This is a genomic window from Actinoallomurus sp. NPDC052274, from assembly GCF_040679475.1.
Taxonomy (GTDB): domain Bacteria; phylum Actinomycetota; class Actinomycetes; order Streptosporangiales; family Streptosporangiaceae; genus Actinoallomurus; species Actinoallomurus liliacearum.
The window spans coordinates 1-56,498 of the sequence record NZ_JBFAUT010000054.1; the positions used below are offsets into that span (position 1 = coordinate 1).

Sequence of the window (56,498 nt, forward strand, 5' to 3'; positions counted from 1 at the left end):
CGGCCGGGTTGCGGGGCCGGCGCCCGTCGTGCTATCGGGTGTTTCCCCCCGCGGCCCGTGCGGCCGCCGCCCCCCCCCCGCCCCCCCCCCCGCCGCCGCCCCCCCCCCCCCCGCGGCCCCCCCCCCCCCCCCCCCCCGCGGGGGGCCCCCGGCCGCCGGGAGGGCGGAAACCGGCAGGGCGGCCGCCGCGACGGCGGCGACCGCACGGGCGGTCGGCAGCGCCGCGACCGCGGCGGCTCCGGCGGCGGTGGAGGCGGTGGAGGCGGTGGAGGCGGTGGAGGCGGCGCGATGGCCGACGCGTTGCGCCGCGCCGGCCTCGACAAGGGCCTGAACGGCCGCTGAGCCGACCACCAACGAGATCCCTGGCGGTCACTGCGCTCTTGACGCAGTGACCGCCAGGGATCACCGCGGGGCCCAGACCTCGGCACGCCGGTGAGCCCCATCACCCGCCATCCGCTTCACGCGAGCCTTCCCCCAGGCGTTCCCAGAGGCTTGTCAGGTGGGCGTCCAGGACGTCGGCGGCGTTCTCGGCGGTAAGGTGACCGATCAGCACGTGGGTGGTGAGGCCGTCCGCGAGGGCGAGCAGGGCGCGGGCCTCGCGGTGCGGGTCGACCGGCGCACTGCCGCCGTCGCCGGGCGGGTCGCTCTCGGCGGCCTCCGCGATGAGGCGGGCGAACAGATCCTGAAGGGCCGCGTAACCGGTCCGCAGAGTGGTCGCGAGCGGTGCGCTCACGGCGGCCTGGGCGACGAACGCCAGCCACACCCGCGCCTCGGCGCGGTGGTCCCGGTGCAGTAGTGCGATCTCGGTCGCCGCGTACCCGAGAGCGGTCGCGGCCGACTGCGCCGGACTGGCGTTCAGCCGTGTCCGCACGCGTTCGGTGATCCGCTCGCCGATGTGGCCGACCGCGAACCGGAGCATCTCCTCCTTGCTGCGGAAGCAGCGCTGAACGGCGCCCATGGAGACCTGCGCCCGGTCGGCGACGTCGCGCAGGGTCACACCCTCCAGTCCGCGTTCGTCCGCGAGGCCGCAGACGGCCTCGGCGATGCGACGTCGCCGGCTCTCGTGATCCACCTGCCTGGGCATCCCGGCCTTCCCTTTCCGATGCGACCGTATCGGTTCCAGGCTACAGTTCCGATGCGAGCGCATCGGAACGTGGAGAGGAACGGAAGAGCCGTGCAGGACGCCGTATGGAAGATGACAGCCGCCGAACAGGCGGCGGCGGTTCGCGACGGGGACGTGTCGGCGGTCGAACTGATCGACGGTCACCTGGCGCGCATCGCCGAGATCAACCCGCGCGTCAACGCGGTGACGCAGCTTCTGGCCGAGCGTGCCCGGGAGGCCGCGGCGAGGATCGACCGGCGGCGCGCCGCGGGCGAAGAGCCGGGCCCCCTGGCGGGCGTGCCGTTCACGGTGAAGGAGACCACCGCCATCGAGGGCGTGCCGACCACGTTCGGCACGCCGCGTTTCCGGGATCTGATCGCACCCGCCGACGCGCCTCCCGTGGCGCGGCTGCGCGCGGCCGGAGCCATCCCGATCGGGCACAGCAACGTACCCACCATGATCCTCGCGGGGATGCACACCCGCAGCGAGCTGTTCGGCGACACCGTCAACCCGTGGGACCCGAGCCGCACCCCGGGAGGCTCGAGCGGTGGCGACGGGGTGGCCGTCGCCACCGGGATGGCCGCCCTCGGCCTCGGCAACGACTCCGGTGGATCGGTGCGGATTCCGGCCTCCTTCTGCGGCGTGGCGGCGCTGAAGCCGACCACCGGGCGGTTCCCGGCCGACCATCGCGTCATCGGCCCGGACGACCCCGGACCGGCCTCCCAGATGCTGGTCACCGACGGGCCCCTCGCCCGCAGGATCACCGACCTGCGGCTGGCGTACGAGGTCCTGGCCGGGACCGATCCGCGGGACCCCCGAGCCGTGCCCGCCCCTCTCCGCGGTGAGCCCCTTCAGGCGCCGATCAAGGTCGCGGTCGTCGCCGATCCCGGCGGGCACGGCGCGCACCCCACGGTCCGCGGGGCCATCGCAGCCGCCGCCGACGCGCTGCGGGACGCCGGATACGACGTGCGGGAGGTGGCGGATGTACCGCGACTGGACGAGGCGCTCGAGGCGTACGGCCGGATCACCGTGACCGAGTTCGCCCCCACCTGGCCGGTGGTGCGGACCCTGCTCGGCGAAGGAGGAGACCGCTACATCGAGATGGCGATGGAGCGGACTCCGCCCGCGAGTGCCGCGGAGTTGGTGAAGCTGATGGGTTCATGGCTGAACATCCGCCGGTCCTGGTTCGAGTTCCTCCAGGAGTACCCGCTGCTGGTCGGGCCGGTGTTCACCGAGCCGCCCGTCGAGCCGGGGCTGGAGTCACGCGACCGGGCGGGACGCGATCGGGTCGGGGCGGGCATGCGTCTGTGCACGGTGACCAGTTTCGTGGGCGTACCCGGGGTGGCCGTACCGACCGGAGTGGCCGACGGGCTCCCGGCGGGCGTGCAGATCGTCGGCCGGGCGTTCCGCGAGGACCTGTGCCTGGCCGCCGCCCAGCAGATCGAGGACCGCCTCGGAGGGCTCACGCCGATCGACCCGCGGCCATGAGCCCCGGCCGGCGCGCGCCGCTTCGCGCCGCGCGGGTCCCGGGAGCCGCCGAGGCGAATGCCGACGATCGATCACCCGCGAGCCCCCGTGGCCGCTGTGGGTCAGCGGTCGGTGAAGTCCTGGGGGACCATGACGCGGAGGGCGTTGGGGCGGACGTGGATGCGGACCGGGGTACGGCCGCGGATCTCGCCGTCCACGTCGAGCGGCAGGGCGGGGTCGGTCTCCAGATGCAGGTCGCCGGTGGTGAGAAACGGCTCGTCGTCCACGCTGAGGTACGACCCGGCGAGGGCGTGCCGGACCGCGGAGCCGACCAGGTGCAGGCGGCTGCCCGCGCCGAAGCGATAGGCCAGCAGCAGCCGGTCGTCGATGTCGGCGTCACGGGCGATGCGGCGACCGCCGTGGAACGCGCCGTTCGCGATGTTGAGCTGATGCGTCTCGAACTCCAGCTTCGTGTCGCCGGTGGTGATGCGGGCCTGGAAGGGCCGGTGGCCGCGGAGTGCGGCCAGCGCGGTCAGCGGGTACGCGCTGCGGCCGAGGTGCCGCTTGAGGCGGTGCGGCACCCGGCCCGCGACCTGCACGGACACGCCCAGGCTGACCATGTTCGTGAAGGCGTCCGGGCCGGCCTGGCCGAGGTCGACGTCGGCGACCTTGCCGGATCCGAGCGTCGCGAGCGCGCCGTCGAGGTCACCGGACCAGCCGATGCTGCGGGCGAAGTTGTTGGTGGTGCCGACGGGCAACACGCCGAGCGCCAGGTCGAGACCTGCGACGCGCTTGCCCGCGGTGCTCAGCGTGCCGTCGCCGCCGGCGGCGATGAGCAGATCCGGCCCTTCGGCGATCGCCTCGTCCAGGGCCCGCGCCAGGCGCTCTGGCCGCCGTACGTTGATCACCCGCGCGACGGCGATGCCCTGCTCGGCCAGCCGCCGGGGGGCGTGCTCGAACAGCGCCGCCCCGGTGCGGGCCCGGGCGTTGATGACGAGGACGGCCGGGCCGCCGCCCCTGATGGCGGCGGTCAGGTCGGCTTTGCTGCGCATGCTCGTCGTGATACCAATCCCTGGCCGTTTTTAACGATTCTTTACGATGATCAGTCCTCGGCGGCCCGCAGCCGGGCCGGGGCGCGCCGCCGGGCGTACAGGCTCGTCGCGGTCACCGTCAGCAGCGTTCCGACGATGACGGCGAGGGACAGCGGCGTGGGGACCTCCGGGACCCGCGGCCACGGGCCGTGCGCCCAGTGCAGCACGAGCTTGACGCCGATGAACGCCAGGATGACGGCGAGCCCGTAGCCCAGGTGGACGAGCTTGCTCAGCGTGCTCTGCAGGACGAAGTACAGCGCCCGCAGCCCGAACAGGGAGAAGGCGTTCGCCGTGAAGACGAGGTACGGGTCCTGCGTGATGCCGTAGACGGCGGGGATGGAGTCGACGGCGAACACCACGTCGGCGGCGAACACCGCCACCACCACGAGCGCGAACGGGGTCAGCGCCCGCCGGCCGCCCTGCCGCGCGAACATCCGGGGCCCCTGATAGTCGTCGGTCACCGGCATCAGGCGGCGCAGGAGGCGAACCGAGCGCAGCGAGGACACCTCGACGCCGTGGTCCGTGCCCTTGACCGCGTCCTTGAGGATCTTCCCGGCGGTGACCAGCAGCACCGCGCCGAACAGCAGGAACGCCCAGTCGACCGCCTGCAGCGCCGCCGCCCCGATCGCGATGAAGATCGCACGCAGCACGAGGGCGCCCGCGATGCCGTAGAGCAGGACGCGCTGGGTCAGCACCGTCGGCACCGCGAAGGCGGCGAGGAGCAGCATGAACACGAACAGGTTGTCCACGGACAGCGACTTCTCGACCAGGTAGCCGGTGAAGTACTCCGTCCCGGTCGGCGCCCCGAACCACTTCCAGGCGAAGACGCCGAACAGGAAGGGCAGCGCGATGTAGAAGCACGACCACGCCAGCGACTCACGGAGTGAAGGAGTATGCGGGCGGCGGGTCATGATCAGGTCGACCGCGAACAACGCGATGACCCCGGCGATGGTGATCGCCCACAACAGCGGCGATGCGACGGACTGCGACATGGGGAACTCCCGGCACGTCGATACGGCCGAGGTCTCCTTCACCCGCCGTCGCGCGGCGGACCGCCGCCCGGGGACCTCATGGGAGGTCCGTCCTGACCGGGTGGGCGCTGGGAAGTACTCCCCTCAACCCCCACCATAACCAGTCAGACCATCTCAGGGGCAACTTTCCGGAACGCTCGGCGAACATCGAATCGGGCCCCGATCAACCGGCGGGCTTGGTCCCGAACGCTTCCCGGGCCGGTCGGGGCAGTGACCGTGAGCGGCCTGTCAGGGACGAACGGAGTTGGGAGGCGGCGGCAGCAGATCGGTGTGCCAGACGGTGAAGCCACCTCGGGTGACGACTGGCTCACATGTCATCTACCGGTGGGCCTCGCCATAGCGTCGCCGCGCCCGGTGACGTTGGACGTTGACCGCGTTCGCGCATCGCACACTGCAGAACGTGCGCCGGCCGTTGCGCGAGGTGTCCACGAAGACGACGGCGCATCCCTCGCGCCTGCAGCTGCCGAGCCGTCCAGCGGCGCCGTCGGCGATCAGCTGAGCCAGTCCGGCCGTCGTGAGGGCCTTGACCCGAGTGGTCACGTTCGCGTCGAGGGGCGCGTAGTGCAGGTGATAGGGCAGCCCGTCGTGGGTGACCAGCCGAGGGCGGCAGTCGGCGGCGACGAAGAGCGCGTCGACCGCGGCGGCCTGCTCGGTCCCAGTCGTCTCGAAGGCCAGCCGCAGTCCGTCCGCCCAGCGGTGTAGTTCGGCCGCCGCGGCCTGATCCATGCTCGGCCGGTGGACCTTATAGCGCTCCAGCAGGATGGACAGCCACGCCGCCGAAGCCGACGGTTCGTTGACGAGTTCCGCCGCGACGAGAGCCCCCGCCGCGGTGTAAGTGTTGAACTGCACAAGGCCATTACAGCACCGTGGATGCATGAATCTGTCCCCGACCACGGACGCGGTGAACACCGCCGAGGCTGTGCCTGCCGCCGGTGCCGCACGACCGGTCATCATCGCGACGCTCAGCGGCATGGCCGCGGTATTCATGTGGGGGCTCGCTCCCGTGGCAACCCGAGCGGCGGTCGCCCAGTTGGCGCCGCTACCCCTGACGGTCCTGCGCGCGATGATGGCCGGGCTTGCGTGCCTACCCTGGTGCGTGAGCGGGCTGCGGCGCCTGGACCGGGCCGGCGCTCTCCGCGCGATCGCGGCCGGCCTGCTCGGAATGGTCGGATACAACCTGCCCGTGGCCCTCGGTGTCCAGTGGCTTCCCGCCTCGACGGCAGCCCTGGTCTTGGCCACTGAACCGATATGGATCCTTGCCCTGGCACGCGTGTTCCTCGGTCGGCGCACTTCCCGCCGGGCCTGGATCGGATCCGCTGTCGCCCTGGGCGGAGTCGCCGTCATCGCCGGCCCGGAGGCCGTACTCAGCGGCTCCGGCGCCCGGCCCCTCGAAGGACTCGGACTCGTCCTACTCGGGACGCTGCTGTTCGGCGCCTGCACAATCGTCCTGCGTCCGCTGAGCACCCTTCACGGCCCCCGCACCGCCACCGCCATCTCCACGACGATCGGCGCCGTCCCGTACCTGACGCTCGCCGGCACCGTCACCCCGCGCTCCCTGGCCGCTCTTCCCTCCGATGCCTGGATCGAGCTGATCTTCCTGGCCCTCGGCACCAGCGTGGCGGGCATGCTCATGTGGAACCTGTCCGTCGCCCGCATCGGCAGCACCCAAGCGGGACTCCTGCTCTTCCTGGAGCCCCTGGTCGGTGTCACGGGGAGCCTGGCACTTCTCGGCGAACACCTGACATCCGGGAGCCTCATCGGTGGCGCTCTGGTCATGGCAGGGGTCGTCACAGCGTGGACGGCACAGCGCCACACCGGCCAAGCCTGACACGTCGCCCGGGTGCCTGCCCGGACGGCGCGGGCTGCGCGGGCGTCAGCGCCGAGGATCGTCGTCGCTGACGCCACCACGATCCTCGGCACTGCTTGTCAATTGGAGCTCAGCACCCAGCCCGCCGGCTGGAAGCGGGCGGCGTCGGCGGGGCGCTCGCCGTTGAACACGACGTGGCCGTCGGCGTCCCAGGCCCGTACGCCGTCGACGTAGACGCCGCGGCCCTGGTACGCCGGGTCGGAGGTGTAGCGCCAGCGGACCGAGGTGGTACCGGCCGGGAGCGTCGCGGTGGCCTTGGCCCAGCGTCGCCCGGCGAAGCCGGAGAACGCCCCGTTCACCGTCCACGCGTTGCGCCCGGACCGCAGGGACAGCGGGGCTGGCGTCCAGGTCTTACCGTCCGAGGAGGTCTCCAGCACGCCGAGGTCGGTCTCCTCGGTGTCGTACCAGAGGTCGAAGGAGAGCTTGGCAGCCCCCGCGATCGGCGCGGTCAGCGTCGCGGTCTTGCCGTCCGCCATCTGGGAGAACCACGCGTCCCGTCCCTCGGCCGGTCGTACGGGGACGGCGCGGCCCAGGTCGCGCGCCACGGCGCGGCGCGCCGGGTTGATGCTGGGCCCGTTGCGGGTCGGGTGGACCCGGTTGGTCAGCAGGATCACGAACGACCGGGAGATCGGGTCGATCACGATGCTGGTGCCGGTGTAGCCGGTGTGCCCGATCGTGACCGGCGAGGTCATCGCGTCCTCGTACCAGCGCAGCCCGATCTCGAAGCCGAGCCCGTGCGCGTTGCCGGGGAACGCCGTGTTGAAGTCGGTGAACAGCAGCCGGACAGAGTCCTCGTCCAGGACCCGCGCGTGACCGTACCGCCCGCCGTCCAGGATCATCTGGGCGAAGATCCCAATGTCGTGGGCGGTGGAGAACACCCCGGCGTGGCCGGCGACGCCGCCGAGGGCGTAGGAGTTCTCGTCGTGGACCTGGCCCCAGACGAGTCCGCGGTCCAGGGCGGCGTACGGCTTGTGCTCGTACTCCGTCGCGGCGATCCGCGGCTTCTCCGACGCCGGCGGGTTGTAGCCGGTGTCGCGCATGCCGAGCGGCCGGGTGATGCCGTCCCGTACGAGCACGTCGAGGGTCTTGCCGGTCACCTTCTCCAGCACGAACTGCATCGTGATCATGTTGAGGTCGGAGTAGATGTACGCGGTGCCGGGCGTGGCCTGCGGGGTGTCCGCGAACAGCGCCGCCTCCTGCGCGGCACGGCCGGAATAGTTGTAGAAGGGCAGGTCCGGCCGCAGGCCGCTCGTGTGGGTGAGCAGCTCCCGGATGGTGATCGTGTCCTTGCCGTTCTGCCCGAAGCCGGGCAGGTACGACGCGACGGTGGCGTTCAGGTCGATGCGGCCCCGCTCGATCTGCTGGATCGCCGCGACGGTCGTGAACAGCTTCGACATGGACGCCAGGTCGAAGATCGTGTCCTTGCGCATCGGGATCCACTGGTCCCGCGGCAGCTCGGTGGGCTTGTCGTCGGCGTACCGCAGCGCGTAGCCCATCGCGTCCTGCGCCGCGACCACGCCGTTCCGGGCGGCGAGCACGACGGCGCCCGGGTAGTACGGCGTCGGCGCGGAGTTCATGTAGCTCGCGGCGTCCTTGCCGATCGCCGCGACCGCGTCGGGCGACAGCCCCGCCTGCTGCGGGGTGCCGTCCCGGAGCACGCGGCCGGGGGTGAACCGCAGGTCGGCGGCGGTGACGGTCGGCGGACCGGCGGTGGTCGTACGCGCGGGGGCCGACAGTCCCTTCACCGGCGGGGCCGGTGGCGGGGCGGCCTGGGCGACCGCGGCCGGCGCGCACAGGCCCGCGACGGCGAGGAGGATCGGCAGGGCACGGCGCATCGTCTCTCCTGGGGGTGCGGAGGGTGGGGAGGATCCAGCGGTGAAGCGGAGGGTGGGGAGGACTCAGCGGTACAGCAGGTAGCGCTTGCGCTGCGCGCGGAAGCGCGCCAGGTCGGCCTGCCAGCCCGCGACGACCTGGTCGACGTTCGCGCCGCCGTCGATCGCGGTGCGGACCTGGTCGGATCCGGTGAGGAGGTCGATCCAGTACGGCGACTTGCTCTCCCGCCAGGCGAAGTCCTTCGGGTAGAGCCGGCGGGCGCTGATGATCATGGCGAGCGCGGTGCGGATCGGGTCGAAGCGCCGGCGGTCGGTGACGAACAGCTGCACGCCCCCGCAGTTCTGGTTCACCCACTTGTTGAACGTGGGCGCGAAGTACGCCTCGCGGAACCGCACTCCGGGCAGGCCCAGGCCGTTCAGGTCGTCGGCCCAGTGCCAGTCGACGTACGGCGCGCCGACCATCTCGAACGGCACGGTCGTGCCACGCCCCTCCGAGAGGTTCACCGCCTCGAACAGACCCATGCCCGGATAGGCCACCGCCGTATTGATCGTCGGCATGTTCGGCGAGGGCAGCACCCAGGGCAGGCCCGTCTCCTCCCAGGTCATGCCGCGCCGCCAGCCGCGCATCTGGATGACCTGCGGCTTCGCCTTGCCCTCCAGGAACTCCCCGTCGAACAGGCGGGCGAGCTCGCCGACGGTCATGGCGTGCTGCTGGGCGATCGGCTCACGGCCCACGCCCGAGGCGTACTCCGGGTGGAGCACGGGCCCGGTCGCCTCCACGCCGCCGAGCGGGTTCGGCCGGTCGAGGACGACGAAGCGCTTGCCCGCCTGGATCGCCGCCCGCATGCAGTCGAACATCGTCCAGACGTAGGTGTAGAAGCGCGCGCCGACGTCCTGGATGTCGAAGACCACGGTGTCGATGCCGGACTTGGTGAAGTAGTCGGCGATCTGCTGCGGGGTCTTGGCGTAGGCGTCGTAGACGGCGATCCCGGTGCGCGGGTCCTTGTAGGACCCCTCCGAGCCGCCGGCCTGCGCCGAGCCCCGGAACCCGTGCTCCGGGCCGAACACCGCGGCCAGGTCCACACCGGAGGACGCGTGCATGACGTCCACCTCGTGGCTCAGGTCACGGATCACCGCCGTCGGGTTGGCCACCATCCCGACCTTCTGGCCGCGCAGTTCCCGGTAGCCCCCGGCGCGCAGCACCTCGAAGCCCGTACGGACCCCGCCGTTCCCGGACGCGGCCTGGTCGGCCTGAGCGGCCTGGGCGGCCTGGTCGGCCTGGGCGGCCGGTGCGCCGAGCGCGGCGAACGGGACGGCCGCGCCGCCGGCGGCGATGCCACGGAGCACTCCACGTCGTGTCGTCATCAGCGGATCCCCTTCAGGTCGGCCACGACGGGCCGGTGGTCGGAGGCGAGCGTGTCCGGCACGAACGCGCGGGTGACGCGCGGGCCGGGAGTGAAGGTGATGTAGTCGATGCGCGTCACCGGCACGTCGGCCGGGAACGTGGGCGTCGTACGCTGCCCGGCGACCGTCAGCGCGTCGCTCAGCCGCGTCCAGAGCGGCGCGAGCTCGGGCGCGTCCGGCTCGGCGTTGAAGTCCCCAAGCAGCAGCTTAGGACCGTGTCGTCGGTCCATGATGGCCGCCATGTCGGCGACCTGCGCCCGGCGTACGGAGGGATCGGAGCGGTAGTCGAGGTGGGTGTCGTACACCCAGATCCGCGTGCCGCGCGCCTTGATCAGCACCTCGGGGAAGCCGGGGGCCGGGGCGGGCACGGGGTTCGGCACCTGCGTGGACAGCCGCGTGATCTCATGGTTCTCCGCCTGGATGATCGGGAACCGGGACAGCACCGCGACACCGAACTCCCGGTCGGGCGCGCCGGCCCGGTCCGGCGGAAGCGTGTAGATCGGGGCGAAGAACACCCGCATGTGCAGCCGCCGCGCCAGCCACGACGCCTCGTCGACGTAGTCGCTGCGCGTGCCCCAGTTGACGTCGACCTCCTCCAGCCCGACGACGTCGGGATGCTGGGCCTCGATCGCGCGGGCCTGGCGCTCGAGGTCGAACACGTGGTCGACGCCCGCGCCGGCCTGCAGGTTGTAGGTCATCACGCGAAGCGACGCGCCTTTGACGCCGGCCGCGTGCGCCGGCGGGCCGACGACCAGCGCGGCGAGGAAGAGGGCGAGCCCGGTGACGGCCCGGGGACGCGTACGGACGGACCGGCGGACGAGCGAGGACATGGACTCTCCTGCCGCGTTTCGGAGGTTTGTAAAGAATCAACGGGCGGATTCGGACGTATGAAAATTAGATACGGATGATCCCCAACGTCAATAGCCTCGCCGAAGCGGCTCCCGGAGCACGGCGATGCGAGGATGGAGGGGTCATGCCCAGCGATCCGGTGTTCCGCCTGCCCCGCGCGCTGATCTTCGCGGCCGTGTGCACGGCTCTTGCCGTGGCCGGACATTCCGTGAGCTCACACGAGCCCGTTCCGCCCGCCGCGGTCGGCGCGGGGCTCGTCGGGCTGGCCGTCGTCGGCGTCGCCCTCGCGGGCGTCGAGCGGTCCCTGGGCACGATCCTGGCCGGGCTGCTCGGCGGGCAGTTCATGCTGCACGTGCTGTTCGCCGCGGCGCAGCACGGCCAGCACCTGGCCCACCACCCCACGGCCGTGGGCTCTCACGGCCATGGTGCGATGACGCTCGCGCACGTGACCGCGGCCGTCGTCTCGGCCTGGTGGCTCCGGCGCGGCGAACGCGCCGTCTGGCGGCTCGCCGGGAGGGCCGCGGCCGCCGCCGTCCGGCCGCTGCGAGCGCTCCTTTCGACGTCCGCTCCCCCGCCGGCGCCGTACCGGCGGCACGTGTTCGCCGGCCCGCCCGGCCGCCCGCCGGAACGTACCCTGCGGCACGTCCTCACCCGGCGCGGGCCGCCCGCTCCGTTCCCGGCGTTTCACTGAACGCCTCGTCCGTACGCCTTGCCCCACCGGGTCCGGCCGATCCGGTCATCCGCACGCACAGCGAGCTTCACGAACGGAGAAATCCCATGTACCCCCCGCGACTCCCCCGACCGGCCCGGGCCGGGCGGAGGACCGTCACGCGACTCGCGGCGGCGATGGCCGCCATCACCGTCGGTTGCCTCCTCACAGCGCCCCCCGCGTCCGCCCACACCACGCTCGTCGCCGCCCAGCCCGCCAAGGGCGCCAAGGTGTCGTCGCCCGCCCAGATCAAGCTGACCTACGCCGAGCCGGTGCGGTTCCCCGGCGTCGTCGTGCTCGACGCCAAGGGCGGCCACCACGAGTCCGGCAAGGCGCACGCGGCGGGCGCCACGGTGACCGAGCAGGTCGCCGGCGTCCTGCCCCCCGGCGTCTACACGGTCGGCTGGCGGGTGGTCTCCGAGGACGGACACCCGGTGACGGGCGACTACAAGTTCACGGTCGTGGGCGGGGCGTCGTCGGCGCCCGCTTCGGCCGGGCCGACGCCCGCGCCGTCCGGGTCGACGGACGACGGCGCGGCCCCGGCGGCGGTCACGGCGTCGAGCACCCCGGCCGCGCGGAAGTCCGCGAGCACCTCCGGCGCGAGCTGGTTGTGGGTCGGCCTGGGCGCCGTCCTCGTCGTCGCGGCGGTCGGCGGCGCCGAACTCACCCGCAGGCGCCGCTCGTCGCGGACCTGACCGCCCGCGCCCGTCGCGAAGGCCGCGGCCCGGGGCGTGTGCGACGAATCGCGTTCGGAGAGCGACGCGCGGCCGGACGGCGGAATTCGTCGGACACGCCCCGGGCGGGGCGCGGCCGTCAGCGGCGGACGGCGGTGAACGCGGCGCGCCGGCCCGGTTCGCCCGCCGGACGCCGGACGCCGTTCACGGACACCTGGACCGCCCCGGCGTCGCTCAGCACGACGTTGAGACGGGCGTCGCCGAACCGGAGGGTCTGCCCGCGCACGAGGGTGCGGTCGACCAGGATGTCGCCGCCGGGGACGCCGACGAAGACCTGGCACTGCGGGCCGGTGACGGTGAGCGTCAGGGTCGCGGTGGGGGCGGCCGCGGCCGGCCGCCGCGTCGGCGCCGGCTCACGGACCCGCGCCCAGATGGAGTAGCCGGCGAAGGCCAGCACGCCGGCCAGCACGACGATCCCGATGAGGGCGACGATCGTCACCCCGCGGAGCGACCGCCTGCGCTGCGGCGAGACATGACGTCCCACGGCGAAGAGTCTAGTCAGCCGTTAAAACGCGCGACAGTCACCCTATTTGTTTATGTCCGGAAACGGTCGCAGCCGCGGGTTTGGCGCGTCATCGTGCGACGTCCGGGACGCCGGTGGCGCAAGGGATGCGACCCGTCGACCGCCCCCAGGCGGAATGCCCGGAAGTAGGCGTTATTCGCCGGTGCTAACTGGATAATTTTCCCGACGGGTGACGGGAAGCCGTCAAATGAGCGGACGGACACCGCCGATGCCTTATTCTCGCCGCGCCACCGGGACGAAGGCACTGGGACACGCCCTGGGCACGCTGCTGGTCCTGCTGCCGGCCCTCGCCGCGTGCGCGCTCGGCTCCGGTCCGAGCCGATGCGCCGGCCGGGCGATCACCGTCGCGGTCGCGCCGTCGATCGCCCCGGCGATCGAGCAGGCCGCGCGCCGGTACGAGTCCGCGGGCGGGTGCCGCGTCACCGTGAGCCGCCAGCGGCCCTCCGACGTCGCGGCCGCCCTGTCCGGGCAGGGTTCCGACCCGGGCGTGGCCCGCCCCGACGCGTGGGTCCCCGACTCGTCCCTCTGGCTGCCGATCGCCCGCCGCACCGGCGCGGGCGCCGCCGCCGTACGGGCGTCCGGCGCGTCGGTCGCGATGTCACCCCTGGTCCTCGCGGTCCCGCGCGGGCACGCGCCGAGCACCGCGTCCTGGCGGCTCCTGCTGTCCACCCGGCTGCCCGGCACCGGCGGCCCGCCGCCCGCCCTCCGGATCCGGTTCCTCGACCCCGCCGGGGACGCCGCCGGCCTGGGCGCGCTGCTGCTCGCCCAGCACGCCGCCGGCCCCGGCCGGAGCGGGCTGTCCTCCTTCGCCGTCACGCTCTACTCCGACCTCGGCGGCGCGCTCACCGACGAGCGGGCCGCGTACGCCCAGATCGCCAAGGATCAGGCCGCCCGGCCGCCGACCGCGGTGGTCCTGTCCGAACAGTCGGTCTGGCGGCACGCGCACGCCGGCGACGCCCCGCCCGTCACCGCCCTGTACCCGAACGGCCCCACCCTCGCGCTCGACTTCCCGTACGTGTCCACCACGACCGACCGCGGGCGCTCCGGGACGGTGGAGGACTTCCAGGCCACGCTCGCCCAGTCCCAGACCCGCGTCGCGCTGCAGGGGCTCGGGCTGCGCACTCCCGACGGCGTGGCCGGGACGGACTTCGACGAGCGGTACGGCGTCATGGCCCGCGTCCCGGACCGGCTCCCGGCCCCCGACCCCGTGAACGCCGGCCGGGTCCTGCAGATGTGGCAGCGTACGGTGCTCGGCGCGCGCATGCTGATCCTCCTCGACGTCTCACCGTCCATGAGCGACCCGGTCCCCCGGACGCGGGACACGCGCATGCAGGCCACCGCGAAGGTCGCCGTCGGCGGAATGAAGATCCTCAGCGACAACTCGCAGGTGGCGCTCTGGGAGTTCTCTACCGCGCTGGACGGCGTCCGCGACTACCGCCAGATCGTGCCGTTCCGTACGCTCAGCGACAAGATCGGCGCGGGTACGCAGCGCGACCTGGTCGAACGGTCCTTCGCCGCGGCGGCGCCGGTGCCGGGCAGCCGCACCGGCCTGTACGACTCGGTGCTCGCCGCCTACCAGGAGGCGGTCCGGACCTACCAGCCCGACCACAACAACGTCGTGGTCGTGCTGACCGACGGGATGAACTACGACCCGGGCCGCACGATCTCGCTGCAGACCCTCCTGAAGGAGCTCGCCCGGGCCGGTGATCCGATGCGCCCCGTCGCGATCGTGCCCATCGCGTTCGGGCCCGACATCGATCCGGGGCCGCTGCAGCGGATCGCCGCGGCGACCGGCGGACAGGCCTTCGTGACCCTCGACCCGCGGCAGGTGCAGCAGGTGTTCCTGCAGATGTTGATCCGCCTCACATGCGGGGATGCCTGCCCCACGTCGTGAGTTGTCCGGGTAAGGTCACGGTGCTGTGAGGTCACTCGAGTGGCTGGGCATGGCCAGGCATGGCGAGAGCACGGGGAACGTCGCCGCGCACGACGCGGCGGCCCGCGGGCTGGACGCGGTCGACATGACCCTGCGCGACGCCGACGTCCCCCTGTCGCAGCTCGGGCGGGAGCAGGCGGCCGCGCTCGGTCGCCGGCTGGCCGAGCTCCCCCCGGACGAGCGTCCGGCGGCGGTGGTGTGCTCGCCGTACCTGCGGGCGAGGGACACCGCGCGCCTCGCCCTGGAGCAGTTGGCCGATCCGCCGCCGATCGTCCTCGACGAGCGGTTCCGTGACCGCGAGCTCGGCGAGTTCTACCTGCTCACGCAGCGCGGCGTCCAGGCGCGCCACCCGGAGGAGGCCGAGCGCAAGCGCAGGCTCGGGAAGTTCTACTACCGGCCGCCCGCCGGCGAGTCCTGGGCCGACGTGGCGCTACGGCTGCGGAGCGTCCTCGGCGACCTGGACCGGGAGCATCCCGGCGGCCGGGTCCTGGTCGTCGCGCACGACGCGATCGTCGTCCTGACGCGGTACATCGTCGAGCGCCTCTCCGAGGAGGAGCTGCTCGACGTCGAGCGCACGGTCGTCGCGAACGCCTCGCTCACCGTCTGGGCCCGGGAGGACGACGAACTGCGGCTCGTCACGTTCAACGACACGAGCCACCTCAAGGACGCCGGCCTCCTCTGAGGGCTCAGTCCTCCTTGTCGTCGTGCACGAAGAGGTTGAGCAGCCAGCTCACCAGGCCGACGACGATCGCGCCCCAGAACGCCGCCCAGAACCCCGACACGTGGAACGGCAGATTCAGCCTGCCCGCCGCCCAGCTCGCCAGCCACAGCAGCAGCCCGTTGACGACGAGCGCGAACAGCCCCAGCGTCAGGACGTAGAACAGGCAGCCCAGGGTCTTGACGATCGGCTTGATGAACTGGTTGATGAGGCCGAAGACCACCGCGACGGCGACGAGCGTGCCGATCTTGCGCGGTGTGGTCGCGGCCGTGAGGTCGATGCCGTGGACCACCAGAGTCGCCGCCCAAAGGGCGACGGCGGTGATGACCACTCGAATCAGGATCTTCACGACACGATGGTCGCACGCTGCGGGCCTCGGTTCGACGGTCAGGACGCCTTCTCGAGGGCCGCGGTCCCGGGCGCGGGGGCGCGACGCGCGGTGAGGGCCGTGATGGCCGGCGGGCCCGCGACCGCGACGAAGACGGCGAGGACCCCCGGGAGGACCAGCGCCGTCCGCAGCGAGGTCGCCTCGGCGAGGTGGCCGATGACGGCCGGGCCGGCCAGCAGCCCGCCGTAGCCGAAGCTGGTCAGCAGGGCGATCGTCCGCCCGGCCGAGGCCGAGTCCGCCCCGGCGGAGCTGAACCCCACCGGCACGACCGTCGCCAGGCCGATCCCGACGAGGACCCATCCCACCCAGGCGCACCCCAGGGCGGCGCCGCCGGCGGAGGGGGCGATCAGCACGAGCGCGTAGCCGGTGGCGGCCACGGTGCCCGCCAGGCGCAGGGTGCGGCCGCCGCCGAGGCGGCCGCGCAGCCGGTCGCCGAGGAACCGCATGGTGGTCATCGCCACCGAGTAGACCGTGTAGGACAGCGGCGCCAGGTCGGCCGAGACGTGCAGCACGCGGCGGGCGTGCATCGCCGCCCAGTCCATCGCGCCGCCCTCGCAGATCGCGCCGGCGAGCATCACCACGCCGAGCAGCACGATCACCTTCGGGATCCGGCCGCGCCCCGTACCCGCCGCCTCCGGCGACGCCTCCGCCGTCTCCCGCGCCGCGGGGCCCGGGAGGAGGAGACGAGCCGGGAGGAGGAAGAGCACCGCCATGGTGAACGCCGTGCCGACGAGGAGGGCCTGGACGCCGAGGCCGCCGCGCATCGCGGCGGCCGTGACGAGGCCGGCGACCGCGCCGCCGAGACTCCACAGGCCGTGGAACGCCGACATGATCGGCCGGTCGTAGCGGACCTCGACCTCGACGGCGTGGGCGTTCATGCCGACCTCGAGCAGCCCGAAGCCGAGGCCGAAGACGACCGCGCCGACGAGGAGCGCGGAGTAGGAGCCCGCGAGCGCCGGTGCGAGCAGGAGCAGGGCGTGCAGGGGCCCGGCGACCCAGGTGAGCCGGCGGCTCGACCAGCGGTCCGCCATTCGTCCCGCGGCCTGCATCGAGACGAGCGCGGAGAGGGAGATCAGGAGCAGCGCGGTGCCGGTCCGCCCGGCGGTCAGGTCGAGCCGGTCGGCGAGGGCGGGCAGGCTCGCGGCCCAGATGCCGATGGTCATGCCGCACAGCCCGAAGTAGCCGAAGACGCCGACGCGCGCGCGCCTGGCCACGGAATCGAACACAGCCCCTCCTAATTTGCTCTTGCCGAGAACATAATCGAAGAGGGAGGGCTGACACAATCGACGGGTGCGTACGGTGACCGGAGCGACGACCAGCGGCGAGCTTCGCCCGCACAACCTCGTCCGCCTGCTACGGGCCGCGCACGACGGCGCGGGCCGGGCCACCCGCTCGGAGCTCACCCGCGATCTCGGCCTGGCTCGCGGAACGGCCGCCGTCCTGGTCGCCGACCTGACCGAGGCCCGGCTGGCCGAGGAGCGGCCCGCGCCGCAGCGGGCGCGCGGCCGCCCCACCGCGATCCTCGGTCCGCACCCCGAAGGCCCCCTTGCCCTGGCCGTCGACCTGCGCGAGGACGCCTGGACGACCGCCACCGCCGAGATCGGCGGCGGCCTGACGGTGCGCGAGGAGCGGCCGCACCACGGGAACCCGCCGGAGGCCGTCCTGGGCGACCTGGCCACGGCGATCGACCGGTGGCTCACCGAGCTCGGCCCCCGGGTCGTCAGCGTCGGTGTCGCGCTGCCCGGCCCCATCCGCGACGGCCGCGTCGTGGACATCCCGCACCTGTCCTGGCACGACGTCCCGGCGGCGGAGATCCTGCGCGCCGGCGCGACGCCGGTCGCGCTGGGCAACGACGCGGCGCTCGCCGGCCTGGCGGAGGCTCGGCGCGGCGCGCTCCGCGGCGTCGGCGTCGGCCTGCACTTCCACGTCGACTTCGACCTGGGCGGCACGCTGCTCGTCGACGGCAGTCCGCTGCACGGCGCACGCGGGACGACCGGGGAGTTCGGGCACATGCCGCTGGGCGGCTCGGACCTGCCGTGCGACTGCGGCGCCGTCGGCTGCTGGTCGCTCCAGGTCGGCGCGAACGCGCTGCTGCGCGCGACGGGGGCCTCGGTCGAGCCGGCGCGCGGGCGGGCGGACGCCCTGCGGATCCTCGCCGGCGCCGCCGAGGGCGATCCCCGCTGCGCCGCCGCGCTCCAGGAGGTCGCCCGCGCGTTCGGGGCCGGCGCCGCGGCCCTCGTCAACGCGCTCGACCCGCAGCGGGTCACGCTGTCCGGCCTGGGCGTCCAGCTCCACGAGCAGGCGACGGACGCGTTCACGGCCGCCTACGAGAACGGTCTCATGGCCTTCCGCCGCGAGGAGCCGCCCCAGGTCGTCCCGGCCGCGCTGGGCGGGGACGCGACCCTCGTGGGAGCCTCGGAGCTGGCCTTCGACGCCTTCCTCACGCCGGAGGGCCTGACGGCCTGGCAGGCCGCCCGCTGAGCCCCGGCCCCGGCGGCTGCCCCGGCGGCGACGGCGGCAGCGGCGGCAGCGGCGCGGCGTGAAGTCTCGGAGAAGACCCTCCGCGTGGGCCGCGCATCACCACGAACCGAGCGTCGGCCGGGACCTTCACCGAGACCTCCGTACGCGGAACGTCAGGGGGCGGTGTTCATCGCGTCGGCGACGCGGTCCGGGGTGAGTTCTGCGAGGTCCTCGGCGACGTACGCGGCCAGGGCGAGGGCGTCCGGGGCCGGCGGGTACCGCGGGTGCGGCACGGCGATCACGCGCATCCCGGCGGCGTGCGCGGACCGCAGGCCGTTGCTGGAGTCCTCCACGGCGGCGCAGCCGACCGGGTCGACGCCGAGCCTGCTGGCGGCGAGGAGGTACCCGTCGGGGGCGGGCTTGCCCCGGGCGACCTCCTCGGTCGAGACGGTCGCCCGGAACGACGCCGCGAGCCCCGTACGGTCGAGGACGACGTCGATGAGCACGCGCGGCGAGGAACTGGCCAGTCCGAGGGGCCAGCGGGACGCCAGCCGCCGTACGGCGTCGACCGCGCCGGGCATCAGCGGGACGCCGTCCTCGTAGCGGCGGGCCATCTGCTCGACGACGCCGCGGGCGACCTCGTCGGCCGGCATCCGGACGCCGAGCTCGCCGCTCAGGTAGGCGGCCCACTCGGAGGTGCTCATGCCCATCAGGCGCTGCTGGGTGTCGGGCTGCCACCGCCCGCCGTGGTCGGCGACGAACGCGCGCCGCACTTCCTCCCAGACCGGTTCGGAGTCGACGAGCACGCCATCGAGGTCGAAGACCACAGCATTCACGCGGATAACTCTGCCAGCAGGGGAAGAGTGAGCACGAAGCAGGCACCCTTGTCGCTGTCGGTCAGCGTGAGCGTGCCGCCGTGCGCGTGGGCGATCTCACGGGAGATCGCCAGGCCGAGGCCGCTGCCGCCCGGGTCGCGCTGCCGCGCGTCCGGCAGCCGGATGAACCGTTCGAAGATCCGTTCCCGGTCGGCCGGAGGTATCTGCTTGCCGTCGTTGAACACCTCGACCACCGCCTCGCCCTCCTGGCGCCGTACGGTCACGGTGACCTCGGAGTCGGCGTGCCGCGCGGCGTTGTCGAGGAGGTTGGTGAGCACCCGGCTGATGTCCAGCCGGTTCGCCCGGACCACCGCCCCCGGCTCGGCGATCACCTTCGCGGTGATCCGCCGGGGCACGCGGCGCACCTCGCGCTCGGCCAGGTCACCGACGTCGACGGGGCCGTTGCGGCTGGGCAGGCCCGCGTCGCGGCGCGCGAGCGCGAGCAGTTCGGTGACGATGTTCTGCAGCCGGTCGATGTTGGTCAGGGTCCGGCCCAGCGCCTCGCGCAGGTCGGTGCCCTCCGGGTCGATCAGCGCGATCTCCAGTTCGGCGCGCAGCCCGGCGATCGGGCTGCGCAGGTCGTGGGAGACGTCGGAGACGAGGCGGCGCTGCTGCTCCACGGCCGCCTCCAGCCGGTCGAGGGTCGCGTTCACCGCCATCGCCAGCCAGTAGAACTCGTCGCGCCGCTGCGGCATCGAGACCCTCCGGCGCAGATCCGCCGCGTTGATCGCGTCGAGCTCGTCGCGCAGCGCCTCGATCGGCCGCAGCCGCCGCCCGGCGGCCCACCATCGCCAGACCCCGGCCGCGCCGATGCTGACGGGGATGCCCAGCGCCAGCAGGACGGCCAGGCCCGGACGCGGGAACAGCCCCGGCTCCGGTGCGATCGAGTGGATCGTGAGCGCCTGTCCCGGGCCGGTGACCCGCTGGGAGACCAGCGTGAGGCAGTGGCGCGGGTCGACGCACACCCGCTGCTCGATGCGCTGCCCGTCGGCGGGCCGCCGGGCGCGCAGGGCGGGCAGCCCGGACACGCTCCGGGTGGCCGCCACGACCTGCCCTCGGTCGTTCTGCACCTGGACGAGTTGATGACCGCCGGTGATCACGGGATTGGTCAGCCGCCCGGCGCGGGCCAGCGCGGCCATCTGCCGGGTGGTGTATGTCAGATCCGTCGAGAGCCGGTTCGCCACCTGGTACTGGATCAGGGCGAGCACCCCGATGTACAGCAACACGGCGACGACCCCCGTCACCGTCATCGCGACGACGGTGGCGCGCTGTCGGATCGTTTGGTCCCTGTGTCGCACTGGCTGTCCCCCGCGGCCACGGCGCCCCCTGAGCCATGCCACAGCACCGGACAACTACCCAGCGGGGGACTCCCTATGCATTCCGTCACTCCGCGGTGTACACCGCGGCGGGGCGATCGGCCGCTGTCGGCCACCGCGTGCCCCCTGCCGGTGGGCGTGATCGAGGATCGGTGCGGGCCCCCGTGCGGCGAGAGAATCGTCTGTCGCCGCCGGTAGATCCGGACGGGTTCCTTTTCGGACGCGTGCGGTGACGACGCGGCCGCATACGGACATGACCGATGGCATGCCCGGTACGTCCGATTCCTTCAATGGAACGTGGCAAAGGTCGCCGACCTGAGGTCGTCCTGACACACGCACTTGTGTCAGAGTTGACACGCGACAGAACACAGGGAAGCGGTGATACTCAACTGGAGGAGACGTACGGTCGCGAGGGCGGTCGCCTGCGGAGGCGGCCCGGCCGTGAAACATCGGGACAACGAATGACTGCCGTCCGCGCCACAGATGGGCGACAATAGCGGCGTTCGATGGGAGGCGGGAGCGCCAATGAAGAAGTACCTGACCTGGGCACTTATAGCCTTTGTCATCTTCTACCTGCTGACATCCCCCAGTGGCGCGGCCCACATCGTGCACAACGCACTCGGTGGGCTGACGTCGGCGGGCAACTCTTTGAAGGCTTTCGTCAACGCACTGTGACCCCCTGTCGGCGCGACGCCGTCTCGCGCCAAGACCCACGTCCCCGTTGGTCCCGACGTCGCGACCCGGGCGTCTTAACCTGCCCGGACCCCGCAGGTCGCCGCGCGGCACTCTAGAACGTAGTTCTAGAGTGTGCCGCAAGGCCGACCTGAGGGGTGTTCATGGGACCACTGCACGGTGTTCGCGTCATCGAGATCGCGAGCCTCGCACCTGCGCCGTTCGGCTGCATGGTGCTCTCCGATCTGGGTGCCGACGTACTCCGCGTCGACCGCCCGTCCACGGTGGCGGGCGCGGCGACTCTCGTCGGCGGCGCGGCGACCGCGGATCCGTTGAGCCGCGGTCGCCGGTCCATCGGGCTGAACCTGAAGGACCCGGCCGGCGTCGATGTGCTCCTGCGGCTCATCGAGTCGGCCGACGTGCTCGTCGAGGGCTTCCGCCCGGGCGTCACCGAACGCCTCGGCTTCGGCCCCGACGTCTGCCTCGAACGCAACCCGCGCCTGGTGTACGGCCGGATGACGGGGTGGGGCCAGGAGGGCCCCATGGCGACCATGGCCGGCCATGACATCAACTACATCGCGATCGCGGGCGCGCTCGACCCGATCGGCCACGCCGGCGAGCGGCCCGTCCCGCCGCTCAACCTCGTCGGCGACTTCGGCGGCGGCGGCATGCTCCTCGCGCTCGGCATCCTCGCCGCGCTGTACGAGCGTTCGCGGTCCGGCCGGGGCCAGGTCGTCGACGCGGCCATGGTCGACGGCGCCGCCCTGCTGACCTCGTTCATCCACGGCATGCGCGGCCAGGGGCTCTGGCGCGACGAGCGCGGCACCAACCTCCTCGACGGTGGCGCGCCGTTCTATGACACCTACGAGACCGCCGACGGCCGGTACGTCAGCGTCGGCGCCCTCGAGCCACAGTTCTACGCCGCCCTGCTGCGCGGCCTCGGCCTGGCGGACGAGGACCTGCCCGCCCAACTCGACCAGGAGCGCTGGCCCGAGCTGCGGGCGCGCTTCACCGAGGTCTTCAAGCAGCGCACCCGCGACGAGTGGACCGCGGTCTTCGACGGCACCGACGCGTGCGTGGCGCCGGTGCTCGGCCTCGGCGAGGCCCCCGCCCACCCGCACAACCGGGCGCGCGACGGCTTCGTGGAGATCGGCGGAACGGCCCAGCCCGCCCCCGCGCCGCGCTTCGGCCGTACCGGCGCCGAGACGCCTCGCCCGCCGGCTCGGCCGGGCGAGCACACGGACGCCGCCCTCGCCGAGATCGGCCTCACCGAGGACGAGATCGCCGCCCTCCGCGCGAGCGGCGCCATCGCCTGATCCCACGCCGGGACGGTCGGCGGACGCCCGGCGGAGGCGTCCGCACCGCGCCGCGCCGGAGTACCCGGTCACCCCGATCCCCGGCGGAGGCGTCCGCGCCACGCCGGGCCGGAGTACCCGGTCACCCCGATCCCCGGCGGAGGCGTCCGCGCCACGCCGGGCCGGAGTACCCGGCCACCCCGATCCCCGGCCGACGCGGTGGGGCGGTCTCCGGTGAAATGGGCAGATTACACCGGGCCGTCTCCGTCAAATGCAGGATCTGCGCGGGCGTCGCGTCCGTCATGCTCGGTCCATGAGGTCCATCCGCGTCCTCATCGTCGATGATCACGCGCTCTTCGCCGAGGCACTCGCGGCCCGGCTGGCCGCGGAACCCGACCTTGAGGTGCTTCCCGTCGCGGGCGACGTCCGCCGCGCCGCGGCGCTCGTGGCCACCGAGTCGCCCGACGTCGTGGTGCTCGACTTCGTCCTCGGCGAGGAGAGTGGGCTCGAGGCGCTCGATCTCCTGCGGCGCCGGCGCCCGGAGGCGCGCGTCGTGGTCCTCAGCGCGATCATCGACGTCGCCCCGATGGTGACCGCCCTGCGGCACGGCGCGGTCGCCTGGGTGCCCAAGACGGAGAGCGCCGACCTGGTCGCGCGGGTGATCCGCGGCGCGGCGGGCCGGGGCGGGTGGGTGCCGCCCGACGTCCTCGGCGACGTGCTGCGCCGCCTGGTGGCCTCCGGAGAGCAGGGCGGAGGTGCGCTGGCCGAGCTCACCCCTCGCGAACGGGAGGTACTGCAGGGCATGGTGGACGGGCTGAGCCGTACGAGGATCGCCGAGCGCCTCGGCCTGTCCGCGAACACGGTCCGCACTCACACCCAGAACCTCCTGGCGAAGCTCGGCGCGCATTCGGCGGTGGAGGCCATCACCATCGCCATGCGCGCCGGGGTGGCGCCGACCGATCCGGGCGAGGACCCCCCACTCTGACACGCGTTTCCATTAAGACGCCCGGATTTCAAGCACGGTTCACTCACAGTGACGGAGTGACCACCTGTGGCCAGGTCCGGTCTGGTTGCGGCCACTCGCCTGGACACCCGCGTCGTACAGGGTGACGGTCGATACGGTCAGTCACTTCAAAGACGGGGGTCTTCGATGATCAGTGCAACGGCACGGTCCTCGCCACCACAGGCGTCCGCACGCGCAGGCCGCGTCGCGGGTCCCACCGGCACGCCGCAGGCGTCGCTGCTCGACACCGACGACGCCCGGTTGTGGCGCCGACGGGTCCGGCACGACATCCGCCACGAACTCGGCACGATCATCATGCTCGCGTCCGCCGTCGCGGTCTCCGACGACATCGGCCCGGTCAGCCGGGAGCGCGTCGAGGCGCTGATCGGCGAGACGCGCTGGCTCGACCACCTGCTCCGGCAGCTCGAGGCGGAGGAGGATGGTCCCGTGCCGGCCGGCCCGGAGCGGGTGCCCGTGGACCGGCTCGTCGGCGAGATCGTGGCCGGGCTGCGGCTGTCCTCGCCCCGCCACATCTCCTACGCGGCAGACCCGGCCTGGGCGCACATCGATCCGCTCGCGCTCTGGCGCGCGGTTCGCAACGTCCTGGACAACGCCCACCGCATCGCCCGCGACCACGTCGAGGTGCGCGTCGGCGTGGAGGCCGACTGGACGGTCGTCCAGATCGACGACGACGGCCCCGGTTTCGGCGCCGGGTCGAGCGGCCTGGCCTCCCTGGGCCTGGGGATCGTCAGCGACCTGGTCACCGAGTACGACGGTCTGATCGAGATACGGGGGTGCGAGCTCGGCGGCGCGCGGGTGCGGATCCTGCTGCCCTCCTCGGAGGGCCCATGAGGGTCCTCATCTGCGACGACCACGCCGTGTTCGCCGACTCGCTCGCCGTCGTGCTGCGCGAGAAGGGACACGACGTGGTCGGCGTCGTCTACTCCCCCGAGGCCGCGCTGCGGCTGCTGCCGGGCGTACGCGCCGACGTGTGCCTCATCGACCTGCGGTTCCCGACCGGCTCGGTGCTGGGCAGCCTGCCGGAGCTCGTCGCGGCGGCTCCCGACACCCGCTTCGTCGTGCTGACGGGCTCGACGGATCCCGGGACGGTCGAGACGGGGCTGGCGGCGGGGGTGCGGGGCTTCGCCCACAAGGGCCAGCAGGCCGGCGAGATCGTCGACCTGCTGGCCCGGGTCCACGCCGGTGAGGTCGTCGTCGACCCGGAGGCGGCCGGCCGGCTGCCGGCGCGTCCCCGCAGCGAGGCCCAGCGGCTCGCGAACTACCTCACCCCCCGCGAGCGCGAGGTCCTCACCCGCCTGGTCCGGGGCGAGAACACCGCGGCTCTCGCCCGCAGCATGCGGATCACACACAGCACGGCCCGCAGTCACGTGCAGAGCGTGCTCACCAAGCTCGGCGTGCACTCCCAGCGGGAGGCCGTCATCGTCGCCGCGCGGCACGGGCTGGTCAGCGTCAGCACCGGTGAGTGGCTGCTGCCCTGATCACCCGGCATGTCCCGTTCCGTAGCCCATTGCCGGAGTCACCGCCGTCACTCCCGCCCCATGCCCATTCGTGCGCGGTCCGGGCGATGTACGATCAGCAAAGCTCAGACGTGGCAAGTGGTCTAATCGTTGACCTGCGCCCTGCCCACCGCTCTGAGCAACCGGTGGAGGAGGCGCGGGTGAGCAGGTACGAACGCTGGAACGACCTGCTGTCGCTACTGGCGGGTCGGGGGCGGCTCAGCGTCGAGGAGGCCGCCGCCGAGCTGGCCGTCTCGACGGCGACCATCCGCCGCGACTTCGACCAGCTCGCGCAGCAGCAGATGCTCACGCGCACCCGCGGCGGCGCGGTCGCCCACACGGTCACCTACGACCTGCCGCTGCGCTACAAGAGCGCCCGGCAGGCCTCGGAGAAGCAGCGGATCGCGGCGGCCGCCGCCGAGCTCGTGCAGCCGGGCGCGGTCATCGGCGTCAACGGCGGCACCACCACCACCGAGGTCGCGCGGGCCCTGGCGACCCGCGCCGACCTGCACGCGGAGAACGGCGCACCCGCCATCACGATCGTGACGAACGCCCTGAACATCGCCAACGAGCTGGTCGTACGGCCGCACGTGAAGATCGTGCTGACCGGCGGGGTGGCGCTGCCGCAGTCGTACGAGCTGGTCGGGCCGCTCGCCAACGGGGTGTTCGACCAGGTGACCCTCGACATGGCGTTCCTGGGCGTCAGCGGCATCGACGTCGAGCGCGGCGCCACCTGCCACAACGAGGACGAGGCGAACATCAACCGGCAGATGGCGCTCCGCGCCGAGCGGGTCGTCGTCGCGGCGGACAGTTCCAAGCTGGGCGAGCGCGCCTTCGCCAAGATCTGCGGAGTCGGCGAGATCGACATCCTCGTCACCGACGCGAGCGCCGACACCCGCGCCTACGAGGAGGCCGGCGTCAAGGTCGTCCCCGCCTGAGGCCGGGACCGGCGTGACACCCGCCGCCGACCGGGGTCGGGGACGAGCGCGACGCGCGGCATACGGCCGAGGGTCAGGACCAGCGGGAGGCCGGGCGCCGCTGTGGCTCGCCGTCGATCTCCAGGTCGACCCGTTCATTGAAGAAGCACACGAGGTCGCGCACCCGCTCGGCGTCGTGCAGCGGCTCCTCGTACGTCCACGCGACGTCCTCGCCGCCGTACGCCCAGTAGCGCGCCCGTCCCTTGTACGCGCACCAGGTGACGGTCTCGGACGGCTGGAGCAGGTCGAGAAGCACGTCCTCGCGCGGCAGGTAGTAGCGGACCGGCAGGCCGGTCTCGAACAGCACCATGGGCCGCTCGGACTCGGCGAGCACGGTGCCGCCCACGCTCACCTGTACGCGCCGGGAGCCGCGCAGCACGTCGATCCGGCTGTACGGGTCGTGCGGGTGGCCGAAGACCTGTTCGTCCTCTTCGTACCAGGCGTCCATGGCGTCCCAGGAGAAGGCCACGAAGCCCTTCAGCCAGGGGGCGATCGGGTCGGGGTACCCCCACACGGCGTTCTCGGCGGTGCGGCCGCCGGCGGACACCGTCCAGTACGAGGCCCGACCCTTCACCGGGCAGTGGGTCGCGTGGTCGGTCGGCCGCAGCAGGTCCGTGCGCACGTCGGCGACCGGGAGGTAGTAGACCGGCAGCAGCCCGGTCTCGAACAGCAGGTGCGCGCCGGTGCTGTCGGCGATCGTCTCGCCGCCGAACTCCACGCGGATCCGCTTCGGGGTCGGTTCGAAGTAGAGCAGGTGAGGTGGGGCCGTGACGTCCCCGTTGAACACTCCGGCGGGCCTTCCGGACAGCGGGGCTCCAGGCAGCGTGAGGCTCATGTCGGGGAGAACCTCGGCCTCCGAGGAGGAATTCCGCGGCCGCGTCAACGGGCCTCGGTCCGCAGGGGGATTCCAGTGACGGCCGGAACCGGCCCTTGGTCTGGGAGCGGCGTGCGGGATACGGTCCTTAGACGCGGGAGGGGAACTCATGACTCAACGACGAGTCGCCACGCCGGTCTCCGATACCGACATGATCTACAGCGCCGACACCTACGTGCGGGGGGTGCCCTACGACGCGCTGGCACGGTTGCGCGGCTCCACGCCGGTCGTCTGGATCGAGGAGCGCCCGGTCGACCACGGATCCGCCGGCCCCGGCTTCTGGGCGGTGCTCCGGCACGCGGACGCGTGCCACGTCCTGCAGAACCCTAAGCTCTTCGCCGCGCGCGGGACCGCGGACAAGGGCCTGGGCCACGGTCGCGGCAGCGCACCCGCCGCGGACCCGCCCGCACGCTCCCGGCTCCGCAGGCGGCTGCCCCGGGCGTTCGGCGCGCGCACCATCGACGGCCTGGCCGCCCGCATCGAGCGCCGGGCGTGCGCCCTCGTGGACGCGGTGGCCGAGAAGGGCGAGGCGGACTTCGCCACGGAGATCGCGGCGGAGCTGCCGCTGCTCAGCTTCGCCGACCTGCTCGGAATCCCGGAGACCGACCGGTGGCTGCTGTCCGACTGGTCCGACCGGGTGACCGGCCGCCCCGTCACCGGGTACCCGGTCGGATACTCCCCCGAGGTCGCGGCCGACACCGCCACCTGCACCGAGATGGCCCGCCGGGCGGTCGCCGCGCGGCCCCAGGGGCCGCTCGACTCCGCGGCGGCCGATTCCGCCGAGCCCGGCGCGCGGGAGCGGAATGAACTGCCCGACCTGCGCCTCTACGCCGGCGAACTCGCCGAGTACAAGCGCCGGCATCCCGGCGAGGACCTCATGACCGTCCTCGTGCACCAGGCCGGCGGCAAGAACGGCCCGGTTCCGGTGGAGGAGTTCGAGAACCTCTTCCGGCTGTTCGCGGCGGCGGCGACCGACACCGTCCGCGGCGGGCTGTCCGGCGGGATGCTCGCCCTGCTGAAGAATCCGGCCGAGGTCGAGCGCCTGCGCGCCGACCCGGGTCTGCTCGACGCCGCGGTCGAGGAGATGCTGCGGTGGTGGTCCCCGGTCATCTGCGTCGATCGTACGGCCGCGACCGACACCGTCGTGGGCAACGTGCCGGTCCGCAAGGGCGAGCGGCTCGTCGTCTGGCTCGCCTCGGCCAACCGCGACGAGCCGGTCTTCCCGGATCCCGCGCGGTTCGACGTCGGACGCGCTCCGAACGAGCACGTCGCGCTCGGCCACGGGCCGCGCGCGTGTCTGGGGGCGCACCTGGTCCGGATGCAGATGCGCGCCATGTTCGCGGCCGTCCTCGGCCGCTTCGACGCGATCGAGCCGGCCGGCGAGGCCCGGCGGCTGCGGTCGAACGTCCACAACGGCATCACGCACCTGCCGATCCGCTGGAACCCCCGCAGCCGCCCGTCTGAGGCGTGCGGAGCACGCACCCCCTAGATTCGGTGGCGGCGGTCAGGGGCCCTCGTGGGCCAGGTGCGCGCTCATCCACTGCAGGGCGCTCGGCGTGACCCGCTTCCACGTGTGCGGGTTGTGGCCGCCGCCCGGAACCAGGATCTTTTCCGTGGCCATGGGCGCCACGGCCAGCTGAAGGAACTTCCGCGCCTCACCGAAGTCCCTCTCGCCGTCCGGGCTGGTGGTGACGAGCACGGAGATGGGGGGCGGCGGCAGGTGCTGCAGCCGCCAGATCAGGCTGTTGTCCGACTTCACCTGCTTGCTGCCGGCGTAGAGGTCACCGGTCTGCCAGTCCTGCCGCGGGTAGAAGTAGCCGGCCATCGAGACCGCCGCGGTGAACCGGTCGGAGTGCGTCATCGCCAGCTTGACCGCGCAGTACCCGCCGGTCGAGTCGCCCATCACGCCCCAGCTCCGGGAGCCGGTCGCCAACCGGTAGGTGGACGCCAGGCTCTCGGGCACGTCCTGGGCGTAGAAGCTCAGTACCTGCGGGCCGCCGGGCACGTCCGTGCACTCGGTGTCCCTCGGCATCAGCGACGTCGGCGTCGGGCGCATCATCACGATGACCATCGGCTGGACCCGCCCCGCGGTCATCTCCTTGGTGGCGGTCTCCGGGACGCCCAAGCGGGTGATGAGCTGCTCGGGGACGCCGGGGAAGCCCGTGAAGTCGTACATCACCGGGAAGTGGCGCTTGCCGAACTTCTGCTGGAAGTACTGCGGAGGCAGGTAGACGTACGCCTGCGTGGTCAGCCCGGTCCGCTCGCCCCGGATCTCCACCTGCTCGACCTGGCCGTCCTTGGCGGGGTTCGCCTTCTTCTTCTGGCCGATGCTCGTCACCTGGCGGGCCAGCGGCCGTCCGGTGCCCTGGGGCTTGCTCGGGCCGCTGCTGTTGTTGTTCAGCTGCACGGTGACGCCCTGGTTGTTGGTGCCGAACAGGTCCGACCAGGAGGCGTAGAACAGGAAGTAGTTGTTCACCCCGGCGAGCAGCACGAAGATCAGCGTGACCTGGGCGGCCAGGAACAGCCCGATCCGGGCGAGGAACGGGCCGATGCCGGAGCCGGCGAACTTCGGCCACCACCAGATGGTCGCGGCCGTGGCGGCCACGGCCACCACGATGAGAAAAGCGAAGAAGCCCCCGCTCGTCAGTCCCACTGGTGCCCTCTCAGATCCGGCTCGCCCCCCGAGGGCACGCGCCTGAAACTCATCGAACTCTCAGCATGGCTCAACGCCGCGCTCAGCCGACTACGGTATCCGCGATCACACGCTCTCCATCACAAGATGCCTGAGGCACCGGAAAAGTTGCCCAGAAGCCGCAAATAGGCCGAGATCAACCAGTATCCGCACTGGAGGGCTATCGGCCGGTAAATCATAGGGGCGGCGCGGCTACTCCCCGGGGCGTACGCGGAATGCCGACTTCGACCGGATGCCCGCGCGCGCAGCCGCATCCTAGAGTGCAGGCGTGAGTACGCGATGGCGGCCCGGCGCGCTGGCGGTCTGGGTGATCCCGCTGGCCGTCGGCTTCATCCAGGTGATGGGCTCCACGGGCGCCGACGCGAACATGCGCTACCAGGCCGGGCACCTGGACGCGCTCGCGTACGCGCTGCTCGTCGCCGGGCCGGTCGCCCTGCTCGCCCGGCGGCGTCTCCCGGTCGCCGCGCTCGCGGTCGTGTTCACCGTGACCGACTGCTACATCCTTCGCGGTCACGTCCTCGGACCGGTCTTCCTGAGCATGATCGTCGCCATCGTGGCGGCGGTCGGCGCCGGGCGTCGCGTCGCCGCCTGGATCGTCACGGGCGCGGGGTTCGCCGTGCTCAACGCCGTGGGCGCGCTCACGCCGTTCGGGCCGTTCGGGCTGCGCGCCTGGCCGGCCACGCACGCCCTGGTCATGGCGATCTGGCTGCTGCTGGTGCTGACCGGCGCCGAGCTCGTGCGCATCCGCAGCGAACGGGCGGCCGAGGCGCGGCGTACCCGCGCGGAGGAGGAACGCCGGCGGGCCAGCGAGGAACGCCTCCGCATCGCTCGGGAGCTGCACGACGTCCTCGCGCACAACATCTCGATGATCAACGTTCAGGCCGGGGTGGCCCTGCACCTCATGGACGAACGGCCCGAGCAGGCGCGAACGGCCCTGGCCGCGATCAAGGAGGCCAGCAAGGAGGCGCTGACCGAGGTCCGCTCCGTGCTCGGCGTCCTGCGCCAGGTGGACGAGGACGCGCCCCGGACGCCGGCCGCGGGCCTGGGCCGCCTCGACGATCTGGTCTCCCGCGCGCGGGCGGCCGGCATCACCGTGCGGACCCGCGTGACCGGGCGGCCGTACCCGCTGCCCGCCGGGATCGACCTGGCGGCGTTCCGCATCCTCCAGGAGGGGCTGACGAACGTGACGCGGCATGCCGGGCCGGGCGTGACCGCGACGGTGCGCGTCGCGTACGGCGCGGGCGAGCTCCTGCTGGAGGTCGAGGACGACGGACGCGGCGCCCCCGGGGACCTGCCCGGCGGCGGTGACGGCATCCCCGGGATGCGCGAACGCGTCACCGCCCTCGGCGGGGAGATGACGGCGGGGCCGCGGCCGGGCACCGACGGGTTCCGCGTGCGCGCGACCCTCCCGGTGCCCGCGGACGGCACGCGGGCGGGGACGTCCGCTCCGGACGACGCGAGGACACCCCACGATCAGCACGCGGGAACACCCGGCCGGGACGACGCGGGAACACCCGACGATCAGCACGCGGGGACACCCGCCCGGGACAAGGAGCACGATTGATCCGCGTACTGCTCGCCGACGACCAGGCCCTCGTCCGGGCGGGGTTCCGGGCGCTGCTCGACGCGCAGCCCGACGTCGAGGTCGTCGGGCAGGCCGGGGACGGCGCCGAGGCCGTACGCCTGGCCCGGCGCGAGCGCCCCGACGTCGTGCTGATGGACATCCGGATGCCGGTGCTCGACGGTCTGGCCGCGACGCGCGAGATCGTCGACGACGGGCGGCTGACGGACACCAGGGTCGTCATCCTCACGACGTTCGAGCTCGACGAGTACGTCTTCGAGGCGATCCGCGGCGGGGCGAGCGGCTTCCTGGTCAAGGACACCGAGCCGACCGACCTGATCCGGGGCGTACGGGAGGTCGCCTCCGGCGACGCGCTGCTGTCGCCGAGCGTGACCCGGCGCCTCATCGCGGAGTTCGCCGCCAAGGCGAGGAAGCCCCGCTCCGCGGCGGAGCTGCGCGGCCTGACCGACCGGGAGCGCGAGGTCATGGCGCTGGTGGCGGAGGGGCTGTCGAACGAGGAGATCGCCGGACGCCTGGTCGTCAGCCCCGCGACCGCCAAGACCCACGTGAGCCGCACGATGGTGAAGCTGCACGCGCGCGACCGCGCCCAGCTCGTCGTGATGGCGTACGAGACGGGTTTGGTCAAGCCGGGATGGCTGCAGTAGAACGCGACGGCCGGCGGCCATGGGCCGGTCCGTACCGGTCGGGCGCGCTCGCGGGACGCGGCGCGGCGGGGACGGGCGCCCGGTCACCGCGGCGGCGCGACGCGACCGCGGGATGCGGCACCGAGGGGACGGGCGCCCGGTCACCGCGGCGGCGGGGCGCGACCGCGGGATGCGGCGCGGCGGGGACGGGCGTACGGTCACCGCACCGGCGTGACGCATTCGCATGGCGCCGGCGCCCAGGCCGACGCCGACCGGGTGGCCAGGCGGAACCAGACCGTCTTGGACCCGGCCGCGTACGACACGCCCCAGGCGGCGGCGAGCAGCATCGGCATCAGCAGCCCGCGGCCGCTGACGCTGAGGTCGTCGGCCTCGCGGGGGGCTGGAAGCAGCCGCGCGGGGTCGCGGTCCACCACCTCCACCTGTACGGAGGAGTCGTCCACGCGGCAGACCACCTCGAACGGGGTGCCGGCGTGCGTGATGGCGTTGGTCGCCAGTTCGCTCGTCAGCAGCACCGCGTCGTCGAGCGCGTCCTCGGCGCCCCACGCGATGAGCGTGTCCCGGACGAACCCGCGCGCCTGCGCCACGGCGGTGCGGTCCGCCGGATAGGCCGCCCGCACAGTCGTATGCACGGGAGCTCCCTTCACGAAGTGTCTCGCCTCACCTGCGCCTTACATCGTGACAGAGAGTGTTGATCGATTACTCAATGTGAGAAAAATGGCGGCGGACTCTCACCGCCGCATCGCGGGGCGAGCGTCACCCGGCGCCGGGCTGGAAGGACGCGAGCGCCTTGTCGAACCGGACTCCGGCGGCACCCGGATTCCCGCCGGCGGACATGAGGGAGTACTGCCGGCCGTTCAGGGTGAACCCGGAGTCGAAGGCGTAGACCTTCCCGTACTTGCCGTAGGTCCAGGAATACTCCGCGTTGGCCCCCTCCGTGCCGTGCACCGTCTCGGGATGGGGCTGGACGACCCACTGGAACGCCTTGAGGTTCCGCGGCGCGTCCCTCCCGAAGATCTTCCAGTGCTCCACCGGGTCGTCCGTTCCCCAGGGGATGGTGTCCAGCTGGATGTGGTTCCCCGTCCGGGGATCCTGCCATTTCTCGGACTGGGCACGGTTGATCTCGTGCTCCCACCCCTTGGGCACCATGAGCTTCGATCCGTCCTGGGCGGTGACCTGGTGGTAGCCCGCCGGGATCGTCTTGCGGGGCGAGGACGTGCCCTTGGTCGGCGACTGGCTCGCCTTCGTGGACGGCGAGGTGGTGGGCGGCGTTTTCGCGGACGGGCGCCCATCGTGGGAGAAGTAGATCAGCAGCCCCACGGCGAGCGCGGCGACGACGAGGACGGCCCCCACGGCGGCGGCGACCGTCCGCCCGCGACCGCGCCCGCCCCCGGCCGGCGCCTGTCCGGGCCGGTCGTAGGCGCGCATCCACGTCTCGTCGTGCGCGGCGCCGGCGGAGTTCATCGGACCGGTCACGCCGGGCGGCGGACCGCTCGGATCCGGGTGGCCGGCGCCGGACGGAGCGGGATCCTTCACCGTGGCCGGGCCGTAAGCCCGCCCGTCGGCCTCGGGGTCCGCCATGGCGGCGGAGGGATGGCTCGGCGGCGGTGGGGCCTCGGCGGCGAGACGCCAGGGGGCCGGCGGCCGCTCGTGTCCGGGATCCGCGCCGTTGCCGCCCGTCGCCGGGCCGGGGGCGGGCAGCGGCCGGGTGCCCTGCGCGGCACGGGTCAGGCCCGCCGCCGCCTCGTCCGCCGTCAGGCGGCGGGCGGGGTCCTTGTCGAGCAGGCCCATGAGCACCGGCGCGAGCGCCCCGGCGTTCCGGGGCGCGGGCGCCTCCTCCGAGATCACCGAGGTGAGCGCCGCCATCGCCTCGGGCCGGTGGTGCGGCGACTGCCCCTCGACCGCGGCGTAGAGCGTCGCGCCGAGCGCCCACAGGTCGGAGGCCGGTGAGGCCTTGTCGCCGCGCGCCCGCTCGGGGGCGATGTAGGCGGGCGAGCCCATGATCAGGCCGGTCTGGGTCAGCGTCGAGTCGCCCTCCATCGTCGCGATGCCGAAGTCGGTGATGACGACGCGCGTCGAGCGGGAGACCGGCTCGTCCGCCGCCCCGGCGAGCAGCACGTTGGCCGGCTTGACGTCCCGGTGGGTGATGCCCGCGGCGTGCGCGGTGCGCAGGGCGGCCAGCACCTGCGCACCGATCTCGGCCACCTGGGCGGGCGGGAGTGGGCCGTCCTCGTCGATGACCTCCTGCAGGGAGCGCGCCCGGACGAACTCCATGACGATGCAGGGCCGGCCGTCCTCCTCGACGACGTCGTGCACCGTGACGATCCCCGGATGGTTGAGCCGGGCCGCCGAGCGCGCCTCACGGAGCGTGCGCTCGTACATCACCTTGTGCTCGTCGTCGGTCAGCCCGGGTGGGAAGAGGACCTCCTTGACGGCGACGTCGCGCGCGAGGAGGTCGTCATGGGCGTGCCAGACGGTGCCCATGCCGCCTCGCCCGATGTGCGAGAGCAGCCGGTAGCGATGGCCGAGTACGAAACCCTCCCCCAGTGGCATAGCTGAGGACGATACCGATCAGTGATGACGGATCAGCATCGTTTGCGGCGAGTCACCGCACCAAGGTAAGGATGATCAGACCGATGACGATCAGTGCGAGAACGGCCGCGATCGCCAGGTTGCCGTGCCGGCCCGAGAGCCAGACCGGCCGGATGTCCTCGATCGCCGGCCCGTGCCCGCGCCCGGGCTCGTCGATCGGCGTGTCCTCGGCCGCCGGGTCATCGGTCAGCGTCTCGCCGGGGTCCGACGGGGTCAGGACCTGGCCGGTGACCGGCATGTCCGAGGCGTCGTCGGTGTCCATCCGGGTCGTCGCCGCGGCCTGGGCGCCGGCCGTCTCCAGCACCCGGGTCGAGCCCGACCGGTCGTCCATGATGATCCGGTCGAGCATGACGGCGGCCTCGGTGGCGGTCAGCCGCGTCTCCTGCTCCTTCCGGAGCAGACCGGCGATCACGGGGGCCAGCGGCCCGGCGTGCGGGGCGGACGGCGGCTCCTCGGTGAGCACGGCCACCAGGCTCGCCATCGCCTCGGTCCGCTCGAACGGGGACTTGCCCTCCACGGCGGCGTACAGCGTGGCGCCGAGCGACCACAGGTCGGAGGCGGGCACCGCCTGGCGGCCCTTGGCCCGCTCGGGGGCGATGTAGGCCGGCGAGCCGATCAACATGCCGGTCTGGGTGAGCGTCGCGTCGCTCTGCGCCCGCGCGATGCCGAAGTCGGTCAGCACGGCGCGGATCGACCGCCCGTCGATGACCAGCACGTTGCTCGGCTTCACGTCGCGGTGCAGGATGCCCGCCTCGTGGGCGGTCATCAGGGCACTCAGCATCTGCCGCCCGATCTCGGCGGCGCGTCTGGGCGAGAGCGGCCCGTCCTGCTTGATCATCTGCTCGAGGGAGCGCGCCCGGATCAGCTCCATCACGATCCAGGGGCGCCCGTCCTCTTCGACGACGTCGTAGACGGCCACGACGCCGGGATGGCTGAGCCGGGCGGCGGTGCGCGCCTCGCGGAAGGTCCGCTTGTGCTGGATCTCCCGCTCCTCGTCGGAGAACCCGTGCGGGAGGATCACCTCTTTGACGGCGACGTCGCGGCCGAGCGCTTCATCTCGGGCGTGCCAGACCGTCCCCATGCCACCACGACCTACTTCAGTGAGCAGGCGGTAACGCTGGGCAAGAAGGGGTTTTTCCGGCATAGTCCATGCACGATACCGACAGGAGGAGCGTTCATTTGGCCTGACGCTCACCTAATCCCCGGTACAAAGAAAGAATGTACGGCATGACGACGGGGGCGCGATGAGGACGACGGTGACCCAGACATGGCAGCGGGTCGTCGAGGCCGTACCTACCGCCTTGTTCTGGTACCTCCGGGTTTCGGGGGTTTTGTCGGTTTTGGCGTGGTTGTCGTCCGGGCTCATCCAGTGGCTGTCCGGCATCTGGGTGCTGCGCTCGATCAACTACTTCGGCTGGTACTCCAGCCTCCCGTACGGCCTGCTGCTCATCCTGCTGTCGGTCGGCGTCCGCCGGCGCAAGAAGGCCGCCTGGCGCATCAGCGTCGTCTTCTTCCTGCTGTTCTTCGGCGTGTGGGCCCTCGCCGGCCTCGCCGGCGGCGGGAGCGAGCTGGCCACGGCCGTCGCCTTCGGCTTCGTCGTGGTGCTGCTCGTCGCCGCGCGCGGGCAGTTCTCCGCCCTGCCGGACCGTGCCAACCGGCGGCTCGCCCTCCTGGTGTTCACCGGGCTGCTCATCGTCGGCGGCGTCATCGGCACCAGCCTGGTCTTCCTGACCGACCGCGACGCGCGCGGCGCCGAGTGGACGCACCTGGTCTACGCCGGCCTGCAGACGCTCCTCGGCGCGGGCGTCAGCGGCGAGGAACTGCACGTCAACGTGCCCGGCTGGGTCGACGGCATCCTCGGCGTGCTCGGCAGCGGCCTGCTCGTGACCACGGTGTGGGCGCTGTTCCGGCCCGGTCAGCGGCTCGCCGTCCTCACGCCCGACGAGGAGCTGCCGGCGCGCGCCCTGCTCGCCGAGTGGGGCGAGCAGGACTCCCTGGGCTACTTCGCGCTCCGCCGCGACAAGGACATCATCTTCGCCCCCAACGGCCGGGCCGGCATCTCCTACCGGGTCGAGGGCTCGGTCTCCCTGGCCGCCGGCGACCCGCTCGGCGACCCGGAGGCCTGGGACGCCGCCATCAAGGAGTGGCTCGCCGAGTGCCGCGCGCACGCCTGGATCCCCGGCGTGATCGGCGCGAGCGAGCGGGCCGCCGCCGCGTACGGCCGGTGCGGGCTCGACGCCCTGGAGCTCGGCGACGAGGCGATCCTCGACCTGCGCGAGTTCAACCTCGAGGGCCGCGACATGCGCCAGGTACGGCAGGCCGTCCGCCGCGTGGAGCGGGCCGGCTACACCGTCCGGGTCCGCCGGCACGGCGCGATCGGCGCCGAGGAGATGGCCGAGCTGATCGCCGACGCCGACCGGTGGCGCGACGGCCACACCGAGCGCGGGTTCTCCATGGCGCTGGGCCGCCTGGGCGACCCGACCGACGAGCGCTGCGTGATGGTCGAGGCGTTCGACGGCGTCGGGCGGCGACGCGGGCTGCTCAGCTTCGTCCCCTGGGGCCGGCCCGGCCTGTCCCTGGACCTGATGCGCCGCGACCGCGACGCCGAGAACGGCCTCAACGAGTTCATGGTCGCCAAGCTGGCCGAGAACGCCGCCGTGATCGGCGTCACCCGGGTCTCACTGAACTTCGCCATGCTGCGCTCGGTGTTCGAACGCGGCTCGGCGATCGGCGCCGGGCCCGTCAGCCGGCTCGCCTACCGGCTGCTGTCCTTCGCCTCGAAGTTCTGGCAGCTCGAGTCGCTGTTCCTGGCGAACGCCAAGTACAACCCGGTGTGGACGCCGCGCTTCGTGTGCTTCGAGCAGAACCGCGAGCTGATCCGGATCGGCCTGGCCATGGCCCGGGCCGAGGGCTTCCTGCCGACGCCGTTCGGTCCCCGCCTCCACACGCCCACGCCGTCCCCGGCGCTCGTCGAGCGGATCAGGGAGATCGAGGAGTCCGCGGACGCCGCCCGGATTCCGACGCGACGCCTGTCCGAGCAGGAGCGGGTGCGCCACGCCAAGCTCGACCGGCTGCGCGAGGCCGGCATCGAGCCCTACCCGCTCGGCTTCGAGCGCACCGCGACCGCGGCCGAGGTCCGGGAGCGGTTCGGGGAGCTGGCCCCCGACACGCACACGGGCGAGCAGGTGGCGATCGCCGGACGGGTCATGCTCGCCCGCGAGCACGGCAAGCTGATCTTCGCCCGGTTGCGCGACGAGACCGGCGACCTGCAGGTGATGCTCGCCGCGGACGTCGTCGACGCCGAGGCCCTGCGGGCCTGGAAGCAGCTGATCGACCTGGGCGACCAGGTCGGGGTGCGCGGCGAGGTCGTCACCTCCCGTACCGGCGAGCTGTCGGTGCTGGCCTCCTCCTGGACCCTCACCGCCAAGTGCCTGCGCCCCCTCCCGGGCGGCTTCAGCGCACCCGGCAAGGCCCTGTCCGACGAGACCCGGGTCCGGCAGCGGTACGTCGACCTGATCGTGGGCGACGAGAGCCGGCGCATGCTGCGGATGCGCGGCGAGGTCATCACGGCCCTGCGCGACCGCCTGCGCCAGGAGGGCTTCCTCGAGGTCGAGACGCCCATGCTGCAGCCGGTGCACGGCGGCGCGGCGGCCAGGCCGTTCACCACCAAGATGAACGCCTACAACATGGACCTCTTCCTGCGGATCGCGCCCGAGCTGTACCTCAAGCGGCTGCTCGTCGGCGGCGCGGGCAAGGTGTTCGAGCTGAACCGCAACTTCCGCAACGAGGGCGTGTCCCCGCGGCACAACCCCGAGTTCACGATGCTGGAGGCGTACGAACCGTACGGCGACTACGACACGATGGCCGCGCTGACCCGCGAGCTCGTCACCGACGCGGCCCGCGCGGCGACCGGCACGACCGTGGTGGTCCGCGACGGCGTGGAGTACGACTTCGGCGAGCCGTGGCGCGAGATCACGGTGTACGGCTCGGTGTCCGACGCGCTCGGCGAGCAGGTCACGCCGGGCACCTCGCTGCGCACGGTGCAGAAGCACGCCGACCGGGTCGGCCTCGCGTACGACCCGGCGTGGGAGCAGGGGAAGCTCGTCCAGGAGCTGTTCGAGTCGCTGGTGGAGCACACGCTGCAGGCGCCCACCTTCGTCCGCGACTACCCGGCCGCCACCTCGCCGCTCACCCGTCCGCACCGCGACGACCCGCGGCTCGCCGAGAAGTGGGACCTCATCGTCTTCGGTCTCGAGCTCGGCACGGCGTACTCCGAGCTCATCGACCCGATCATCCAGCGCCGCAACCTCACCGAGCAGTCGCTGCTGGCCGCCGGCGGCGACCCGGAGGCGATGGACCTGGACGAGGACTTCCTGCGCGCCCTCGAGTACGGCATGCCGCCCTCCGGCGGTCTCGGCATGGGCGTCGACCGGCTCCTCATCACGCTCACCGGCCGCAACATCCGCGAAACGATCACCTTCCCGCTGCTGCGTCCGGGCTCTTAGTGCGTCCGCGGGTTCCGCAACCTGCGATCAGCGCTCGGGAACGCCAGTACAGTCGTGTCGTGAGCGACAAGGACGACAACGTCACACGGCTCCCGACGAGCGAAGTGGAGGGGTACGACGACCTCCTCGAATTCGACGCGGACGAGTTCCTGCGCGAGTGGCAGGAGGCCGACCGTGCGGCGGTGGAGATCCTCCGGGACGCACTGCCCGAGGTGGTTGCCACCGCAGTTCCCGCCGAGCACCTGCGCCCGGCCGCCGAAAGCATCCGTGGCGGGCTCAAGGAGTGGCCCTACCGCCACCTGGCCGCGGCCGCCGGCTGGCGCGGGCGGCCGCCCGCCGACGACGAGATCCTGTGGACGCAGGCCGCCGGGGCGCTGATCGCCATGAACGGCGAGTCCGGGCTCGGCACCCACGAGGAGAGCGCGCTGATGACCCTGCAGCACGCCGACTGGGCGGGGGCGGTGATCGGCCTGGCCAGAGCCGGCGTCGGCGCCCGGGCCTGGCCGGAGGACCTGTTCTCGTACGCGGACCGCTGCCCGGAGATCGAGGGCTCCTACGACCCGGACGACCGCGAACCGGTCGAGCAGGGCTTCGAGCTGATCGTGCCCGTCTGGGAGGCCGTCGGCGCGCTGGACGAGCACCGGCGCCTCACCCCGCTCGGGCACTGGGGACTCCCCCGCGCCCTGGCGTGGGCCTGGGAGGGCTCCCTCGACGAGGGCTGAGGCATGAGAAGAGGGCCGCGTCGCCGGACCGACGCGGCCCTCTGTCTTCGAACCGTGGCCGAAGACCCTGTACCAAGAATGGGTTTTTCGGGCCGTCCCGGCTAGAGTCCGCGGTCCCCATCCGAACCGGGACCCCGGACCTAGAGGGCGGCGCCCGGCTCCAGGTCGTCGAGGAGGACGGAGACGAGGCGGTCCTCGCGGACCGCGTGTCCCGCCCTGGCCATCTCCGCCGAGAGGCGTTCGTCCCAGGGGGTGGCGGCACGGACGCCGCGCAGCGGATCGCGGCCGATCCGCACGGCCTCCAGGTAGTCCTCGGCGCCCATGCGCCACGGCAGGGCGGCGTACCGGTGGACGGCCGCGGCCGTCATGCGCAGGGCCGCCCAGTCGAAGTCGCCGTGCCACCGGATCCGCGCCCCGGCGACCGCCGCCGCGGTGAGGAGACGGCGGCAGGCCACGGACGCCCGGCCCTCCGTGCACACGAGCGCGGCGCACCGCGCCCCCATCCGGGCGGCCGCCGCGCGGACCACCGCCGGACTCTGGCACACGAAGATCTCCCGCGCCTGCGGCGTCAGCGGACCGCTCATCAGCTGCTGCAGCGTGACCCGGAACGGCAACCCCGCGACCGCCGCCTCATCCAGCCACCGGGCGACCGTGTGCTCTTCGGCCACGTGCAGGTTGAGGACCAGCACCTGGCTGGTCAGGTCGTCGACGAGGACGCCGGCGTCGTTCCAGATCCTGCGCTCGGCCGCGCGGTCGGACGGCGGCGACGCCCCCTGCCAGAGCCGCAGCGCCCGCAGCACCAGGTCGGCCAGCGGAGTGGCGTACAGCGCCGTCGCGTCGCCGGTCGCCCATTCCGCGAGCACCGGGAGCGGCACGTCACTGGCGGGCAGCCGGTCCAGTACGGCCGCGGCCCGGGCCAGGAGGTCGCCCTGCCCCTGCCGTACGAGCCGGGCGGCGGTGCCGTCCCGCGAGACCTGGCCGAGCCACGCCGAATACCACCCCTCGCCCGCGTGCCGGCCCCGCAACGCGGCCTGCAGCGCGGCGGCCATACCCGCCGTGCGCCCCGGCGCGTCGATCCGGGCCAGCGCGGCCAGCAGGCCGGTGCCGTACGCCCGGCGCAGCATGCGGTCGAGTTCGCCCAGGGAGACGGTGACACGGCGGGCCCTGGACCCGTCGTGGTACCGGTCGGTGATCAGGTCGACGATCCGGCGCTCGGCGTCAGAGGGGTCGGTCAGCCCGATGGAGCCGACCGGCTCCCCGCCGGTCCGTTCCAGCCTGCGTCGCGCCGCGGCGAGCAACCGCTGCCACTCCGCGACCCGCAGCTCGGCGAGCTCCCTCATGGGACTGAGTCTGCCCCGTGTCCCGCCCTCCGGACCGGCGCCGGGCGCTCCGAGTCGCTCAGCCGCTGGACATGGTGGCCGCGTTGCTCGCGACGACCGCCGCGGACGTCGCGGCCATCACCGCCGCGTGGATCGACGCGATGACCTTCGCCACGGCCCGCCCCGCCCACTGCTCCTCGGTGATCTCCTTGACGCGCCGACGCAGGACCTTCCCGTCGACGTCCGGGAACGCCTTCCGGTCGAGACGGCAGGCGTGGACGATCGCGAGCAGGGCGCCGGACCGTTCGTCGGCCGGAGCGCCGTCCAGCACCGCCCGGAGCCGGGCGCGGAGCTCCTGTTCGGGTCGCGGATCGCGCTCCGGAAAGGTGGTGTGCTTGAAAAAGAGGAACTTGTGCTCCCGTTCCTCCAGGACGCCGATCGCCACGAGGCGGCCCAGCCGCCGCTTGCGGATCTGATCCCGGCGCGTCCTGCTCACCCACTGCTCGGCCTTGCGTGGTTTGCCGTCCGCCGTGATGCTCGCCAAGAGACCGTCGAGGTCCGGGTCGCCGAGCGGAGACCGGTCGGCCGCGACGACACGCCCGTCGACGAGCCGCACGCGCTCGGCGAGCGCCAGCTCCGCCAGCAACGCGCCGGCCACCCCGCAGTCCAGCTCGGCGGACCCGATCAGGGCGCTGCCGTCCTCCTCGCGCAGCGCCAGCAGCAGAAGCTCATCGGCCAGTGTCAGCATCCATCCACCTCACCGTCTCGAGGGCGATCCGGCCGGTCCCTACCCACCCGGCGAGAGATCACCGCCATGTCGGTAGGACGAGACAGAGCCCGGCCGGGTTCCGTGCCGTACGCCTCGCGGCGAGGACGGGCCGTCGCGGACCTCGTACGGTGGGCGGGTGACGACGGCACTGGAAGAGCTGGCGGACCGGCTGCGGGGCTTCGCCGCCGCACGGGACTGGGAGCAGTTCCACACTCCGAAGAATCTCGCCATGGCACTGGCCGGTGAGGTCGGCGAACTGCTGGCCGAGCTGCAGTGGTTGACCCCGGAGGAGTCGGCTCGGGTGATGCGCGATCCGGAGGCGGCGGGACGAATGCGTTCGGAGCTGGCCGACGTGGTGGTCTACCTGGTCCGGCTGGCCGACCTGCTCGGCGTCGACCTGATCGAGGCCGCGCACGCCAAACTCGACGAGGGCGAACGCCGCTATGACGCCGCCACCTACCGCGGCTCCGCCCGCAAGGCACCACCCCTCCCCTGAGAACCGAGGAGCGGCGGACCGGTCAGAGATACGTGCCCGGTCGCTGATCCCTGGCGTCTACTGCGCTCTTGGCTCAGTGAACGCCAGAGATCTGTGAGTAGCATTCCGGGAGGATGATCCGCCGGAGCGCTCGTCGACGGTAAGAGGCGCTGAGCCCTCACGGGATGACCCGCGCGAGGCTGTAGGCGATGAAGACTTCAGCGCCTGTGCGTGTGGCGTCTACAGCCAGCCCGTCATGGCCGGACTGAGTTACCCGAATCATGAGGCCGGCTCTCCAAGCGATTCGCGGCTCTGAGCCGATGACGGGCACTGCTCGAGTTCGCATCACACGGTGTTGCCGGCGCCCTGGCGGAGGACGCCCCAGCGGTCGGCGAGATTGTCCAGGAGTTCGATTCCCCGCCCGTTGGTGGCATCGCGACCGGCCCGGCACCAGCAGGGAAGCCTGGCCGAACCGTCATCGCGGACGCTGATCCGCACCCAGGCGTCGGTGTACTCCACGCACAACGTGAACGTCCCGCCCTCCGTCCCGCTGTCGGAATGGGTTATGGCGTTCGTCGTCGTCTCGCTGCAGAGCAGGACGGCGTCGTCGAGGCATGGGTGAGCGGCACCGAGCGCGGCGCCGACGATGCGCCGCACCCTCCGGACCTGATCCGGCGTGCCGGGGAGGATTTCTGTCAGCGTCTGAACCACACCAGCTCCTTCTGGATCATCACCGGCGCGCGCCGGTCGTCGGTCAGCGCATATCCCCGCTGCCACATGTACGCCCAGCGACCGTCGGATGTGAGCACGCACGCGACGAACAACACGCGTCGGCCGCGGTTCACCCGCAGCAGCTCCGTACCGCAGCTGGTGGTGACCGGTACGGCCACCAAGCCCCGAAAGAGGAGCTTGTCCGCCCATCGACGCAGCATGACGCGGCATAGAGCGGTATCCTGCATAGCCATGAGCATGCGGTAGCTGTCCGTAATCCTGCAACTGCTTTGAGTCGTTAACTCCAAGATTCTTTGGGAGGAGCCCCAGCATGCGACAGACATCCCCCACCGCCCGTCGTCGTCGGCTTGGCGCGGAGCTGCGCCGCTTCCGCGAGGCCGCCGGCCTTACCAGCTATGAGGCCGCCGAACGCCTCGGCTGGGCGTCCAACTCCAAGATCTCCCGCATCGAGAACGGCCGCATCTCGGTCACCTGGAGCGACGTCGCCGCCATGCTCGACCTGTACGGCGCAGGCCCCGGCGAGACCCGCGATCGCCTCATCACCCTCGCCCGCCGGTCCAAGGAAAAGAGCTGGTGGCAGCCCTACAGCGACCTGCTGGACAAGGAGTACGCCACCGTCATCGACCTGGAGACCGCCGCCTCAGGTCTTCGCATCTTCCAGGCTCTGGCCATCCCCGGCCTTCTCCAGACCCCCGACTACGCCCGAACCATCATCACCCGCAGCGGACCACTCGACCTCGACGAAGCGGAAGTCGAACGCCGCGTCGAGCTACGCATGCAGCGCCAGGCGATCCTTTCCATGGATGGGCGCCTTGCTCTCTGGGTCGTACTCGATGAAGCCGCGCTGCGACGAGTCATCGGCGGTCCAGAGATCATGCGAGAGCAACTCGTACACCTCACTGAAGAGGCGCGTCACTGCAATGTCACCATCCAGGTGATTCCCTATAGCGTCGGTCCGCATGCGTCGCTTCCCGGCTCGTTTGGAATCTTCTCGTTCCCGGAGTCTCAGGACCGCGACGTTGTTTTCGTCGACACCCTCGCGGGCACGCTTTTCCTCGACCGCGAAGCAGACGTACAGGCGGCTACTCTGGGATTCGACCATCTCTGCGCATCAGCCCTGGGCATTGCCGAATCGGCCGACCTCATTAGCGCGATCGCGGAGTCATTCCGGTAAGTGGAGAGGGTTTCGATGGCGACGATCGCAACGGACCTCGGAAACGCCGCCTGGCGTAAGGCCACTCTGACCCAAACACAGAACGATCAGTGTGTCGAAGTAGCAGCAGTATGGCTAAGTGCCGCTGCATTAACACAATCCCTTGCCGAGTCAACACTGCCAACCGTATAAACCTTAGCGATAGTCGCCGACACATCCACCTCACTTGGGTCCCACCTGACAACGACTCCGGGTCGGCGGCCACGACGAGCGCCGTCTTCTTCGTCACGCCAGAGCGGGGGTTCGACCGCTGATCCCTGGCGTTCGCTGCTCTCTTGGCGCAGCGAACGCCAGAGATCAAGCCCCGGTCAAGCCGTCGCCGCGCGTCAGAACGGGAGGCCCGTCCAGGCGACGACGAACTGGCCGGCGTAGGCGATCTTCTGCCACTGGGTCGCCTTCAGCGTGCGCTTGCCGTACGCGGGGTCCCAGATGAGGTAGGTCGACTCGTCCCAGCTCGTGGTGTCGTCGAAGCCGTAGATGACCACGTAGTGGGCCATGGTCTTCGGCGCCTTCGGGTACCAGCTCTTCCTGGAGTACACGGTGATGACGACCGGCCCATTGCCGTAGAAATACGCGCCCCGCACGCCGTCCCAGAGGTTCGCGTTCTTGATGCTCCGGTACGCCTTGTACTTCGTGCCCTTCCGCTTCCACGAATAGTTGATGTAGTTGGTCATCTCGCGGCCCATCGCGATCGGCGAGGTGAATCCGATCTTGTCGGTGGCCATCTTCTTCGCGAAATAACTCTGGGTGTCCGAGTAGATGCGGACGCCCGTCTGGTACGTCAGGGCCGAGACGGCCGCGGCCGGGCCACACCAGTTGCTCTTCTTCTGCTTCTGGCCCTTGATGGACATGGTCTTCCAGTCGTGGGCCGCCGCGGTGACGTCCGACGGCGGCTCTGCGAGCAGCTTGTAGTGGTGGCCGCCTTCGATGACCTGCGAAGTCGCGGGCGGCGCGACCTTCGGTGAACCGGTGGGAGCCTTCGGAGCGGCGAAGGCGGCCGGCTGGCCGGCCGCGACGACACCGGCCGCAATCAGCACTGAAGCGACACGAACAGGGGTACGCGCCACATTTTCTCCCTGGGACATAGGGGTGGGAAAAGGCCGAAACTCGGGTGATCGTTTCATCCCGCGATTCGGCCCGACAGTGACCCAGGGCTCAATCCGCACCATGACCAGCGGCCCTATTGATGACCGAAATACACATTTGAAACAAGCAAAAATGCGGTCATCTGGACGGTCGCTGATCCCTGGCGGTCGCCCTGTGTCTCCGCTCGGCGAGCGCCAGGGATCAGCCGTTCTCGGGGCCTCCGGTCAGGAGACCGTGCAGGCGGATCCGTTGAGAGTGAAGGCCGACGGCTTGGCGGTGTCGCCGGTGTGGGTGGCCTGGAAGCCGAAGCTGGTCGACGCGCCCGGTGCCAGGGAGCCGTTGTAGGAGACGTTCGTCGCGGTCACCTGGCCGCTCGAACCGGTGAAGCCGGCGTTCCAGCCGGAGGTGATCGTCTGGCCGCCGGGCAGGGTGAAGGCCAGGGACCAGCCGTTGATCGCCGAGCCGCCGGTGTTGGTGATGGTGATGTTCTCGGTCAGGCCGGTGTTCCAGGCGCTCACCGTGTCACTGACCGCGCAGGGACCCGGCCCGCCCGGCGGAGTCGGGGTCGGGGTCGGTGTGGGGGTCGGCGTGGGCGTAGGGGTCGAGCCGTCGCCGATGAGGCCCATGAAGCGCAGGGCCAGCTCGCCCATCCCGGTCTGGTAGACACCGTGGCCGGCGCCCTGGACGCTGATGCCCTCGACCGGCGCGGTGGTGCCCGTCCCTCCGTAACGCGTGCGGGTCCACGACGACTGCGGGTGGTCGGTGTAACTCGGTGTCTGGCTGACGCCGAGCACGTTGGTCCACTCCTTGATCTCCTCGCCGAAGTTGTTGTAGTTCAGCGTGGCGTCGGCCGTGCCGTGCCAGACCTCCATGCGCGGGCGTGCCCCCGTGTAACCCGGATAGGCGGCGCGGACGAGGTCGCCCCACTGCTGCGGCGTCTTGCTGATCTGGCCGTTCGCGCAGGCGCTGTTCCACAGCGAGCCGTCGGTGGTGGCGAAGCAGCCGAACGGAACCCCGGCGAAGGCCGCGCCGGCCTTGAACACGTCGGGGTAGTCGCCGAGCAGCACGTTGGTCATCATCGCGCCGGAGGACTCGCCGGTGGCGTACACCCGGTTCGCGTCGGCGTTACGGTGCTGTTCCTCCCACTGGACCATCGACACGATGCCCGCCGGGTCGCTGGTGCCGTTGTGCTTGAGCGCGCCGGCGGTCGACACGTCGAAGCACGAGCCGCTCCGGGTCGCCGAGGGATAGATGATGATGAAGCCGTATCTGTCCGCGAGCTGGGGGAACTCCGGACGGCCCGAGTACATCGCCGGCCCCGATCCGGTGCAGTAGTGCGAGACCACGAGGATCGCCGGGTGCGCCGCGACCGAGTTCGGCACGTATTCGTACATTCGCAGGTTCGTCGGGTTGTTGCCGAAGTTCGTCACCTCGACCAGCGACGCCGCCGACGCGCTGTGCATGGACGCCAGCCCGCCGGCCGCGGCCAGCAGCGTGGCGAGCAGTGTCGCCACGCCCTTCCTCTTCAGCTTCATGACCGCGTCGGTCCTCCTCACGATGCGGCGGGCTGGGTGGGACGGCCCACGCGGTATCCGGGATTCCGTCCGGTATTCCGGACACGCGAACGCTAAGGACGCTGTGTCGAGACGGTCAACGCCCTGGCCGGAGTGGCCCCGGCGACCTGGGGTGACGCGCGAAAGTTTCATGCCCGGCCCACTCCGGTCGTCCGGGCCGGGGTCGGCAACCACCGACGGTCGTCCGCTCCCGTACCAGGCGGGATGCCACCACCGCCCCAGTGATCGTTCACTTCTCCGGATATCAGCGGGGACCGGGCACGCCTGAGGTCCGTTGACAGTGCCGAGGTGGGATCTCAGCATGAGGCGACCTTGATCACCGGTGATTGGACCCCTGATGAGGATGCGCCTACGTCCCGCCGTCGCCGCGGCGCTGACAGCGTTGGTCGCGGCCGTCTCACCGGCCGGACTCGCTTCGGCCGGCCCGAGTGCGGCCGACACACCCGTGAACGTCACCGTGAACGCGCGAGCGGGGCTGGCGACCATGCCCGCGACCGGGCTGGGCGTCAATGACGCGGTCTGGGACGCCGAACTCGGCACGACCGCGGTGTCGGACCGGTTGCAGGCGGCCGGCGTGCGGATGATCCGGTATCCGGGCGGTTCGTACGGGGACACCTACCACTGGAAGACCAACACCGCGCCGGGCGGCTACGTCGCCCCGAACACCGACTTCGACACCTTCATGGCCTCCGTACGGCGGGTCGGCGCGCAGCCAATGGTCATCGCCAACTACGGCACCGGGACGCCCGAGGAGGCGGCCGACTGGGTCCGGTACGCGAACGTGACCAAGGGATACGGCGCGAAGTACTGGACGATCGGCAACGAGAACTACGGAAACGGCCACTACGGATCCGGCTGGGAGGCCGACGACCACGCAGACAAGAGCCCGTCCGCGTACGCGGGCGGCGTCGTCGCGTACGCCGACGCGATGAAGGCGGTCGACCCCACGATCAAGGTCGGTGCCGTGCTCACCATGCCGGCGAACTGGCCGGACGCGGTGGTCGGCGACGGTGACGCGGCGAACTGGAACCAGACGGTGCTCTCGATCGCCGGATCGAAGATCGACTTCGTGGACGTGCACTGGTACCCGGGCGGCACCACGGCCGGCGAGGCCCTGGCCAGGCCGGAACAGATCGACGACGCCATGTACCTGCTGCGGCGGCAGATCGCCCGGTACGCCGGGGACGGCGCCGACCGCATCGGCATCAGCCTCACCGAGACCAACGTGGGCGTGGGCGAGGACACCCAGCCGGCCGCGCTCTTCCTGGCCGACGCGTACAGCGGGCTGCTCGCGAACGGCGTCTTCACGGTCGACTGGTGGAACGTCCACAACGGGATCGGCACGGTCTCCACGGTGGCCGGCCAGACCGACTACGGCGACTTCGGCATGCTCTCCAGCGGCGGCTGCACGTCCGACGGGGCGACCTGCGAGCCGCCGCTCAACACGCCGTTCGCGCCGTACCACGGCCTGTCCATGATGAACGACTTCGCCCGGCCCGGCGACCAGTTCGTCCGGGCCGGCACCGACCAGGCCCTGGTCACCGCGCACGCCGCGCGCCGTCCGAACGGGGACCTCGCGGTGCTGCTGGTGAACAAGGACCCGGACAACGCGCACCCGGTGAGCATCGGCTACGCCGGCTACACCCCGGCCGACGCGGCACCGACCGTGTACTCGTTCGGGAACGGCGACACCGCCGTCCACTCGGCGCGGACCGGGAGCGCGACGAGCCAGACCCTGCCGCCGTACTCGCTGACCACGCTCGTGCTGCACCCGGCGAGCACTCCCGCGGGAGCGCCCGCGACGCCCGCGCGGCCGACCGCCTCGGCGGTCACCGACCGGTCCGCGACGATCTCCTGGCCGGCGTCCGCCGCGGGCGCCCACCCGGTCGCCAAGTACGAGGTGTACCGGCAGAACGGCGCGATCAGCGAGGAACTCGGCGAGACCACCGGCACCTCGCTCACGGTCCGCAACCTCGATCCCGGCACCCGGTACACGGTGAACGTCATCGCCCGCGACACCGCCGGGAAGGTGTCCTGGGCCTCGCCGCCGCTCACGTTCACCACCGGCAGCCCGGCGAGCAGTGCCTGCACCGTCCACTTCACCGACCAGAACGACTGGGCCAGCGGCTACGTCGCCGGCGTCGACGTCACGAACAACGGCCCCGACCCGATCGACGGCTGGACCCTGACGTTCACCTGGCCGACCGGCTGGCAGCAGCTGAGCAGCGGCTGGAACGCCACCTGGACCCAGGACGGCCGGGACGTCAAGGCCACCAGCCTCGACTCGAACGGGAGGCTGGCCGCGGGCGCCACCGTCAACATCGGCTTCGTCGGGGCGTACACCGGCCCGAACGTCCTCCCGGGGACGTTCCGCCTGAACGGGACGGTCTGCACGGTGGCGGAGTGACCGAAGGAACGCTGATCACTGGCGGCTGCCGAGCGAGGAGGCACAGCACGCTCCAGCGATCGCCCTCCACTGGTACTGTCCAGCTTCCAACGCACGGACAGAACGGACATATCGCCATGGCCGAACCGGTGAAGGGCCCCGCCAGCTACTTCCCGTCGATCGAGAAGAAGTACGGCCGCCCGATCGCCGAGTGGAAGGAGCTGATCCGCTCCTCCCCGCTGACCAAGCACATGGAGCTCGTCTCCTGGCTGAAGACCGAGCACGGGCTGGGACACGGGCACGCCAACGCCCTCGTCGCCCACACCCTCGCCGAGGACAGCGCCAAGTAGACCTGCCGGACCGGGGCGATGCCCACCGCATCGCCCGCGCGGCGGCCCCGACCGGTGTTCGGCAGGATGACCGCCCCGCGTCAGGGGATTCCAGCCTCGATGTGGGCGAGTTGGGCGGCGAGGAGCTCTTCGAACGCGGCGTGGCGGTCCGCCCCGAGGGGACGGAGATCGCGGGCGAAGTGGGCCAGGGCGGGGAAGCGTTCGGGATCGGCGCCCAGTACCGCGACGCGGAACAGCTCCACGCCCTGTTCGTACTCCTTCGGGGCGATGGTGCTGACCCCGGCCTCGGAGGCGATCAACGCGGCGATGAGGATCACGATTCGGTGGTAGCGCGCCGGGATCTCCTCATCCGGCAGGCCGGACGCCCGCAGGGCCTGCAGCACCTCTTCCATGACCAGCCGGGACCCGGCGCCGCTTGAGGCGTAGCGTCCCCAGATCACGGCGAGCTGCGGTTGCCGGCCGAAGGCCTCTTTCAAGCGCAGGGCCAGGGCGGTGATGCGCTGTTTCCAGTCGCCCTCGGCACGGTAGCCGTCCATGGCGGCCAGGAGGATCCGGTCGGCGACCGCCCGCAGCAGTTCGGTCTTGGTGCGGAAGTGCCGGTAGAGGCTGGAGGAGTCGGTCCCGAGCGCCGCGCCGAGCTTGCGCACGCTGAACGACTCGGCGTCGCTCGTGCGCAGCAACTCCGCCGCCGCCTCCAGGATCTCCTCGGTCGACCATCGCCTTCGACCTGTCATCTCACCCCTCTCGTCGGAGCTCAAGCATAATCGATGCACTTGCCGTTGCACGCACTGCGTGCATAATGAGGACGGCGCGCACGGAAAGCCCTGCGGAACCTGAGAGGACACATGTCGTGAAGAACCCGCTGAATCCCGCCGAGCTGAACGCCGCCCTGGAGAATGTCCACCGCGCCGGGATGCCGGGCTTGTTCGCCGAGGTGCGTGACGGCGACCAGGTCTGGCGCGGTGCCGCCGGGGTCGCCGATGTCGCCACCGGTCGTCCCGTCACCGCCGACATGCGGCACCGGGTCGGCAGCATCACCAAGACCTTCACCGCCGCCGCGGTGCTGCAGCAGGTCGAGAGCGGTCAGATCGGTCTCGACACGCCGATCGGCCACTACCTTCCGAGGCTGGTACCCGGCGACCGCGGTGACGCGATCACGATCCGCATGTTGATCAACCACACCAGCGGCCTCGCCGAATACCTCCCTTACGCCTACCCCTCCCTCAAGGCGTTCCCCGACCTCGCGAACACCGGGCCGCAGAGCCTGGACGACCACCGGTTCACCCGGTTCCACTCCACCGAACTGATCGAGATGGGGGTCGCCGCACCCGCCGTCGGCACGCCGGGGGGCACTCCGGGGGTGTACTCCAACACCAACTACCTGCTCCTCGGCGAACTCCTGGAGCAGGTGACCGGCACGACGGCCGTTGAGTACATCACCCGGAACGTCATTGAGCGCGCCGGGCTCCGCGACACCGAGCTCCCGGCCGAGCCGTACATCGACGGGCCGCACTCGCGGATCTACGAGGCGTGGTTGGGCATGATCGACCCGCCGCGCGACTACAGCGTCTATGACATGTCATTCGTGGGGCCGGCGGCCTCGCTGATATCGACCGTCGCGGACCTCAACCGCTTCTTCGGCATGCTGCTCGCCGGCGAGATCGTCGGCCGGTCGTCGCTGGCGGAGATGCAACGCACCGTCCCGGTCATCTCCCAAGAGGGGAAGACGATCGACTACGGCCTCGGCCTGCACCCGATGCAGGCTCCTGGTCAGGGCACCTTCTGGGGCCACGGCGGCACGGTCTGGGGTGCCGGCGCGTTGGCCATGACCCGCGCCGACGGCAGGCGGCAGATGTCCCTGGCGGTGAACCTGCAGAGGTGGAACCGACTCGACTCCTCGGGCAGGCCGCAGCCTCATCCCATCGACGGCGCGCTCGCGGCGTTCTACCGGGTGGCGATGTACGGCAGCACCGAAGACGCCCCGCTGGAAGAGCGGTGACCAGCACCGACCCGAGCCGCGGCCCGTCACCGGGCCGTTCGTGCCGGGACGATGAGGACCTCCAAAATGCGGGGGCCGTGGACTCCCTCCACGCGGTCGAGCTCGATGTCGCTCGTCGCGGACGGGCCGCTGATCCAGGTCTGCGGGCGGGACGGGTCGAGACGTTCGAGGGCCTCGGGGACGGTGCGGACGATCTGCTCTCGCCGGACGACGCACAGGTGGTGGTCGGGGATCAGGGTGAGCGCGCGGCGGCCCTGGTCCGCGGCGCCGTCCAGGACGATCGTGCCGGTCTCGGCGATGGCGACCGCGCAGCCGGTGACCACGCCGTCCAGGGCGTCGAGGTCGGCCGCGGACAGGGCCGGGTCGTCCCGGACCGCCTCCGCCTCGCCGAACCACTCGGCGGGGACGCCGGCGGGCGCGGCGACCCGGCGGGCGCCACGCCTCCGCAGCGCGTCCGCGACCGCCGCCGCCACGTCGGTGACCTCGTGCACGACCGCCTTGTAGTCGACGAGGCGGTCGACCAGCAGCTCGACGACGTCCGGGCCGGACCGATCACGGTCGTAGGCGCGCGGCACCTCGGCGTCCTCCGGCGCCTCCGTGCGGGGGACGTCGGCGAGCGCCGCCCGGACGCGGGCCAGGATCCGGTCCCGGGAGCTCATCGATCCCCCTCCTCGCTCGCCCGCCGCGCCCACCAGTCGCGGAACGACTCGCGGGGCGGCACGGGCACCTCGCGGGTGTCCGACCACGCCGCCAGCGGTCCGGGCAGGCGGCGCGGGGTCCAGCGGCGCAGCCGGCCGGCCGAGCGCTGGGCCACGGCCAGCCACCTCGGGTCGGCCAGGACGCGACGGGCGGCACCCATCGCGAGGCGCTCCACACGGTGGTGGCCCTTCATCACCACCTTGGCGCGCAGGTCGAGCAGGACCTCGGGGATGTTGATCTCGACCGGGCAGACCTCGTAGCACGCGCCGCACAGCGTCGAGGCGTACGGCAGCGACTCCTCCAGCGGCCCGGTGAGACCGCGCAGTTGCGGGGTGAGGATCGCGCCGATCGGCCCGGGGTACACCGAGCCGTACGCGTGGCCGCCCGTCCGCTCGTACACGGGACAGACGTTCAGGCAGGCCGAGCAGCGGATGCAGCGCAGCGCCTGGCGGCCGACCCGGTCGGCCAGCACCGACGTACGGCCGTTGTCGACGAGGACCAGATGGAACTCCTGGCCCTCCGTCGCGCCCGTCCACATCGAGGTGTACGGGTTCATCCGCTCCCCCGTCGACGAGCGGGGCAGCAACTGCATGAACACCTCGAGGTCCCGCCAGGTCGGCACGAGCTTCTCGATGCCGACCACCGAGATGAGCGTCTCGGGCAGCGTCACGCACATCCGGCCGTTCCCCTCGGACTCGAGGACGACGAGGGTGCCCGTCTCGGCGACCGCGAAGTTGGCGCCGGAGATGCCGACCTTCGCGCGAAGGAACCGCTCGCGCAGGTGCAGCCGGGCGGCCTCGGCGAGGGCGCGGGGATCGTCCTTCAGGCCCTCGGGCGCGGGACGGCCCCAAGAGGCCATCCGGTCGCTGAAGATCTCCCGGATCTCCGCGCGGTTACGGTGGATCGCCGGGACCAGGATGTGCGAGGGCAGGTCGTCGCCGAGCTGCACGATCAGCTCGGCGAGGTCGGTCTCGTACGCGCGGATGCCGGCGGCGGCCAGCGCGGAGTTCAGCTCGAGCTCCTGGGTGGCCATCGACTTGACCTTGACGACCTCGGTCTCGCCGGTCGCCCTGACCAGGTCGACGATGATCCGGTTGGCCTCGGCGGCGTCCTCGGCCCAGTGCACGTGGCCGCCGGCGGCCGTGACCGCGGACTCCAGCCGTTCCAGGTAGACGTCGAGGTGCCGGAGCGTACGGTCCTTGATCGCCGCGCCCGCGGCGCGCAGCTCGGCCCAGTCGGGCAGCTCACCGACGACGGCCGCGCGCCTGGCGCGGATCGTGTGGGTGGCCTTGCGCAGGTTGTGGCGCAGCTGCGCGTCGCCGACCGCCCGCGTCGCCGCCTCCGGGAAGGCCGGCATCCCCACGAAGGTGGCCGTCATGTGTCCTCCTTCGTCGGAGAAGTGACCAGAGACGCTGTGCTCATGACTCGCCCGCTCCGCTCACTCATGCCGGATCTCCTTCGGTCGAGGCGAGGATCTGGGCGAGGTGGAGGACGCGGACGCCCGTGCGCTGGCGGGTCAGCGAGCCGCCGATGTGCATGAGGCAGGAGTTGTCGGCGGCGCAGAGCACCTCGGCGCCGGTGTCCAGCACGTTGCGGACCTTGTCGGCGCACATGGCCGCGGACACGGCGGCGTTCTTGAGCGCGAAGGTGCCGCCGAACCCGCAGCACTCCTCGGCGCCGCCCAGCGGTACGAGGGTGAGCCCGCGCACGTGGGAGAGCAGGTCGAAAGGCCGTGAGCCGACCTTGAGCGACCGGAGCGAGTGGCAGGTCGGGTGGTAGGTCACCGTGTGCGGGAAGTACGCGCCGACGTCGGTGACCTCGAGCACGTCGACCAGGAACTCCGACAGCTCGTAGACGCCGGCCGGCGGCGTGACGCCGAGCGAGGGGTACCACTCGCGGACCATCGCGGCGCACGACCCGGACGGCACCACGACCGCGTCATAGCCGTCGAACGTCGCGGTGAAGCGGCGGGCCAGCGGCCGGGCGTCGTCGCGGTAGCCGGTGTTGAAGTGCATCTGCCCGCAGCACGTCTGCTCGATCGGGAAGTCGACCGTGCAGCCGAGCCGCTCCAGCAGCCGGACGGTCGCCTTCCCGGTGTCGGGGAAGAGCGTGTCGTTCACGCAGGTGACGAAGAGTGCGACCCGCATGACACTCAACCTAGTCCGTACCCGCGGCGGGCCGTCGCGCCGGGCACGGCGTCCCGGTCGTCGGCCGGACGGGCAGGTCCTCGACCTCGCCCGTGCTCGAGCTCGACCGGGTCGGTGTCCCACAGGTGGTGGTGCGCGTCGACCAGCGCCACGTCGGTCACAGTGCCTCCCAGAGCGTCTCGGGGATCTCCAGTTCGAACAGGTCGCCGTTGTCGTCGACCTCGGCCGCGCTGCGGCAGCCGACGAGGACGCTCGCCACCGCCGGGTGCCGGAGCGGGAACCGCAGCGCCGCCGCGCGCAGCGGCACGCCGTGTTCGGCGCAGATCCGCTCCAGCCGGGCGACGCGTTCCCGCAGCTCGGGCGGGGCCGGCGCGTAGTCGTAGGTGGTTCCGCCGGCCAGCAGCCCGGAGTTGTAGACGCCGCCGGCGACGACCGAGGTGCCGCGCCGGGCGCAGGCGGGCAGCAGGTCCTCCTCGGCCGACCGGTCGAGGAGGGTGTAGCGGCCGGCGCACAGCACGACGTCCAGGTCGAGGCGTTCGACGAGCCGGGTGAGCATGGGGGTCCGGTTCATCCCGGCGCCGATCGCGCCGACCACGCCCTCGTCGCGGAGCGCGGCCAGCGCCGGGTACGCCGTCGCGTACACCTCCTCCTCGTGGTCGTCCGGGTCGTGCAGGTAGACGACGTCCACCCGGTCGGCGCCGAGACGTTTCAGCGACTCCTCCAGGGACCGGCGGACGCCGTCGGCGCTCCAGTCCCAGACCCGCCGGTACGGCGGCGGGTCGGCGAACCCCTCCGGCTCGGGCGGTTCCCCGGGTCCGAGGGGGACGAGGAGCCGCCCGACCTTGGTCGACAGGACGTACTCGCCGGTCAGGGCGGCGCCCATGCGGCGTTCGCCGCGCCCGGCGCCGTAGTGCGGCGCGGTGTCGAAGTACCCGATGCCGCGCTCCTGAGCGCGGCGTACGGCCGCGGTGGCGTCGGCGTCGGACACCGGGGCGTAGAGCCCGCCGATCGCCGCGCCGCCGAACGACAGCGTCGTCACCTCGACGGGTGACCTTCCGAGTCTGCGGCGTTCCACTGCTACTCCTGTGCCTGGCCCGACGTGATCCTGCTGATGATCAGCGCGATCAGGATGATCGCACCGTTGAGCGCGTCGAGCCACTGCCCCGGGACGCCGGCCAGCGTGAGCACGTTCTGGATCAGGTACAGCAGCAGGATGCCGGTGAAGGCGCCGAAGATCGTGCCCTTGCCGCCATTGAGCGACACGCCGCCGATGACCGCCGCCGCGAACACCGTGAAGATCGCGCCGTTGCCCTGGCCGGCCGCCACGGAGGCGAGCCGGCCGGTGAGCAGCAGGCCGCCGAGGGCCGCGAGGAGGCTCGCCAGCACGAGCGTGGTCCACAGCACCCGGTCGACGCGGATGCCTGCGGCGCGGGCCGCGTCGGCGTTGCCGCCGATGGCGTACAGCGACCGGCCGAAGCGGGTGTAACCGGTCACGACGATGGCCAGGGCGTACAGGATCAGGCAGATCCAGATCGACGCGGGCAGGCCGAGCCAGACGGCGTTGCCCAGGTAGACCATGGACGACGGCAGGTTGAAGAACGTCTTGCCGCCGCTGATGCCCTTCAGCAGGCCGCGCAGCACGATCAGCATGCCCAGCGTGACGATGAAGCCGTTCAGGCGGAACCGTACGATCAGCAGGCCGTTGATCCAGCCGATGACGGCGCCGACGGCGAGCGTGACCGGGATCGACCAGGCGCCGGGCAGCCAGCCGGTGCCGTGCGTGATGCCGGGCGCGAGCACGAGCCAGGCCGCGACCCCCGGCGCGAGGCCGAACGTCGACTCCAGCGACAGGTCCATCCGCCCGCAGATGAGGACGAGCGCCTCGGCCAGCACGAGCAGCGAGATCTCCGACTGCTGCTGCAGCACGTTGACCAGGTTGTCCCAGTGCAGGAACACCGGGTTGACCAGGTAACCGACGATGACGATCACGATGATCGCCGGTACCAGCGTGAGGTCGCGCAGGCGTGCCAGCCGTGGCGCGGTGGTCCGGCCGCGGGCCGGCGCGGCCATGGCCGTGGGTGTCTCAGTCACGGATGCCCTCCATCGCGGCGATCAGTTCGTGGTCGTCCCAGCCACTCGGCAGCTCGGCGACGACGGCGCCCTTGAACAGGACGATCACCCGGTCGCAGGGGCGAAGGTCGTCGAGGTCGTCGGAGATGACCAGAACGCCCGTGCCGCCGGCGGCCGCCGCGACGGCCGTGCCGAGCAGCGTCTCCTTGGCCTTCACGTCGACCCCCGCGGTGGGCTGCAGGAGCACCAGCACCCGGGGATCGCCCGCGAGCGCGCGGGCCATGACGACCTTCTGCTGGTTGCCGCCG

General features: G+C 72.0%; 54 protein-coding genes (1 of these 54 running past the window's edge). 23 read left to right on the top strand and 31 right to left on the bottom strand.

Annotated features, from left to right (window positions below; all coding sequences use genetic code 11):
- Positions 1-442 precede the first annotated feature (442 nt).
- Positions 443-1,084: a TetR family transcriptional regulator C-terminal domain-containing protein gene (locus AB0K82_RS34135; protein ID WP_364404994.1), complete on the bottom strand. Its 642-nt coding sequence runs from the start codon at positions 1,082-1,084 to the stop codon at positions 443-445.
- Between the two features lie 90 nt (positions 1,085-1,174).
- Here AB0K82_RS34135 and AB0K82_RS34140 point away from each other — a divergent pair, with 90 nt between their 5' ends.
- Positions 1,175-2,590 carry an amidase gene (locus AB0K82_RS34140; protein ID WP_364404996.1) on the top strand — a complete coding sequence of 472 codons (1,416 nt, stop codon included), beginning with the start codon at positions 1,175-1,177 and terminating at the stop codon, positions 2,588-2,590.
- A 101-nt stretch (positions 2,591-2,691) separates the two neighbouring features.
- On the opposite strand, the gene AB0K82_RS34145 is transcribed toward AB0K82_RS34140, so the two are convergent.
- The 3 genes from AB0K82_RS34145 to AB0K82_RS34155 form a co-directional block, all read right to left on the bottom strand.
- Positions 2,692-3,621, bottom strand: coding sequence for a YegS/Rv2252/BmrU family lipid kinase (locus tag AB0K82_RS34145; RefSeq protein WP_364404998.1), 930 nt, complete (start codon positions 3,619-3,621; stop codon positions 2,692-2,694).
- A 50-nt stretch (positions 3,622-3,671) separates the two neighbouring features.
- Positions 3,672-4,652, bottom strand: a complete 981-nt coding sequence (locus AB0K82_RS34150) for a TerC/Alx family metal homeostasis membrane protein (RefSeq protein ID WP_364405000.1) — start codon at positions 4,650-4,652, stop codon at positions 3,672-3,674.
- A 357-nt stretch (positions 4,653-5,009) separates the two neighbouring features.
- The gene (locus AB0K82_RS34155) at positions 5,010-5,540 is read right to left on the bottom strand and encodes a CGNR zinc finger domain-containing protein (protein WP_364405002.1); all 531 of its coding nucleotides are present in this window, start codon (positions 5,538-5,540) and stop codon (positions 5,010-5,012) included.
- Positions 5,541-5,565: 25 nt separating this feature from the next.
- Here AB0K82_RS34155 and AB0K82_RS34160 point away from each other — a divergent pair, with 25 nt between their 5' ends.
- Positions 5,566-6,519: a DMT family transporter gene (locus AB0K82_RS34160; RefSeq protein WP_364405004.1), complete on the top strand. Its 954-nt coding sequence runs from the start codon at positions 5,566-5,568 to the stop codon at positions 6,517-6,519.
- A gap of 98 nt (positions 6,520-6,617) precedes the next feature.
- Here the strand turns inward: AB0K82_RS34160 and AB0K82_RS34165 are convergent, their stop codons facing one another.
- The 3 genes from AB0K82_RS34165 to AB0K82_RS34175 form a co-directional block, all read right to left on the bottom strand.
- On the bottom strand, positions 6,618-8,393 hold the full coding sequence (locus tag AB0K82_RS34165; protein ID WP_364405005.1) for a serine hydrolase: 1,776 nt from the start codon (positions 8,391-8,393) through the stop codon (positions 6,618-6,620).
- A 63-nt stretch (positions 8,394-8,456) separates the two neighbouring features.
- A complete protein-coding gene (locus AB0K82_RS34170) occupies positions 8,457-9,755 on the bottom strand; it encodes a DUF1343 domain-containing protein (protein ID WP_364405007.1) in 1,299 nt (432 codons plus the stop codon).
- Entirely contained in the window at positions 9,755-10,624 is an 870-nt protein-coding gene (locus tag AB0K82_RS34175; protein ID WP_364405009.1) for an endonuclease/exonuclease/phosphatase family protein, read from the bottom strand. The genes AB0K82_RS34170 and AB0K82_RS34175 overlap by 1 nt, the downstream gene beginning before the upstream one ends.
- A 143-nt stretch (positions 10,625-10,767) precedes the next feature.
- Between AB0K82_RS34175 and AB0K82_RS34180 the strand changes: the two genes are divergently transcribed.
- A complete protein-coding gene (locus tag AB0K82_RS34180) occupies positions 10,768-11,334 on the top strand; it encodes a hypothetical protein (RefSeq protein WP_364405011.1) in 567 nt (188 codons plus the stop codon).
- Positions 11,335-11,420: 86 nt separating this feature from the next.
- Entirely contained in the window at positions 11,421-12,047 is a 627-nt protein-coding gene (locus AB0K82_RS34185) for a copper resistance protein CopC (protein WP_364405013.1), read from the top strand.
- Between the two features lie 118 nt (positions 12,048-12,165).
- Here the strand turns inward: AB0K82_RS34185 and AB0K82_RS34190 are convergent, their stop codons facing one another.
- Positions 12,166-12,570, bottom strand: a complete 405-nt coding sequence (locus AB0K82_RS34190) for a hypothetical protein (RefSeq protein WP_364405015.1) — start codon at positions 12,568-12,570, stop codon at positions 12,166-12,168.
- Between the two features lie 247 nt (positions 12,571-12,817).
- On the opposite strand from AB0K82_RS34190, the gene AB0K82_RS34195 reads away from it, so the two are divergent.
- Complete coding sequence (locus AB0K82_RS34195; RefSeq protein ID WP_364405017.1) at positions 12,818-14,503, top strand: substrate-binding domain-containing protein; 1,686 nt, start codon at positions 12,818-12,820, stop codon at positions 14,501-14,503.
- Between the two features lie 25 nt (positions 14,504-14,528).
- The gene (locus AB0K82_RS34200; RefSeq protein ID WP_364405019.1) at positions 14,529-15,224 is read left to right on the top strand and encodes a histidine phosphatase family protein; all 696 of its coding nucleotides are present in this window, start codon (positions 14,529-14,531) and stop codon (positions 15,222-15,224) included.
- A 4-nt stretch (positions 15,225-15,228) separates the two neighbouring features.
- Here the strand turns inward: AB0K82_RS34200 and AB0K82_RS34205 are convergent, their stop codons facing one another.
- Both AB0K82_RS34205 and AB0K82_RS34210 read right to left on the bottom strand, forming a co-directional pair.
- Complete coding sequence (locus AB0K82_RS34205) at positions 15,229-15,609, bottom strand: phage holin family protein (protein WP_364405021.1); 381 nt, start codon at positions 15,607-15,609, stop codon at positions 15,229-15,231.
- A 38-nt stretch (positions 15,610-15,647) separates the two neighbouring features.
- Positions 15,648-16,874 carry an MFS transporter gene (locus AB0K82_RS34210; protein WP_364405023.1) on the bottom strand — a complete coding sequence of 409 codons (1,227 nt, stop codon included), beginning with the start codon at positions 16,872-16,874 and terminating at the stop codon, positions 15,648-15,650.
- 64 nt (positions 16,875-16,938) lie between these two features.
- Between AB0K82_RS34210 and AB0K82_RS34215 the strand changes: the two genes are divergently transcribed.
- Complete coding sequence (locus tag AB0K82_RS34215) at positions 16,939-18,129, top strand: ROK family protein (protein WP_364405025.1); 1,191 nt, start codon at positions 16,939-16,941, stop codon at positions 18,127-18,129.
- Between the two features lie 152 nt (positions 18,130-18,281).
- Here AB0K82_RS34215 and AB0K82_RS34220 read toward each other — a convergent pair whose 3' ends face one another.
- Positions 18,282-18,944 carry an HAD family phosphatase gene (locus tag AB0K82_RS34220; RefSeq protein WP_364405027.1) on the bottom strand — a complete coding sequence of 221 codons (663 nt, stop codon included), beginning with the start codon at positions 18,942-18,944 and terminating at the stop codon, positions 18,282-18,284.
- Entirely contained in the window at positions 18,941-20,233 is a 1,293-nt protein-coding gene (locus tag AB0K82_RS34225) for a HAMP domain-containing sensor histidine kinase (RefSeq protein ID WP_364405029.1), read from the bottom strand. Before AB0K82_RS34225 ends, AB0K82_RS34220 begins: the two co-directional genes overlap by 4 nt.
- A gap of 591 nt (positions 20,234-20,824) precedes the next feature.
- On the opposite strand from AB0K82_RS34225, the gene AB0K82_RS34230 reads away from it, so the two are divergent.
- The 6 genes from AB0K82_RS34230 to AB0K82_RS34255 all read left to right on the top strand — a co-directional run bounded on the left by AB0K82_RS34230 (position 20,825) and on the right by AB0K82_RS34255 (position 25,724).
- The gene (locus AB0K82_RS34230; RefSeq protein ID WP_345360328.1) at positions 20,825-20,974 is read left to right on the top strand and encodes a hypothetical protein; all 150 of its coding nucleotides are present in this window, start codon (positions 20,825-20,827) and stop codon (positions 20,972-20,974) included.
- A gap of 161 nt (positions 20,975-21,135) precedes the next feature.
- Positions 21,136-22,287, top strand: coding sequence for a CaiB/BaiF CoA-transferase family protein (locus AB0K82_RS34235; RefSeq protein ID WP_364405031.1), 1,152 nt, complete (start codon positions 21,136-21,138; stop codon positions 22,285-22,287).
- Between the two features lie 292 nt (positions 22,288-22,579).
- Complete coding sequence (locus AB0K82_RS34240) at positions 22,580-23,251, top strand: response regulator transcription factor (protein ID WP_364405033.1); 672 nt, start codon at positions 22,580-22,582, stop codon at positions 23,249-23,251.
- 165 nt (positions 23,252-23,416) lie between these two features.
- The gene (locus tag AB0K82_RS34245; protein ID WP_364405035.1) at positions 23,417-24,121 is read left to right on the top strand and encodes a HAMP domain-containing sensor histidine kinase; all 705 of its coding nucleotides are present in this window, start codon (positions 23,417-23,419) and stop codon (positions 24,119-24,121) included.
- Positions 24,118-24,768 (top strand): response regulator transcription factor, encoded by a 651-nt coding sequence (locus AB0K82_RS34250; RefSeq protein ID WP_364405037.1) that lies wholly within the window; start codon positions 24,118-24,120, stop codon positions 24,766-24,768. Before AB0K82_RS34245 ends, AB0K82_RS34250 begins: the two co-directional genes overlap by 4 nt.
- 179 nt (positions 24,769-24,947) lie before the next feature.
- Positions 24,948-25,724 (top strand): DeoR/GlpR family DNA-binding transcription regulator, encoded by a 777-nt coding sequence (locus AB0K82_RS34255; RefSeq protein ID WP_364405039.1) that lies wholly within the window; start codon positions 24,948-24,950, stop codon positions 25,722-25,724.
- Between the two features lie 73 nt (positions 25,725-25,797).
- Here the strand turns inward: AB0K82_RS34255 and AB0K82_RS34260 are convergent, their stop codons facing one another.
- The gene (locus AB0K82_RS34260) at positions 25,798-26,598 is read right to left on the bottom strand and encodes a DUF427 domain-containing protein (protein ID WP_364405040.1); all 801 of its coding nucleotides are present in this window, start codon (positions 26,596-26,598) and stop codon (positions 25,798-25,800) included.
- A 148-nt stretch (positions 26,599-26,746) separates the two neighbouring features.
- On the opposite strand from AB0K82_RS34260, the gene AB0K82_RS34265 reads away from it, so the two are divergent.
- Positions 26,747-28,126 (top strand): cytochrome P450, encoded by a 1,380-nt coding sequence (locus AB0K82_RS34265; RefSeq protein ID WP_364405042.1) that lies wholly within the window; start codon positions 26,747-26,749, stop codon positions 28,124-28,126.
- A gap of 15 nt (positions 28,127-28,141) precedes the next feature.
- Here AB0K82_RS34265 and AB0K82_RS34270 read toward each other — a convergent pair whose 3' ends face one another.
- Positions 28,142-29,290, bottom strand: a complete 1,149-nt coding sequence (locus AB0K82_RS34270) for an alpha/beta hydrolase-fold protein (protein WP_364405044.1) — start codon at positions 29,288-29,290, stop codon at positions 28,142-28,144.
- Positions 29,291-29,597: 307 nt separating this feature from the next.
- Here AB0K82_RS34270 and AB0K82_RS34275 point away from each other — a divergent pair, with 307 nt between their 5' ends.
- Together AB0K82_RS34275 and AB0K82_RS34280 are read left to right on the top strand one after the other, a co-directional pair.
- On the top strand, positions 29,598-30,893 hold the full coding sequence (locus tag AB0K82_RS34275; RefSeq protein WP_364405046.1) for a histidine kinase: 1,296 nt from the start codon (positions 29,598-29,600) through the stop codon (positions 30,891-30,893).
- Complete coding sequence (locus tag AB0K82_RS34280; protein ID WP_364405048.1) at positions 30,890-31,555, top strand: response regulator transcription factor; 666 nt, start codon at positions 30,890-30,892, stop codon at positions 31,553-31,555. The genes AB0K82_RS34275 and AB0K82_RS34280 overlap by 4 nt, the downstream gene beginning before the upstream one ends.
- A 197-nt stretch (positions 31,556-31,752) precedes the next feature.
- On the opposite strand, the gene AB0K82_RS34285 is transcribed toward AB0K82_RS34280, so the two are convergent.
- The 3 genes from AB0K82_RS34285 to AB0K82_RS34295 form a co-directional block, all read right to left on the bottom strand.
- The gene (locus AB0K82_RS34285; RefSeq protein WP_364405050.1) at positions 31,753-32,184 is read right to left on the bottom strand and encodes an ATP-binding protein; all 432 of its coding nucleotides are present in this window, start codon (positions 32,182-32,184) and stop codon (positions 31,753-31,755) included.
- A gap of 124 nt (positions 32,185-32,308) precedes the next feature.
- Positions 32,309-34,105: a protein kinase gene (locus tag AB0K82_RS34290; protein WP_364405052.1), complete on the bottom strand. Its 1,797-nt coding sequence runs from the start codon at positions 34,103-34,105 to the stop codon at positions 32,309-32,311.
- A gap of 52 nt (positions 34,106-34,157) precedes the next feature.
- On the bottom strand, positions 34,158-35,288 hold the full coding sequence (locus tag AB0K82_RS34295; RefSeq protein ID WP_364405054.1) for a serine/threonine-protein kinase: 1,131 nt from the start codon (positions 35,286-35,288) through the stop codon (positions 34,158-34,160).
- A gap of 112 nt (positions 35,289-35,400) precedes the next feature.
- Here AB0K82_RS34295 and lysX point away from each other — a divergent pair, with 112 nt between their 5' ends.
- Together lysX and AB0K82_RS34305 are read left to right on the top strand one after the other, a co-directional pair.
- Positions 35,401-38,649: a bifunctional lysylphosphatidylglycerol synthetase/lysine--tRNA ligase LysX gene (gene lysX / locus AB0K82_RS34300; protein WP_364405056.1), complete on the top strand. Its 3,249-nt coding sequence runs from the start codon at positions 35,401-35,403 to the stop codon at positions 38,647-38,649.
- A 59-nt stretch (positions 38,650-38,708) separates the two neighbouring features.
- The gene (locus tag AB0K82_RS34305) at positions 38,709-39,371 is read left to right on the top strand and encodes a hypothetical protein (protein WP_364405058.1); all 663 of its coding nucleotides are present in this window, start codon (positions 38,709-38,711) and stop codon (positions 39,369-39,371) included.
- Between the two features lie 140 nt (positions 39,372-39,511).
- Here AB0K82_RS34305 and AB0K82_RS34310 read toward each other — a convergent pair whose 3' ends face one another.
- Positions 39,512-40,711 (bottom strand): TIGR02679 family protein, encoded by a 1,200-nt coding sequence (locus tag AB0K82_RS34310; RefSeq protein ID WP_364405060.1) that lies wholly within the window; start codon positions 40,709-40,711, stop codon positions 39,512-39,514.
- A gap of 58 nt (positions 40,712-40,769) precedes the next feature.
- Positions 40,770-41,438 (bottom strand): GPP34 family phosphoprotein, encoded by a 669-nt coding sequence (locus tag AB0K82_RS34315; RefSeq protein WP_364405061.1) that lies wholly within the window; start codon positions 41,436-41,438, stop codon positions 40,770-40,772.
- Positions 41,439-41,595: 157 nt separating this feature from the next.
- On the opposite strand from AB0K82_RS34315, the gene AB0K82_RS34320 reads away from it, so the two are divergent.
- Positions 41,596-41,955: a nucleotide pyrophosphohydrolase gene (locus tag AB0K82_RS34320; RefSeq protein WP_364405063.1), complete on the top strand. Its 360-nt coding sequence runs from the start codon at positions 41,596-41,598 to the stop codon at positions 41,953-41,955.
- Positions 41,956-42,279: 324 nt separating this feature from the next.
- On the opposite strand, the gene AB0K82_RS34325 is transcribed toward AB0K82_RS34320, so the two are convergent.
- Entirely contained in the window at positions 42,280-42,645 is a 366-nt protein-coding gene (locus tag AB0K82_RS34325) for an ATP-binding protein (protein ID WP_364405064.1), read from the bottom strand.
- Positions 42,630-42,899 carry a hypothetical protein gene (locus tag AB0K82_RS34330; protein WP_364405066.1) on the bottom strand — a complete coding sequence of 90 codons (270 nt, stop codon included), beginning with the start codon at positions 42,897-42,899 and terminating at the stop codon, positions 42,630-42,632. The genes AB0K82_RS34325 and AB0K82_RS34330 overlap by 16 nt, the downstream gene beginning before the upstream one ends.
- Positions 42,900-42,976: 77 nt before the next feature.
- Between AB0K82_RS34330 and AB0K82_RS34335 the strand changes: the two genes are divergently transcribed.
- The gene (locus tag AB0K82_RS34335) at positions 42,977-43,840 is read left to right on the top strand and encodes a helix-turn-helix transcriptional regulator (RefSeq protein WP_364405068.1); all 864 of its coding nucleotides are present in this window, start codon (positions 42,977-42,979) and stop codon (positions 43,838-43,840) included.
- Positions 43,841-44,205: 365 nt separating this feature from the next.
- Here AB0K82_RS34335 and AB0K82_RS34340 read toward each other — a convergent pair whose 3' ends face one another.
- Both AB0K82_RS34340 and AB0K82_RS34345 read right to left on the bottom strand, forming a co-directional pair.
- Positions 44,206-44,916 (bottom strand): C39 family peptidase, encoded by a 711-nt coding sequence (locus tag AB0K82_RS34340; RefSeq protein ID WP_364405070.1) that lies wholly within the window; start codon positions 44,914-44,916, stop codon positions 44,206-44,208.
- 273 nt (positions 44,917-45,189) lie between these two features.
- Complete coding sequence (locus AB0K82_RS34345; RefSeq protein ID WP_364405071.1) at positions 45,190-46,500, bottom strand: PHB depolymerase family esterase; 1,311 nt, start codon at positions 46,498-46,500, stop codon at positions 45,190-45,192.
- A 382-nt stretch (positions 46,501-46,882) separates the two neighbouring features.
- Here AB0K82_RS34345 and AB0K82_RS34350 point away from each other — a divergent pair, with 382 nt between their 5' ends.
- Both AB0K82_RS34350 and AB0K82_RS34355 read left to right on the top strand, forming a co-directional pair.
- Entirely contained in the window at positions 46,883-48,946 is a 2,064-nt protein-coding gene (locus AB0K82_RS34350; protein WP_364405072.1) for a cellulose binding domain-containing protein, read from the top strand.
- A 116-nt stretch (positions 48,947-49,062) separates the two neighbouring features.
- A complete protein-coding gene (locus tag AB0K82_RS34355; protein WP_364405074.1) occupies positions 49,063-49,275 on the top strand; it encodes a DUF4287 domain-containing protein in 213 nt (70 codons plus the stop codon).
- Positions 49,276-49,355: 80 nt separating this feature from the next.
- Here AB0K82_RS34355 and AB0K82_RS34360 read toward each other — a convergent pair whose 3' ends face one another.
- Positions 49,356-50,009 carry a TetR/AcrR family transcriptional regulator gene (locus AB0K82_RS34360; protein ID WP_364405075.1) on the bottom strand — a complete coding sequence of 218 codons (654 nt, stop codon included), beginning with the start codon at positions 50,007-50,009 and terminating at the stop codon, positions 49,356-49,358.
- 116 nt (positions 50,010-50,125) lie between these two features.
- Here AB0K82_RS34360 and AB0K82_RS34365 point away from each other — a divergent pair, with 116 nt between their 5' ends.
- Entirely contained in the window at positions 50,126-51,274 is a 1,149-nt protein-coding gene (locus AB0K82_RS34365; RefSeq protein ID WP_364405077.1) for a serine hydrolase domain-containing protein, read from the top strand.
- Between the two features lie 26 nt (positions 51,275-51,300).
- Here the strand turns inward: AB0K82_RS34365 and AB0K82_RS34370 are convergent, their stop codons facing one another.
- The 7 genes from AB0K82_RS34370 to AB0K82_RS34400 all read right to left on the bottom strand — a co-directional run.
- Positions 51,301-51,933, bottom strand: coding sequence for an LUD domain-containing protein (locus tag AB0K82_RS34370; RefSeq protein WP_364405079.1), 633 nt, complete (start codon positions 51,931-51,933; stop codon positions 51,301-51,303).
- The gene (locus AB0K82_RS34375) at positions 51,930-53,351 is read right to left on the bottom strand and encodes a lactate utilization protein B (RefSeq protein WP_364405081.1); all 1,422 of its coding nucleotides are present in this window, start codon (positions 53,349-53,351) and stop codon (positions 51,930-51,932) included. The genes AB0K82_RS34370 and AB0K82_RS34375 overlap by 4 nt, the downstream gene beginning before the upstream one ends.
- A 64-nt stretch (positions 53,352-53,415) precedes the next feature.
- Positions 53,416-54,120 (bottom strand): (Fe-S)-binding protein, encoded by a 705-nt coding sequence (locus AB0K82_RS34380; protein WP_364405083.1) that lies wholly within the window; start codon positions 54,118-54,120, stop codon positions 53,416-53,418.
- A gap of 5 nt (positions 54,121-54,125) precedes the next feature.
- Positions 54,126-54,281, bottom strand: a complete 156-nt coding sequence (locus tag AB0K82_RS34385) for a hypothetical protein (RefSeq protein WP_364405085.1) — start codon at positions 54,279-54,281, stop codon at positions 54,126-54,128.
- The gene (locus tag AB0K82_RS34390) at positions 54,278-55,195 is read right to left on the bottom strand and encodes an aldo/keto reductase (protein WP_364405086.1); all 918 of its coding nucleotides are present in this window, start codon (positions 55,193-55,195) and stop codon (positions 54,278-54,280) included. Before AB0K82_RS34390 ends, AB0K82_RS34385 begins: the two co-directional genes overlap by 4 nt.
- A 2-nt stretch (positions 55,196-55,197) precedes the next feature.
- Positions 55,198-56,211: an ABC transporter permease gene (locus AB0K82_RS34395; protein ID WP_364405088.1), complete on the bottom strand. Its 1,014-nt coding sequence runs from the start codon at positions 56,209-56,211 to the stop codon at positions 55,198-55,200.
- Positions 56,204-56,498, bottom strand: the end of a protein-coding gene (locus AB0K82_RS34400) for a sugar ABC transporter ATP-binding protein (protein ID WP_364405090.1). The gene runs 1,238 nt beyond the window's last position; 295 of the gene's 1,533 nt are visible here — the last part of the coding sequence; its start codon lies beyond the right edge, outside the window; it ends in the stop codon at positions 56,204-56,206. The genes AB0K82_RS34395 and AB0K82_RS34400 overlap by 8 nt, the downstream gene beginning before the upstream one ends.

Bases quoted from the DNA above. Each gene is read 5' to 3' on its own strand.
- AB0K82_RS34150 (WP_364405000.1), bottom strand. From the start codon at position 4,652: ATGTCGCAGTCCGTCGCATCGCCGCTGTTGTGGGCGATCACCATCGCC.
- AB0K82_RS34290 (WP_364405052.1), bottom strand. From the start codon at position 34,105: ATGCCACTGGGGGAGGGTTTCGTACTCGGCCATCGCTACCGGCTGCTC.
- AB0K82_RS34380 (WP_364405083.1), bottom strand. From the start codon at position 54,120: ATGCGGGTCGCACTCTTCGTCACCTGCGTGAACGACACGCTCTTCCCC.
- AB0K82_RS34360 (WP_364405075.1), bottom strand. From the start codon at position 50,009: ATGACAGGTCGAAGGCGATGGTCGACCGAGGAGATCCTGGAGGCGGCG.
- AB0K82_RS34170 (WP_364405007.1), bottom strand. From the start codon at position 9,755: ATGACGACACGACGTGGAGTGCTCCGTGGCATCGCCGCCGGCGGCGCG.
- AB0K82_RS34175 (WP_364405009.1), bottom strand. From the start codon at position 10,624: ATGTCCTCGCTCGTCCGCCGGTCCGTCCGTACGCGTCCCCGGGCCGTC.
- AB0K82_RS34375 (WP_364405081.1), bottom strand. From the start codon at position 53,351: ATGACGGCCACCTTCGTGGGGATGCCGGCCTTCCCGGAGGCGGCGACG.
- AB0K82_RS34235 (WP_364405031.1), top strand. From the start codon at position 21,136: ATGGGACCACTGCACGGTGTTCGCGTCATCGAGATCGCGAGCCTCGCA.
- AB0K82_RS34335 (WP_364405068.1), top strand. From the start codon at position 42,977: ATGCGACAGACATCCCCCACCGCCCGTCGTCGTCGGCTTGGCGCGGAG.
- AB0K82_RS34160 (WP_364405004.1), top strand. From the start codon at position 5,566: ATGAATCTGTCCCCGACCACGGACGCGGTGAACACCGCCGAGGCTGTG.
- AB0K82_RS34330 (WP_364405066.1), bottom strand. From the start codon at position 42,899: ATGGCTATGCAGGATACCGCTCTATGCCGCGTCATGCTGCGTCGATGG.
- AB0K82_RS34185 (WP_364405013.1), top strand. From the start codon at position 11,421: ATGTACCCCCCGCGACTCCCCCGACCGGCCCGGGCCGGGCGGAGGACC.
- AB0K82_RS34240 (WP_364405033.1), top strand. From the start codon at position 22,580: ATGAGGTCCATCCGCGTCCTCATCGTCGATGATCACGCGCTCTTCGCC.
- AB0K82_RS34250 (WP_364405037.1), top strand. From the start codon at position 24,118: ATGAGGGTCCTCATCTGCGACGACCACGCCGTGTTCGCCGACTCGCTC.
- AB0K82_RS34310 (WP_364405060.1), bottom strand. From the start codon at position 40,711: ATGAGGGAGCTCGCCGAGCTGCGGGTCGCGGAGTGGCAGCGGTTGCTC.
- AB0K82_RS34135 (WP_364404994.1), bottom strand. From the start codon at position 1,084: ATGCCCAGGCAGGTGGATCACGAGAGCCGGCGACGTCGCATCGCCGAG.
- AB0K82_RS34370 (WP_364405079.1), bottom strand. From the start codon at position 51,933: ATGAGCTCCCGGGACCGGATCCTGGCCCGCGTCCGGGCGGCGCTCGCC.
- AB0K82_RS34165 (WP_364405005.1), bottom strand. From the start codon at position 8,393: ATGCGCCGTGCCCTGCCGATCCTCCTCGCCGTCGCGGGCCTGTGCGCG.
- AB0K82_RS34265 (WP_364405042.1), top strand. From the start codon at position 26,747: ATGACTCAACGACGAGTCGCCACGCCGGTCTCCGATACCGACATGATC.
- AB0K82_RS34225 (WP_364405029.1), bottom strand. From the start codon at position 20,233: ATGACGGTGACGGGGGTCGTCGCCGTGTTGCTGTACATCGGGGTGCTC.
- AB0K82_RS34315 (WP_364405061.1), bottom strand. From the start codon at position 41,438: ATGCTGACACTGGCCGATGAGCTTCTGCTGCTGGCGCTGCGCGAGGAG.
- AB0K82_RS34260 (WP_364405040.1), bottom strand. From the start codon at position 26,598: ATGAGCCTCACGCTGCCTGGAGCCCCGCTGTCCGGAAGGCCCGCCGGA.
- AB0K82_RS34230 (WP_345360328.1), top strand. From the start codon at position 20,825: ATGAAGAAGTACCTGACCTGGGCACTTATAGCCTTTGTCATCTTCTAC.
- AB0K82_RS34195 (WP_364405017.1), top strand. From the start codon at position 12,818: ATGCCTTATTCTCGCCGCGCCACCGGGACGAAGGCACTGGGACACGCC.
- AB0K82_RS34180 (WP_364405011.1), top strand. From the start codon at position 10,768: ATGCCCAGCGATCCGGTGTTCCGCCTGCCCCGCGCGCTGATCTTCGCG.
- AB0K82_RS34350 (WP_364405072.1), top strand. From the start codon at position 46,883: ATGCGCCTACGTCCCGCCGTCGCCGCGGCGCTGACAGCGTTGGTCGCG.
- AB0K82_RS34295 (WP_364405054.1), bottom strand. From the start codon at position 35,288: ATGCCGGAAAAACCCCTTCTTGCCCAGCGTTACCGCCTGCTCACTGAA.
- AB0K82_RS34245 (WP_364405035.1), top strand. From the start codon at position 23,417: ATGATCAGTGCAACGGCACGGTCCTCGCCACCACAGGCGTCCGCACGC.
- AB0K82_RS34345 (WP_364405071.1), bottom strand. From the start codon at position 46,500: ATGAAGCTGAAGAGGAAGGGCGTGGCGACACTGCTCGCCACGCTGCTG.
- AB0K82_RS34355 (WP_364405074.1), top strand. From the start codon at position 49,063: ATGGCCGAACCGGTGAAGGGCCCCGCCAGCTACTTCCCGTCGATCGAG.
- AB0K82_RS34145 (WP_364404998.1), bottom strand. From the start codon at position 3,621: ATGCGCAGCAAAGCCGACCTGACCGCCGCCATCAGGGGCGGCGGCCCG.